The organism is Caldicoprobacter guelmensis (assembly GCF_016908415.1).
Classification (GTDB): Bacteria; Bacillota; Clostridia; order Caldicoprobacterales; family Caldicoprobacteraceae; genus Caldicoprobacter; species Caldicoprobacter guelmensis.
Genome location: NZ_JAFBDW010000010.1, coordinates 1 through 40,634, shown reverse-complemented (window position 1 = coordinate 40,634; position 40,634 = coordinate 1). Strand labels below are relative to the sequence as shown.

Sequence of the window (40,634 nt, the reverse complement as noted above, 5' to 3'; positions counted from 1 at the left end):
AACAGCATTATCAAATGTACCAACCTTCCCTTCATATCGATATACCCTGTACTCCTTACCCTCAACGGTAACTAGGTCAAGGGTGGACGGCTCAATGTACTTGATAAACTCACAAACCTTAACCTTCACACCACAAGGAGATATCGTCTTATTAGGTTTAACGCACCCAATAACATGATACCCCTTACTTAAAGCTTCTTCTATTAATGAAGTACTTGTATACCAGCTGTCAGTTAAAACATAAAGCTGTTTTATATTCGATGGAGTATGAAACTCCCTTATAAATCCTTTGGCAATATCTACTTTGCTCTCAAATTCAATCCCTAGCTCCTTGCACTTCTCCTCCCTGTAATAGGCTTTGAAGTGAAATGGCATAGCATATGGCCCCGCTACAAAATTCGAAGTCACTACACAATGAGACCAGCAAATCTTGCCTTCTGTATGGGAGTAATGAAAATCTAATCCTTCCATACGTTTAGTTCTTATATCTTTCAAGTTGGTAGTATCATCAATAACCAGAAAACCAACCTCACCTGGTCTTATGTTGTGTTCTAGATGATAGCTAAGAAAGTTTATACGGTTTCTGTTCAACTGTTTATCATCCCAGGGGGATTTACTTAAAAACCTGTAAATACAGCTCTTATCCTTTGCAATAACAATATTCTCAGCTATCTTGGATATCGATAGTTTGCCTTCAACCTGGATGCTGCCTTCCACCATTGTAACCAGATGATTAAATTGTGCTTTGTTCATTCCATAATTTACATCTTGCAAAAAGGCAACTAATTCGTTATTATGATTTACAATGGTTGTTGGCATAGTTACTACCTCCCTGTGATGAATTTATGATAAATAAATTTACCACAGCTTTAGTAACTATGCCATATTTAATTTTTGGTAGCTTTACCAATTCCACTGCCTTTTTTGCAGAACAAGAGTTATTAAAAACAATGAATTGTTAACTCAAACTATTGAGCAACAGGTATTATTTTTACGCACATCTTTTTATCAACAGTTGATCAACGGGGATTTCTCTTCAGAGAAAGAGGCAAGGAACTATGCTAACTATATTGGACTTGACATTGAGGGTTCTAATTATGCAGCCTCTATCGTCCAGATATTGGGGTACGGACAGCAGAAGGCCAAAGCTGATAGTGAAATAATGAAAGAATTGGATATCCGGCGCTTGAAGGTTAAGGAAGTTTTGCTAAAGTGTAGCTTTACAAAAACCTATTTCCATGATATTGCTGGTCATCGAATACTATTGATATTTGTGATGGAGGAAGAAAATTTCAATTACTATCGAAAGCAGATGAGCAACTGCATTCAAAGGGTGAGGGAACAATTACTTCAACAGTTTGGGATAGAGGTTCAATTTGCTTGTGGTGAGCTGTGTTCACAACTCCTAGATTTAACCTATTCTATTCAGCAGGAACTACAGATACTAGATTATGCTCAAATTAATGGTGAACATGCTTATGAGCTTTGGAATCCAGAAATCATGGATAAACAATATGGGGTTTTTTATCCCAGAGAATGGGAATATAGACTTATGAACTTTTCAAAGGATGGCAATGAAGAAAAAGTTACAGAAATATTAAAAAATCTTCAAATTGAAAATTTCATTAGGCGGAAGCTAACTCCTGGGATGTTAAAGGTTTTTTTAAATCAATTGTATGGGACTTTGATCAGGATTATGCAGGAGGTTTCCATTGAAGGTGAGGAAATCTATCGGTTTGGAGACAGGCTTAATAATCAGAATGATTTTTACGGGCTTTATGATGAAAGCTTTAGCTTTATTATTGATTCTTTTATTCACATATGTCGAGTGATCAACGAACGAAAAAAGACTCAGAGCATACGTTTAATGAAAGAACTCTGTCAATTTATTCAGGAGAATTATGCAGATAAGAATTTATCCCTGTTAGTGGTGGCGAAAAGATTTAATTATTCTCCGGCATATTTATCTCTCTTTTTTAAAGAACAAATGGGAAATCACTTTTCATCCTATTTGGAGGAAGTACGGTTGAACCATGCTGTAAACCTTTTAGTCAATACTAATCTATCTGTTTCTGAAATTGCTGATGCTGTGGGGTATAACTCGTCCAATTCGTTCTGTCGGGCGTTTAGAAGGAGATATGGTATGTCTCCAGGTCAATACCGGAGAATCCATAGAGATCTGTCAAGGATTTAGTTCTCTTGTCTGATTTTTTTATTTGCAAAAAAAATAGATTAAAGAAATGAATCTCTGTAAAAAACGTTAACAACAAGTGCAATAAAAAATTTTGTGCAATTTATTTGAGTCTAAAAAAGTTGGATAAAGATAAATTTGTGTATATTTACATTTAAGTCATCAATTATATATAATGTAGTCAAACATTATCAATACGGTAATAGAAAATAGGTGATATGGAAGAAAGGTGTGATAGGATCTATGGCCAAAGAGATGCCTCAGTCAACTTTATTCTATGGACATAAAAAGGAAAGCGAACTTTCGCGACTTGGAATGCGCTTTTCGAAATGTTGGCAACTATATGTACTTTTTTTACTGCCTCTTATATATATAATCACATTTAAGTATGTACCTATGTATGGAGCTCAAATTGCCTTCAGAGATTACCGGTTTACTGAAGGAATTGTTAATAGTCCATGGGTAGGATTTAAGCATTTTGAACGGTTTTTTAGGTCTCATGAGTTTTGGAAGTTAATAAAGAACACTGTAGGAATCAGTTTATACAATCTGGCCGCTGGGTTTCCGTTTCCCATTATACTGGCTATTATGTTAAACTATGCGAGGAGTGAGCGTTTTAAAAAGACTGTTCAGATGGTTACCTATGCTCCTTATTTCATTTCTACAGTGGTAATGGTAAGCATGGTGCTGCAATTTCTATCTCCTAGGGTGGGTATTGTTAATGTAATAAGGGAACTTTTGGGATTGGAAAGGGTTAATTATATGGGAGTTCCAGAGTATTTTAAATCTATATATGTATGGTCAGGGATATGGCAGTATACTGGTTATGGAGCTATTATATATTTGGCAGCATTAGCATCAATAGATCCAACATTACATGAAGCAGCTATTGTAGATGGAGCTAATAAATTTTATAGGGTATGGTATATAGATTTACCTGGAATTCTACCAACGATAGTAATATTGTTAATACTTAATACTGGCCAGATTCTAAATACCGGGTTTGAGAAAATATTGCTTATGCAAAACCCGTTGAATTTGAGAACATCGGAAGTAATAGACACCTTTGTATATAAAGTGGGTCTAGCTTCTCAAACAATAAATTATTCTTATCCAGCGGCGGTGGGATTGTTTAAATCGGTTGTAAACCTGTTTTTAATTGTAACTGTAAATAGAATTGCGAAAAAAATTGGTGAAACCAGCTTGTGGTAGGAAGGAAGGGAACAGTGTTATGGTTAAAAAAAGAAGTAATATGCATGAGACAATAGCGGATCGTGTGTTTGACACGGTAAACACTCTTCTTTTATTCTTTGCGCTTTTAATAGTATTATATCCGTTAATTTATGTAGTAAGTTCATCTTTAAGTACATCCCACGCCGTGATTTCAGGAGAAGTTTGGTTGTGGCCTGTGGGATGGGATTTGGCGGGCTATGAGGCGGTATTTAACGATAAGAGGTTAGTAACGGGGTTTCTTAATTCCTTTTTTTATATGACAACTGGCACACTTATTAATGTTACTCTAACCATCATGGCTGCTTATCCTCTTTCCCGTAAAGATTTTTTGTTTAGAGGATTTTGGATGTTTTTATTTGCGTTTACTATGATGTTTAGTGGAGGACTTATTCCATATTATTTACTTGTACGTGAACTTGGAATGCTTAATACCCGTTGGGCCATGATAATACCTAATGCCATGTCCGTGTGGAATGTAATAATAACCAGGACTTTCTTTCAGACAAATATTCCCGATGAACTTCTGGAAGCCTCCCAACTTGATGGCTGTTCCGACTTTCGCTTTGTTTGGAGTGTGGTCGTTCCACTGTCTTACTCCATTATAGCGGTTAATGCTCTCTTTTATGCAGTAGGCCATTGGAATTCTTTTTTTGATGCGTTAATATTTTTAAAATCCCAGAAACTTTATCCTCTTCAAATCATTTTACGGGACATTTTAATACAAAATGAGATTGATGCAGCCCAATTGTCTATGTATGATGTACGGGATGCTATGGCACGAGAAGCATTAAAGTACCGCCTTAAATATTCCCTTATTGTAGTAGCAAGTGTACCGGTTCTTGTTATTTATCCCTTTGTCCAGAAACACTTTGTTAAAGGGGTAATGATAGGCTCCTTGAAAGGATAAATTGTAAATGAATTTTACTCTCCATCTTGGGCTTTAAAAGATTAAGGCCTTTAAGATGAGAGAGTGAAAATACAACTAATGTAAAGGAGGAAAATAAACATGAAAAAAAGCTTGGTGTTAATCGTTTCTTTATGTCTTGTTTTATCATTGCTTTTTATTGGATGTGGTGGTAAGAAGGATACAATTTCAACCGATGAAAAACCTTCAGAGAATGAACAAGGGACAACTAAACCTGACGCCGGTAAAAGTCAAGATGATACTGTTGTAGGCGTAAAGGTATCGGCTCCAGGACAATATCCCATTGTAGACAAAAAGGTAACCCTTACCGTATTGATAGGGGGCAATCCTGCTGTCGAAGACTTCAATAGCAATGAATTCACTAAATGGTATGAAGAAAAAACCAATGTTCACGCCCAGTTTGATGTTTTACCGGTAAAGGGAGGTCAAGAAAAGCTTAATTTAATCTTGGCGAGCGGAGATTATCCTGATGTTATTATGAGTGCTGGATTAACGGCGTCCCAGATAATGTCTTTTGGTTCCCAAGGTGTCTTTATACCACTAAACGATCTGATTGATAAGCACGGATTTGAATTAAAAAAGGTTTTGGAAGATGAAGAGATGGCATATGTTAAGGATGTGATTACTTTTCCCGATGGAAATATCTATGCCATGCCCGACATCAACCACTGCTATCACTGTTCCATGGCACAGAAGTTATGGATTTATAAACCCTGGCTGGATAAACTGGGATTTGATATTCCCAAGACTTTGGAGGAATACAGAGAAATCTTAAGGGCGTTTAAGACCCAGGATCCCAACGGCAATGGGAAAGCCGATGAAATTCCTTTTGCCGCTGCTACTACAGGATGGTTTGCCCAGCTCCCTGGCTTCTTTATGTGTTCCTTCATCTACTGTGATAATAACAAATCCATGACCATAAAAGACGGGAAAATAGATGTGAGCTTCAATAAACCCGAGTGGAAGCAAGGACTTAAGTATCTAAAGGAGTTGTATGATGAAGGATTGATAAGTCCCGAGTCTTTTACCCAGGATGGAGATCAACTTCGTCAAATGGGAGAAAACCCAGAGATACCCATTTTAGGCTCTGCCGTGGGCGGACACATGGGGGTTTTCACACAGTTCTATGGACAAAGCGGCCGGTGGCTGGAGTATGTAATAGTTCCACCCCTTCAGGGGCCGGAAGGCACTAAACCTACCTGTTACTATAACCCTTTCATGACCGGTTTCGACACAGTGATTACAAAGAAATGTCAGTATCCTGAGGTTGCATTTAAATGGATTGACGGCATGTATGAACTTGAAACCATGCTACGGTCCTTGTTTGGTAGGCCGGATAAAGAATGGCGGTGGGCAAAAGAAGGTGAAATCGGACTCCACGGCGGACCGGGATTATATAAGCTTTTGGTTCCATGGACTGAAACCGTTCAGAACAACTGTTGGTATCAGAGTGGTCCCCAAGCCCGTACCTCTCATTTTCGTTTAAGTGAAGTGTATGATCCTGAACAACCTTTGGAAAAAATACTGTATGAGGCTACTCAACTGTATGAACCGTTTAGACCAGATTACACTGAAGTTTTGCCTCCTTTGGTATTTACAGAGGAGCAGGCCAGTGAACTGGCGGATTTGGAAAAAACCATTCTAGATTATGTAAAACAGATGGTTGCCAGGTTCATTACAGGAGATGCTGATTTGGAGACCGAATGGGAAATCTATCTGAAGACACTGGATGATATGAATTTAGCAAGATTCATCGAAATACATCAGGAGGCATATGATTTAAAATTTAAGAACAAGAATAAATAAACTTGAGGGTTAAGCAAGACTTAATTGACATATAAAAAGGTCGGGGTGTACAACAAATACGGCTCTCCCGGCCTTCTTTTATAGTTCGTTTAAAAAAGCTGCATTATATTTAGAACATTCTAATGAGGTATAGGGCGTGGTGGTTGAGGATTAAGGAGGGATTAACATGAATTCAAGAGAAAAAATAAACCGTATTTTTAACCAGCTGTCTAAAGGGGCTGTTGGTTTCTGGACGGGGAATCCCTACCCCGATACTGAAAAATTATATTTGGAAAAGCTAGGTGTGACAAGTAGAGAGGAACTTTTTGAGTATCTCCATGACGACTGCCGTTGGGTTATTGCAGATCGGGCTTATAAGCATCCCGAAGGTAAGCCCATTTTTGACATATATGGAGGGCGTGGGAAAAAGGCCCATGGTGAGGGGGATACTTTGCTCAATGCGAGTCCGTTAAGGAGGTTGAGAAGTTTCCATGGACCAATCTTGACTATCTGGATTTTCAGGACGTTTTGGAGGAAGTGCGCAAGTATTCGGATAAGGTGGTTTTTACAGGTTTTTGGAGTCCTTTCTTCCATATTGTTGCCGATTTTTTTCGGCATGGAAAACTATTTTATAAAGATGTATACCTATCCGGCTGTTGTTGAGGCAGTCACAAATCATGTTATCTATTTTCTGGCGGAAGCTAATGAGCGTTTTTTTACTGTCCTTGGGAATGATGTAGATACTTTCTTTTTTGGCAATGATTTTGGCACTCAGCTGGACCTGTTAATTTCACCTGAAGCTTTCAAGCGATTTGTTCTGCCGGGGTTAAAAAAGCTTATTGATGTAGCCAGAAAGCACCATAAAAAGGTATTATTGCATTCATGCGGTTCTATATACAAAATAATTCCACTGCTTATTGATGCGGGAGTGGATGCCCTGCACCCTTTGCAGGCTAAAGCGGCCAACATGGATACCCAAACCCTTGCTCGGGAATTCAAGAATCATATTGCCTTTGTGGGAGGGGTGGACACCCAGGAGCTTTTAATAAAAGCAACGCCACAACAAATCAAGGATGAGGTGCGAAGGCTTCGGGAACTTTTAGGCCCTAATTTGATTATAAGCCCAAGTCACGAGGCTATATTGTCGAATGTTCCTTTGGAAAATGTGATTGCTATGGCGGAGGCTGCAAGGGAATAAGAGATGTAAAATCTGTCTTAAAACCTTGATTCTTAATGAAATTAGTCACTCTTGATGAAGTTGGATAATTATATATGAACCCTGCTCTTGATAAGGTAGACGTTATTGATGATTTTTTTGTGAATTTGCGGAGATTCAATCCTCAAAGTATAACAGTAACAGCAAAAGGGAAAGGACTCAATGTGGGTAGAGTTGCCCGGATTTTGCGAGAGACGGCTATGGAGACGGGATCGAGAGGTGGCGGCACCGTACAGTTTATCAATAAACAGCTTCAGGAAAGAGGTATTATCAGTAAATTTGTGTCTCAGGTATTTGAATAATGAGATATCTATCATTACCAGCGGCAAAATCTTTATAGCTATGCTTTTTTCTTAAGATTGTACAACAAAAAATTAGAATGATCTATTTGTATTTGTAAGACCTATGATTGATATATTAGAATTAATAAAAGTTTACGCACAACCGAAGCCTGCAGCGCATTGTGTTGAACTTTTGACGGTTTTAAAACCACTGCTTATTAATAAAGATAAACACTCTCAAAAAGTGAATGAGAATAATTAAAAGAAAATAGATTAAAAGAAAATAGGAAAAGGGTTATTTTGACAAAAATTGTAGATATCATCAGCAAATATAAGAAATGTACCTTGAAAAATTCATATGGTATTGCCTGGATAACCTAAAAAAGGTATAACAACCTAAGCTTTAAAAATAGGATTTTTTAAAGCTTCTAGAAAAAGCTATAGAAGTTGTAAACCAGGCTGTCTACGCTGCCTTGATAAAGGTATCTACAAAACTAAAGTTTGTATGTTTAATCCAAGCATCAAGATGGATATTGACTGCGGCAAAGGTAGTCATGGCAAACCTCATCATACAGGACATATAGGTCTTCCTTTGTAATCAAAGCAAAGGATGTCGGGATGAGGGTAGTCAAATTTAAGTTTAGTACGGGAATCCAGTGCTATGAAAGGTATTATGTTATAGTGTTTGAGTAGGTCATAAGTTGGGTAGTTATCCATAGCGCCGTCAGCGATAAAATGTTTAAAGGTGAGGTTGTGGTAGATAGAATGGATGTCCCTTAGGGCAAAGATGGTAGTAACGCTATCGTGACGGTTGGCCTGGACTATTCGCATGTATATAGGGAGGTCATAGGGGCTATCGGAAGCGGTGACAGTGAATAGGGTGCTACCGTAGAACCACTGGTTGCGGTAGCTATCCCAGCCCCAGGTTGCCTCAGGGTCAGAGAAGCGCCTTTTGCGGGTACAGTTGTAGATACCTTTAGATTGGCAGTCACAGACTTTGGTGCCGTAATGGCTTGCACCAGAGTTGTAAGATGAGCCATCGAAGGCGACAGATAGTTTGGAAGTATCACCCAAGAGGCCCATTTGTGCGGAGGTATCGACGAGGCAGTGAGCGAGGAATTCTTGAAGGATTTTCTCGGGTCTAAAGTCAGGGAGTTTGCATTTAATAGTGCGATCTACAAGTTTTCTTACGATACCTGGGTGTTTATTGGGCAGCTTTTGATTGGGTTTAAACCTTTTATTAGGTTTAGGGGAGAAAGGGCGAAGATTGCGTATTCTTTTTAGGAGTTTTTTATGAGAAGCAAGCCAAAGGCGCCAGAGGAGGTCATAGTAGGAGCCGACGCCAGGGGCTTTATCGGAATCGAAGCCACAAATATCGAATAAAAGTTGATCATGTTGTACCTTTTTGGCCCATTTTGTGATAGAATGTTCTTGTTGGTCAAGCATAAGTGTCAACGAGCGAATAATGCCCTGCTGATTTTTAGCTGGGCGCCTGAAGTCAGTGTAAAGAGGTTTTATTATTGGGAGCAGGTTATCTAGGTTGAGTAGGTAGAGCTTAGAGATAGCTTTATCGAGCTCACGGAGCCTGCTTTTTTTTCTTTGAAGGGGTGAAGCTCAAAGGCTGAGCCTTGAAATACATATAAATAAAGCTCTCGGACTTTTCGAGAGCGTGTAAAAATACAATGTAGGTACGAAAATTTTGTGCAAACGAGAGCAATAAAAATGTATAAAAATTCCAATAACTGATATACCAATAATTACATAAAGGGTAATAGCCACCTTTGTCGAAATAGTTATTTATCACAAAAAAACAAAAGAAAGGTGGTATTACCCTATGGATAGAATAACATTTTCAGCTACTGATTGCAATAGCGAAGAAACTGTTTCTGTTTGGCTGGCTTCAGTATTGCAGTTTGCACTCAATATCGGCTTTTTTAAGCCTTTTGAAACTTTTAAACTTAAGATGAAGGAGGTTCGCTATACCGTAACCCAAAAATTGTTTACTCTGGTAGCTTCCATTATTATGGGATGCGAATACACCAAGGATATCAATGAAATATTAGGTCCTGAAAGTCTAGCTGCTAATATGCTTTCTATGGAGAGATTTCCTGATCAGTTGCAGATAAACAGGTTGTTGACTCGTACTGATGATGAAAGTGTAATCCAGCTTAGGGATATTCATAACCAGCTGTTTGTGGAGCACAGTAACTCTATACATTCTCCAGAGGAAGTAGCAATAGATATAGATCAATCTGGATTATGTGTAAGCGGGAAGAGCTATGAGTTTGCCAGCAAGGGTTATTTCCCCAATAAAGCAGGTAAGGAAGGTTATCAGCTATCGGTAGCTTTTGCAGGGGAACATTTGGAGATTGTTGACTTATATTTGGACCCAGGGAATACCCACTGTCAGAATAGATTGGAAGACTTATTATCATCAATAACCTCTAAATAATATACAGAACACCTTAAAGAAGGGAAGTTGATAATAAGGATGGACAGTGGATATGGTTCTTTAGAGAACATAGAAAAGCTTATGAGTATTAAAGGGCTCAAGTTTATTGTTAAGGGATATTCTCCGAGGACAGCAGCCAATATTGCAAGGGAGGTACCTAAAAGTGCGTATAAACGGGTAAGTGAGGGAGCGTGGGTATATGAACTTCCTCAAAAGGGGAGGATGAGAGTAATACTGGTGCGGTTTAGGAATAAAGAAGGAAATTTAACATATACGATGCTTTATACCAACATAAGTAGGGAGAAGTTATCATGTGAGGAGGCTTTTCATTTTTACAATGAGAGACAAACGATAGAAGCATTTTTCAAGATGGCGAAGAACACGTATGGGATAAAGAACTTAAGGACCAGCAAATTTTATGGTATTTATACTTTTTTGTTGATAATGACAATGACGCATAATCTTATTACATGGTTTAGGAGATAAAGCTAGAAGGTAGCGAGCTTAGGGAGATGGGGGTAAAGACTTTAGTGAAGAAATGCTCTAGAGTTAAAGGTTTTGTGGAGAGGGCAGCGGAGGGGATACATGTGATAATACCACCACTTACCAAGTTGGCTAAGCTGTTAATAGAAGCGTTAACAAGGCCAAGGTATGTCTAGTTGAGTTTCCTTATTTAACCATTTGTTAAGTGATGTTTGCACAAAACTTAGGTAATGTAATAATATGTGATGATTTTGCAAGTAATTTTATCAGAAATGCAAATACAAGAAATCTGAGAATAATAATCGTCAAAAATAAAAATTTTTCTGAAGTTGACTTTTTTGTTTAACTATAGGATAATAATAATAAAGAAATTGTAAAAATAATAAATTAGCCTAATTTATTACACAGAGGTATACCAGTAGAATCCTCTTTAAAAGTAGCTTCCAGTTAGAGCTTTTCATAAATGAAGAAATGTCTCAAGGTGAGGTAGCCGATACAACAGGTCTTATAAGAACTACTAAAAATAGTTAGTTACGTCAAGGATTTCATAAAACAAGGCTATATATTGTTACGTCAGTTCTACATGTAATTGGACTCTGGATATGTATATGGAAAGAGAGGAATGTATTGCAAACACTAAAGACAAAGTTCTTTAAAATGAAGTTGAATATTTAATAAATCCTGAGGTATGAAAGAAGGTTATAGAGAAAGTCTTTCGTATGGCAGACAAACTCCTGACTTAATATCTCAAAAACAAAAAGAGGTTTCTAAAATTTGGGAATGTGGATACTTTCTATATGATGTAGAGGAGAAGGATTCCAAACATCTTCATAGAAAGAAAAATGGCAGGTGAGTGATAATATATTTTTTATTACAATAAATTTATTACAATAAAATAATGTGGAAGTTAAAAGAGAACTTTTGGTGATGATTTTTTAGTGTGTGAAATTTTGAAAGATTTCTGCCAAGAGACAGAAAGAGATTGTTGATTTACTTGTCATGGCCGTTGAGGAAAATGTTGTTAAAATAATAGCAAGGAGAGGTAGGAGGGAACATTTTTTAGGGAGGAGAACATCTCCTTTTGAGATGTTTGTGAAAGGGGATATTCTTCTCTTTTTAAGGACTATAGATGTGTTTAAATTTTTTACCACTGACCTTGAACAGCCTAACTACTTTGAAAGGAGGGAATTTTTTATGAGAAAAAAGAAGATTCTTTTGCTGGGGCTTGTGAGTGTTTTAATTTTAGCAAGTTTAATAGTGGTTTTTGTTTTGGGGTTACCTGGAGGGCAATCACAATTACCAGGAGGAGTTCCACGTTCTGAAACTTTGATCTGCGATATCGATGGTGGAAGAGTTGGAAACCCAAATCTTTGGAATCCATATGCTCCAGGGTGGCGTGGGGACGCAGGACTTCACACTCTATTAATAGAGTACATGTGGGAAATCAACCCTACAACAGGAGAATGGATTCCATTATTGACAGAAGGATTTCCACAAGCCTTAGATAACAATTATACGAAATGGCGGATAAAGTTAAAACAGGGTATTTATTGGAGTGATGGTGTAGAGTTTACGGCTGATGATGTTGCTTTTACAATTATGATGCTTGCTACTAAAAAAGAAATACCAATTTACACTTTCTGGCATGATTTAATAAAGGAAGCAAAAGCAGAGGATAAATATACGGTATACATAGAGCTTAAAAGACCTTATGCAAAACTAATAACATTATTTGCTAATATTCTATGGGGTGCTCAATTCAAGGTTGTTCCAAAACACATTTGGGAGAAAGTAGATGACTATGCAAAATTCGAAAATAATCCACCGGTATTTACGGGACCCTATGTATTAAAAGATTACGATCCAAGTGGTTATTGGTTCTTATATGAAAAGAGAAAAGATTGGGATAGAAGTGGAGTAGGTAAAGCAATAGGTGAACCCACTCCTAAATATATACTTTACTATACATACGGCACAGAGGAAAAAAGAGTTATAGCTGCCGCACAACATAATCTTGATCAACTTGTGGCTTTAACGCCGGAAGGATGGGATGCACTTAAAAGAAGAAACAAATATGCAATGGCATGGTATAAAGATCTTCCATGGGGTTGGCCTGAGGATGGTTGTGCAAAAGGTATAACCTTTAACTGTGCGAAATCACCATTTGACAACAAATTAGTAAGATGGGCTTTGATTCTTGCCATCGATGCAGTGGAAGTCAACAAGAGAGGATTTGGTGGAACAGTTAGATATTCACCATATCATATACCACCATTGACAGTTTATAAAGAACCATATTTTGATGCCCTTGATTCCTGGATAAGGAACTTCACCTTGCCTGATGGATACAAACCATTCGATCCTGAGATACCCGTTAAAACCGCAAAAGAGTATGCTGAAAAGTACGATATATCAACAGATCCTGAAGGTGCAAAGAAGGTATTTGGTTATGGTTGGTGGAAGTATGATCCAGCAGAAGCTGAGAAATTGTTGAAGTCTCAAGGTTTTACAAAGAAAGATGGAAAATGGTATTTACCAAACGGTGAACCGTGGAGAATAACCATAGTTGGTCATGGAGCTTTCAATGATAGTACACGAATAGCCTTAATAGTAGCGGAGCAATGGAGGAAGTTTGGAATAGATGCTAATGCACAGTTGGTAGAAGCTTCAGCGTTTACTACCATGCAACAAACAGGTGATTTTGAAGTTAGTACAGGATGGCCTGGATGTGGAGCTATTCCTGATTTCTGGGCAAGTATAGGTAATGGTTTCCACAAGAGGTGGGTTAAACCTATAGGCGAAGTTGCAACTAGCAATGTTCAAAGATGGGTAAATGATGAATATAGTAGATTAGCTGATGAGATGGAAAAATACCAACCAACAGATTCTGAAGTTGTAGAGATCGGTAGAGAAATGCTTAAGATACTTATTGAAGAACAGCCATTTACTCCAATTGTTGGAACAACAAAGATTGTTCCAGTTGACACATATTATTGGGAAGGTTGGCCAACAGCTGACGATCCATATATGGCTCCAACGTGGTGGTGGGGTAACTTTAAGCTTATACTTCCGCATTTAAGACCAACGGGCAGAAAGTAAAATGAGTTATAGTTATTTTTCACTGGGAATCCCTTAAGGGATTCCCAGTGAAATTAAAAGGAGGAAGAGCATGCGTTTTACCAAGTACTTGATATCAAGGATAATAACATATTTTGTAGTTATATTTGTGAGCATGACCTTTGTTTTTCTTATTCCCCGATTCTCCCCTATCGATCCTGTGGCTGCACTAATAGGTAGATTAACAGCTCAGGGAAGTTATATGGATGCTACTGCATTAGAAGCAATGCAAAAATCGTTGAAAGAAACTTTTGGTTTGGAAGGGAGTATATTTGAACAATATATAAGCTTTTGGAAAAGAATTTTAGCGGGAGGAGATTTTGGACCTTCATACGCAATGTTTCCAACATCAGTGAATCAACTGATAAGGGAGTCTCTGCCTTGGACAATATGGCTCCTATCATTAACGACTATTATTTCATGGTTTCTTGGAAATATAATAGGAGCTATAACAGGTTTTAGAAAAGATAGATGGTATTCAAAAGTATTGGAAGATATTGCAATGGTTATAAGACCTATTCCTTATTATATAGTTGCTCTGACTTTAATTCTTCTTTTAAGTTACATTTTTCCAATTTTCCCAATGTCGGCTGGTGGTTCATCTATAGGAGTTAAACCATCATTTAGTTGGATCTTTATAAAAGATGTCCTGAAAACTGCCTTCCTTCCTGCACTTTCGTTAATAATAGTAGGATTTGGTTGGTGGTTTTTGAGTATGGATGCTCTTTCTAGAAATATTGGAGAGGAAGAATTCGTTTCTTTTGCCGAAGTAAAAGGTTTAACGGAAAATGAAATAATGTTTAGATATGTGATGAAAAATGCTATGCTTCCTCAGGTTACTGCTTTAGCTCTCTCAATGGGAACAATCTTTAGCGGATCGCTCATAACAGAAATAATGTTTTCTTACCCAGGAATTGGAATGTTGCTGTATAGGGCAATAACGAGTGCTGATTTTAACTTAATGATGGGAATTATAACTATTTCTGTTTTTGCCGTAGCGACTGCATGTTTAGTTGTTGACATATTATATCCATTTGTAGATCCTAGAGTCAGATATAGATGAACTTAGGAGGGCAAAAATATGAAATCAAAGAGAATAGTAGTTTCTATATGGGACAATAAAAGATTCGTAGTGGGTTTCATAATGCTGATGGTATTTGTTATCTTAGGGTTTATTGTTTCTAATTTTTCGCCTTATGATCCAAGAAGTTGGGGAACTGTTCCTGAAGAATTACCTCCTTCATTTAAGCATCCTTTGGGGACGACTTCGCTTGGAACGGATGTTTTCTGGTTTTTGGCAGAAGGTATCAAAAATTCGCTCATTATAGGTTTAGTAGCGGCAGTAGTAGGAGGAGCTCTTGGAGTTACTATAGGTATAACAGCTGGATTTGCAGGTGGAACAGTAGATAGAGTGCTAATGGCAATTACTGATACATTTATTGCTGTTCCATCACTTCCTATATTGATATTATTGGCCTTCCTCTTTAAAGGTAGAGCTTCCATAATAGTTCTTGGATTGATAATATCTATATTCAGTTGGTCATGGCCTGCTAGACAGGTTAGAGCAATGACTTTAAGTCTAAGAGAAAGAGATTTCATTAGTATGGCATTTTTCTCAGGAGAAAAACCTTACAAGATTTTGTTTGTTGAAATTTTTCCACATGTTGTTTCATGGACCATTGCCAATTTCATAAACGCGATTTTGGTAGCAATAGGACAAGAGGCTACTCTTGCAGTATTAGGGCTGTCTGCTCTTGAAGAAGCTACTTTAGGAACTAGTATCTATTGGGCAATGCAATATCAAGCTATTTTTAGAGGTTTATGGTGGTGGATAGCATCGCCAGTGGTAGCTATGATAATACTTTTTGTTAGTCTTTTCTTAACTTCAAAAGGGCTTCAAGAACATTTAGCTTCTGGGAGGTCTTAAAATGACTGAAAAAATATTGGAAATAAATCAAGCACATGTTTATTATGCCACCCTTGGAGGTTATGTTAAAGCAGTTGATAATGTGAGTTTTAATATAAACGAAGGAGAAATAGTGGGACTCGCTGGTGAATCGGGGTGTGGAAAATCTACTTTAATCAAAGCTATATATGGATTTGTAAAGTATCCTATGAAAACGATTTCTGGTGAAATAAATTTGTTAGTTAACGGTGAAAGGTTAAATATGTTAAATGCCAAAAATGATGAACTGAGAAAAGTTAGATGGAGATATATATCCTATGTTCCGCAGGCATCATTGCATGTATTGAATCCAGTAACGAGGATAAAAAAACAATTTATAGAGAGTATAAAGAGAGATTCTAATTTTCGAGAAGAAGAGGTCATGGAAGAGGTTAGGGAGTATTTAAAAGCTCTAGGGCTTCCTCCAGATGTTCTTGATTCGTTCCCACATCAACTTAGTGGAGGGATGCAACAAAGGATAATAATAGCCATGGCAACATTTCTTAAGCCACGTATAGTACTTGCAGATGAACCAACTACAGCATTGGATGTTGTTGTTCAGAGAGGTATTCTTCAAATGTTAAGAGATATTCAGAAGGAATTGAAAAACTCTCTAATAGTAGTTTCCCATGACATGGGGGTTCATTATCAGATCACTCATAAAATAGTTATTATGTACGCTGGAATGATAGTTGAGATTGGTCCAACGAATGAAGTATTCAACAATCTTTATCATCCATATACTAAGTTATTGATTAATTCTCTTCCAAGAATAGGTGATAGAGAACAAAGAGAAGGTATAAAGGGTAGTCCACCAAACCTTTTAAATCCCCCTACGGGTTGCCGTTTTAATCCTCGGTGCCCCTCCAAAATGAAAATTTGTGAAAAAGAAGTTCCGGAAATGGTAGAGATCTCAAAGAATCATTTTGTTGCTTGTCACTTATTTCAAAAAAATGGGAAAAGGGTGAAAGAAGATGCAGGAGAATGGAAAATTACTTGAACTAAAAAACGTATCCAAAATTTTTAAAATAGGTGGTTTAATTTTAGGTACAAAGTTAAGAGCTGTAGATAAAGTGAATTTGAGCATTGACTCAAAAAAACCTGTTATAGTTAGTATCGTTGGAGAATCTGGGAGCGGGAAAACAACTCTTGCTAAGATGGTCTTGAGGCTTATAGAACCTTCAGAAGGACAAATACTTTTAAACAAGAAAGATATAACTAAGTTAAAGAAATCGGAGGAGTTGCTTGAGTATCGAAAAATTGTACAGCCAATTTTCCAAAACCCATTTGCTGCTTTTAACAATTTGAGGAGAGTGAGCAGTTATCTCTATGATACTGCTTACAATATTTGTGGTGCAAAAAACAAGGAAGAAGCTAATAAAATGATCTCAGAAGTTCTTGAGGCGGTTGGATTAAGCTTTGAAAAAGTAATTGGAAGGTATCCAAAGCAATTTTCGGGTGGTGAACTCCAGAGGGTTTCTGTTGCAAGGGCTTTACTGCCAAGGCCGAAACTTTTAGTAGCAGATGAACCCGTAAGCATGGTTGATGCCTCGATAAGAATGAATATAATGAATCTTTTCAAAGCTCTCAGAGATGAATACAACGTCAGTTGTTTGTACATAACTCACGATCTTTCTACAGCGTATTACGTTAGTGATTTTATAGCAATAATGTTTAGAGGAAACATCATAGAATATGGGGCCTCGGATTTAGTTTTAACTCAGCCTCTTCATCCATATACTGAGCTTTTGATATCTTCTATTCCAAGAGTTGATAAAAAATGGGAAGAAGATATAAAGCTTTCTGGAATAGAAGTAAAGGAGTATGAGTCAATCGGATGTAAGTTTGCTCTTCGCTGTCCATATGTCATGGATATATGTAAAAAATCGCGTCCTAAAGTTGTAAAAACGGATGACGGAAGAGAGGTAATGTGTTTTAAGTATGAGGGGAAAGAACTTGAAGATGAATAAAGCGACCGCCATCATTATTTTAAGTTTATACCTTTTCTTATTTAATTTCAATTTCATAGGCTGTTCAAAAGACTTTTTACCATCTTACAAAAATCAGAAGAATGTTACTCTAAAGGTTCTATCTTGGATACCAGAACCCGAAAGTGTTCTGAGAGCCTTTGAAAAAAGATACAAAAATATTAAGATTGAATGGTTGCAAATAGACTACGAAAATTATTATTCACAATTAGATGAATCAATACAAGATCCAGATAAATGTCCAGACCTTGTATTTGTCGAACTTCCCTTGTTAAACTACTATGCAAATCAAAAACAACTCACGAATCTGTCAAAAATGGGTGCTGATCTCTACTATAAAGAAATGTTCGAAAAGTGGCTCTGGAATGCTTCGGGGCGTATTGAAGTAGTTCCTATAATAGAAGGGCCATATTGTCACAGTTGCCAAATACCTACAGAACCAAGATTACAGGTTTATGGACTGCCTTATATTCTTGGACCAGCTGTTTTATTCTATGACGAACAATTTTTGGAAGATAACAACTTAAACGTTCCAGAAAATTGGAATGATTTTGAAAAAATTTTAGAAAAATTCTCAAAAGTCTCTTATGGTAAAAAATTTCTTGCTATTCCAAGTGATCCTGCATTTTTAATTGGTTTTTCGTGGGGAAACCATGAAAAGGTATTAGATTATTTTCAAAATAGAAATTATTTCAACTTCGATATTGAATCTTTAAACAAGCTGTTTGAGTATCTTCAGATTCTTTACAATGAAGGAGTTTTAGAATTTTTAAGTTATGACCATATGCTTGAAAGGTCTAATGATTTTGTCTTTATGATAGCTCCTCAATGGTTTATTCAATACTTGGATAGTTTTAAATTTACAAACGTACCTTCATTAGGGAAAAACTTGAAAGTTTTTGATCTAGATACAATCACCCTTTCCATCCCCAAAAACAGTACCAATCCTAGAGAAGCCTTTTTATTAGCAGGTTGGTTGAGTTGTTCAAGATATTCGTATTTATACTTAAAAAAATCGGATTTAATATCTGCTACAAATTACATTTCTTTAAAATTTAAAGGACTTAACCTGAAAAATCTTGATGGGCCTAATATCTCTTTTTTGTATCCTGATATTCTAAAAAATTTTTACAATGAGGTTTTAAACGAAGTTACTTCCTTAAAGGAGGTGGATCGCCTACCAAAATTTTTACAAGAAAAACTAGGAAATTTTTTTAATAATAACAAGTATTTACTTTCATTACCTTCTGAGGGGGGAGAATGAATGAAATTGAAGATTTATGTTGTTGGCCATTCACATATTGATGCGGTTTGGTTGTGGGATAGGAAGGAAACTGTGGAGATTTGTTGTTATAAAACTTTTACTAATGCTATAGACTTGCTCAAGAAATATCCAAACCTTATATTCGCACAAAGCAGCGCTCAATTCTATGAATGGATAGAAAAATATTATCCAGAAGTTTTTGAGGAGATTAAAAAATTAGTGTCAGAAGGCAAATGGGAGATTCTTGGTGGAATGTGGGTAGAATCAGATTGCAATATTCCATCAGGAGAGTCCTTGGTCAGACAGATCCTCTATGGCAAAAAGTACTTCAAAGAGAAATTCAACTTCGATGTCAAAGTTGTGTGGTTACCCGATACTTTTGGTTTTGCTTCAACTTTGCCACAGATATTTAAAAAATCCGGCATCGAGTATTTCGTTACCTCCAAACTTAATTGGCAAACTACTCTACCGTTCCCGTATTTCTTATTTCGTTGGAAATCAATCGATGGCTCGGAAATCATAGGATATGAAACTCCTGGTGGATACAACAATACTGATCCTGAACATCTAATTAGACAAGCTAAATTTATATTCGGAAGACACAAGATCAAAGCTTCCATCTTTCCATACGGTAAGGGAGACCATGGTGGTGGTTTTACTGAAGAAATGCTTAAAAAGCTCTTTGAATACAAAAATGATGAGATTGAAAAAATAGATTTCATCAAAGCACACAGGTATTTCGAGGAAAAAATTGACCCAATAAAAGACAAATTACCTGAATTCAAAGATGAACTTTATCTAAAAACCCACAGAGGCACATATACGAGTTTTGCAAAGATAAAGCTGAACAACAGAAGAGCAGAAATTGCATTAGACATAGCAGAAAGATTTTCAACGATTGCAAACTCATTGGGAATGAATTTTAAAGTTGAAGAATTTGAGGAAATTTGGAAAATTTTGTTATTAAATCAATTTCATGATTCGATAGCTGGTACCTCCATTGAAAAGGTTTATAAGGATTCTGAAGAAGATTTCAAGAAGATTTTCGATTTTACAAATAGTGTTATCCAGAAGTCCTTGGACTATATCCTACGAAAAAATAATGTTGGCACCACTGGCACAGGTAAATCATTATTTGTATTCAATCCTTTATCATGGCAGAGGAACAACGTTGTAAAAGTTGAACTTGAAAAAATAGGTTTTTCTAACTTTGCTATAAAAGATAGTGAGGGTAATCTTTTAGATTATCAAATTGTTACAGAAAATGGAAAGAGATATGTGGAATTTTTGGCAAAAAATGTACCTAGTGTTGGTTACAAAGTATATAGAATAGTAGAATGGGTAAATCAAGAAAACAAGGAAGCTTCAAACGATCTCTTGGACAACAAAGTTATTGAAAATGAATTCTTCAAAATAGAAGTGGGTGATACAGGAGTTATTAAGAGCATTTATGATAAGAAAAGAGAAAGGGAGGTTTTGGGCGAAAAAGGTGGAAACATCATTCAAATATATGAAGATGAAACTCTAATTGAGGGGCCATGGAATATTTGGCTTGGTAAACTCGATGAATTGCATGAGCCAGTTAGTATATTGAAAGAAGAAAATAAGTTGAGTTCATCAATAACAGTAAAATATAAATACAAAGATCAAAGTGAGAAAGATAGCACATTTACATTGAAGATCAGCCTCTACAAGTCAATTCCATTAATATTCTTCAAAACAGATATTGACTGGCATGAAAAACACAAGATGATAAAAGTTGGATTTCATTTTAATGGCTACAACGATTTTACAACCTATGAAGTCCCCTATGGTCATATAGTCCGCAGAAATCCTGACTCAAAAGACGCAAGTCCTGCAGAAAGAGCAAAGTGGGAAGTTTCTGGGCAAAAATGGCTTGATTATACATTTACTGATGGCAAATATGGAGTAAGCCTTTTGAATGACAGTAAATACGGATTCGATGTCCATGGAAACTTTGTGAGAATGTCCCTGCTGAGAACCCCGAGTTTTCCTTTGCCTTATTATAACATAAGCTTGGAAGAATTGGAAAACCTCACTGAATCAGTTATGGATCTTGGGAAACACACAATAAATTATGCTCTTTATCCTCATATAGGTGACTGGCGAGAAGCTGGTACTTTTAAAAAGGCGTATGAATTTAACTATCCTCTAATTCCTGTTTTTGCTGAAACGCCGGAAGGATGTCTACCTCAAGAAATATCTTTCTTGGGGTTGTGTGGTAGTGATAGTATCTTGTTGATGACTTGGAAAAAATCAGAAGACAAAAAAGGAGAAATATTGCGACTACTTGAAACAGAAGGCAAAGAGCAAATCCTGGAAATAGAAATTTCCGATAACATAAAGGAGGCTTATGAAGTGAATCTGATGGAAGAAATTTTGAGATCAGAAAACATTACAATTGATGGTCGGAAACTTAGAACAAATATTAAACCCTATGAAATCAAAACCATAAAGATTGTAAGGGAGAAGATTGAAAATAGTTTAGAAAATTAGAATCCATCTAACCGAGTCTAAGCGGGTAAAAACAGGAAGTATAATTACATACATTACTAAAAGGATTTATAAATTTTTTGTCTAATATATATTTCCTGTATAAAGATGTAGAGGTAATTGAAAATGGATATAAAAGACATTAAAAATATTGTGGCATATAATGCCTCCAGTATACGAGTATTGTTTGAGATGTGCCGAATTGCAAAGATAGCAGAGACTGCCAGCGATATAGTGGAGTAGAAATCGGATAATTCCAAGATTTCACCAGGATTTCTAATAGAAGTATTGGTAGTAATTTAGACAAAGATTGGGATGCATATGTAAAAGAATTTTATAAGCTTGAACTGATTTGTAAGCGTCAAATAGAGCACACCTAAAAATTTGCGAGCAAATGTGAGATAATTCCTCCATAGAAATGATGGGGATGGATTATCTATGACCCATATAGAACTGAGGCAGCAATGGAAAGCTAGGATTGAAGCCTACAGAGCAAGCAACTTAAGTGCGAAGGAATTTTGCAAACAGCACAACATAAAGGTGAGACAACTGTACTATTGGCTAAACAAAGAATCCAAGGAAGAAGATCAAACCCACAATACAGTGCAATGGTTACCTGTTAGTTTAAGCGGCAAAGAAGATACATCTTTAAGCGACTTTTTAACCGTAAAAGTGGGTCCTGCTGTAATTGAGACAGGGTTTTAATGAAGAACTACTGCTTCATGTAGTAAAGGTGTTGAGCGCTCTATGTTAGGACTGGCCAGTACTCAAAAGGTTTATCTTGCGTGCGGGAGTACCGACATGCGGAAATCAATAGATTCCTTAGCGGCTATCGTACAGCAAAGCTTTGCATTGGATCCTTTTTCAAGTGCTCTGTTTGTGTTCTGTAACAAGAGCAGGGACAAGATAAAGATACTGCAGTGGGACCACAATGGATTCTGGCTTTACTACAAGAGGCTGGAGAAAGGGAAGTTTGATTGGCTGAAGGAAGGTGCTGGCACAGCAAAGATAAGCGTGAGGAAGCTAAGATGGTTACTGGATGGATTATCACTGAAGCAGAGAAGTGCTCATAAGAAAGTCATTGTAAATACGGTAATATAAAGAATTTTTAAAAATTTTTAGAAGAATTGAAGGTTTTTAGCAATTAGTGTTAAATATAATAGGTGTTATGGAAAATACAACAACTGCTACAGTTACAATTGAAGAGTTAGTGAGAGAGAACAGCTTTTTAAAGCAGGAAATAGAGGAGCTTAAAGCGAAGCTGAGGTGGTTTGAGGAGCAGTTTCGCTTAAGTCGGCAAAAGATGTACGGGCGTTCGAGTGAGAAGACGAATTCAGAGGAGGGAGAACAGCTCAGCTTTTTCAATGAGGCGGAGAAGGGGAATCGAACGCAGAAGCTGCCGAGCCTGCTATAGAGGAGATAACATACAAGCGCCGTAAGAGGAAGGGGTACAGGGCAGAGGACATAAAGGACCTTCCTGTTGAGGTGATAGAGTACCGTTTACCAGAAGAAGAGCAGATATGTCCATGCTGTAGTGGTAAGTTTCATGAGATGAGCACAGAGGTGAGGGAAGAGCTAAAGATTATACCTGCCAAGGTAAACATAATGAAGCATGCAATGCCGCAATTGCGAGCAAAATGAAGTGAGCACGCCCATAGTAACGGCAACAATGTCTGAAGCTGTACTTCCTGGGAGTATTGCCTCACCATCTGCTATTGCGTATGTAATGACACAGAAATTTGTGGAAGGGATGCCGCTATATAGGCAGGAGCAGCAGTGGGAACGGATGGGGGTAGAGCTATGAAGGCAGACTATGGCTAATTGGATGGTACAGGGGTCAGAGAGGTGGTTGAGGCCTGTATATGAGAGGATGAAGGAACATTTAATCAAGAGGGATATACTGCATGCAGATGAGACGACGTTGCAGGTATTACACGAGCCAGGGCGGGCAGCAGAGGCTGTATTATACATGTGGCTTTATCGTACAGGCAGGGATGGTCCAGCGATAGTGTTATATGATTATCAGACGACGAGGGCAGGTAGGCATGCGAAGAAGTTTTTGGAGGGATTCAAAGGGTATCTGCATGTAGACGGATATGAAGGGATACAATGGTATACCTAATGTAATATTGGTGGGATGTTGGGCGCATGCAAGGAGGAAGTTTGATGAAGCATTGAAGGCAATACCTGGGACGAGTGAAGGAGTAGCAAGCGTGGCAAGGGAGGGACTTGATTACTGCAATAAGCTGTTTGCAATTGAGCGGGAGCTTCGAGATGTTACACCCGAGGAGAGGTATGAAGAGCGATTGAAGAGGAGCAAGCCAATACTGGATGAGTTTTATTCGTATTTAAAATACCATATGCCGAGGGTACTGCCTAAGAGGAGAGTTGTCAAGAATTTTGTGTCTGATTAAAGTAACGTAACTGGAAAATTTGTTGTATTTCATAAATGTGAGCATTTATCATTGGTACCGCTTTTTTCCATTTTGTTTGCCTTAAGTTCTCCCGCTGTAAATATATGTTAATTTCCAATACCTCCACAGAGTTAAAGTAACCACCCGACCTTATCCGAATTTTTTCAACCAGGCTATTAATACTCTCTACACTGTTGGTAGTATAAATATGCTTTCTCAAGGATTCAGGATATTTAGTGAAAGCCATGTAATGTTCTGCTTTTTCCATAAGAAGGTTCATATATCGGCCATATTTACTCTTAAAGTTGCTACAAAGTTCATAAAACTTTTGAATAGCTTCATCAAAGGAAGAAGCAAACTTTATTTTATCGAGTTCTTTCTTAAATTCTGTGGCGTCAGTTTTGGTCATATATTTGCGGATATTTCTCTGAAGGTGTACAAAACAGAGCTGATGGTCAGCATATGGATATACAGCTTTGACCGTGTCAATAATTCCTGGAAAATCATCGCTTACAACCACTAAAACTCGTTTAAGACCGCGATTTATCAAGTCTTCAAAGACCTTGTTCCAATCGGCTCTGTTCTCTTTACCGAAGAAGGTGTAGAGACCGAAGATATCTTTTTTACCTTCCATATCGATGCCAAGGACTATGTAGCATGCGGCTTTCTTTACTTTTGAGCCGTCCTTTATCTCACAGTGATAGGCATCGATGAGTAATGCAAACACCGATTCGGGTAATTCCCGTTGTTTGAAAAGTTCTAACTTACCTTTTAAGTCATCTTTGATTTTATTGAGTTCATCATCAGAATAAGGGAGATTGAGGCTTTTGAGGGTATTTAAGAGGGAAGATTCTGAATAACCGTTGACAACAAGGGACATAAGGAGGTCTGTATAGGATTCATCCACTCTTTTATATGGTTCAGGGAGGATGTGGGGTCTGAAATCGCCAGTGCGAGTTCTTGGGACAGAGATTTCCAGGTTACCCATAGGTGTACCAAGTTTTCTATCATAAAAGCCGTTACCTTTGTCGTTCTCGTTTTTCAAGAGATAGATTTGGCGTTCAGACAACATAAACCAGTCGAGCAAATCCTCCAGCAATTTTTTCAAGGCAGGGCGAGAAGGATCCGAATCAGAGCAACACTGATTTAATACTTTTTCAACCGCCATATTTTTAACTGTTTGATAATAGGTATTTTTATCCATAATTACCAGCCTCCTTTGTGATTTCATTATACACCAGACACAATTTTATTTTAACACCCAGAGCGGGGCGGGGGGGGGGGGCGGTTAAACCAGATAACAACTGGGTGGGTAAACTACTTTGGCTTAACAGACGCTAAAGGCAGGATGAAAGCCCTTGATGAATGGATTCGTCGAAGGTTAAGAGCTTGTATATGGAAACAATGGAAGAAGATAAAAACGAGATATGACAACTTGGTAAAGCTGGGGTTGGCAGATGATGAAGCATGGAAATTTGCAAATACAAGGAAAAGCTACTGGAGGATTTCCAATAGTCAAGTTCTTAACATGCCCCTTACAAACAAATATTTTGAGAGCATCGGATATAAAAGTTTATACGATAGATATCAAGTAGTATGTCAATTCTAACGAACCGCTGTATACTGGACGGTACGTACGGTGGTGTGAGAGGACAGTAGGTGAAATAATCACCTACCTCCTACTCGATTGCAATGGTTTGGTATTGCCGGTTTAAGTTATCAGTTTGTCAGTTAGAGTTTGAAAAAGCCTGAAATTAAGCAATTTTTTCTTTTTCAAATGCCCAAATTGTACCTACATAGTAATGTTACTTTGTCAAGATGGGAATTATTTTACGCTTACCTGAAACCGTGATAGGTAATGCTTAATTGCTTTTAAACAGATTGTTAATTTGCAGATTATAGGCTACGTAAAAAATGCTGATAATTAAATTGCGGATTTTGTTTTTGACAGCAAAATAGACTTTTTAGATTCAAATCATGATATGATGGGCAAATGATGTCTGGGTTTAATGCCGGTTTGAGGCCCCTGAATCAGCGTGAGAATAAAAACTTATTAAACCATATATGGAACAAAACCCCATACATGTCAATATTATTTACGAAAAATAGTATTGACATATTTTTTTGTCTGTGTTAAAGTTTGTGCTGGGTTTAAAATCACTAAACAAAAAGTTTAGTTTTCAAAAACTTTGAAAAGTTTAAAATTTCAGTCTCAATCGCGTTAGGAGAATAGCATATGAAAATCGGCGAGAAGATAAGGCAATTGCGGCTTAAGGCGGGTCTGACGCAGGAAGAGCTGGCTGACAGGTGCGAGCTGACAAAAGGTTTTATATCACAGGTGGAAAGGGAGCTTACATCGCCTTCTATTGCCACCTTGATGGACATACTGGAATGCCTCGGGACAAACCTTAAAGATTTTTTTAGCGACGCCGTGCCCGAGAAGGTGGTGTTCAAGAAAGATGATGTCTTCACAAAACAGGATGAGGAGCTAAAGCACTCCATAAAATGGCTGGTGCCCAGCGCTCAAAAGAATGCGATGGAACCAATACTTATGCAGCTTGAGCCTGGTGGGAGCTCCAGTGAAGATAATCCGCATGATGGAGAGGAATTTGGCTATGTGATATCGGGCAGCATAAACCTTTATCTGGGAAATCGCAAATACAAAGTGAGAAAGGGAGAGAGCTTTTATTTCAAGGCTAACCAGGTGCACAGAATAGAAAATGCTGGGAAGGCGAAGGCGGTTGTGCTGTGGATATCATCGCCACCCAGCTTTTAATATTATGAAGGTTTGAGGGGGAGGTATACATGACGGAGGAGCCTATCATAAAGCTAGTGAATGTTTCAAAGAATTATGATGGGACAGAGGCGTTGAATAATATTAATCTGTGTATACGCAAAAACGAGTTCCTTACTTTGCTTGGGCCAAGCGGGTGTGGCAAGACCACAACGCTTCGCATCATTGCGGGTTTTGAACGGCCCGACTCTGGTGCAGTGTATTTCGAAGGAAAGAACATAACCAACTTACCTCCCTACAAGAGAAAGGTAAACACCGTCTTTCAAAGATACGCCCTGTTTCCGCATATGAATGTGGCCGAGAACATAGCGTTTGGGCTTAAGATAAAGAAGCTGGATAAGAAGACCATAGAGAGAAAAGTGGCCGAGGTGCTTGAACTGGTAAATCTCAAAGGCTTTGAGAAGAGGAGCGTGGATTCCTTAAGTGGAGGACAGCAGCAGAGGGTGGCCATAGCCAGGGCGTTGGTCAATGAGCCGGAGGTGCTTTTGCTGGACGAGCCACTAGGAGCTCTGGATTTGAAGCTCAGGAAAAGCATGCAGATCGAGCTTAAGAGGATTCAGAAGATGCTGGGCATTACCTTTGTGTATGTTACCCACGACCAGGAAGAGGCCCTCACCATGTCGGATACCATCGTGGTGATGAAGGATGGCACCATACAGCAGATCGGTACGCCCGAGATGATATACAACGAGCCTAAAAACGCATTTGTGGCCGATTTCATCGGTGAGAGCAACATCATCCCGGGCAGGATGCTTAAGGACAACCTGGTGTATTTTGCTGGCCATGAATTCGAGTGCGTCGACTCCGGCTTTGAACGCAATGAAGAAGTAGATGTGGTCATAAGGCCCGAGGACATAAAGTTGGTACCTGTAGGAGAGGGTATGCTGCAGGGAGAGGTGGAGTCAGTGACCTTCAAAGGAGTGCATTACGAGATGATAGTGCGCAGCGAGGGTATAGACTGGATGATACACAGCACCCTCATGCAGCCGGTGGGAAGCACGATAGGGCTCCGCATACTCCCCCAGGACATCCACATAATGAAGAAGGTGGCTGTAAAATGAGAAAGACGTGGTATGCGTATCCCTATCTGGTATGGATGGCCATCTTTATAGTTATACCATTGTTTTTGTTGCTCTTTTATGCCTTTACCGTCACCACAGAAGAGGGTATAAAGTTTACCCTCCAGCACATAAAGCGCGTATGGGAGCCAATATACCTGATGGTGTTGCTACGCTCGGTGCTGCTTGCACTCATATGTACCGTGGTGTGCCTCGTGATAGGCTATCCCGTGGCTTCGATCCTGGCAAGCAAGGAATACAGCCATAATAAGGTTTTGGCCTTGCTGCTTGTGATTCCTATGTGGATAAATTTCCTGGTAAGGACCTATGCATGGATGAGCCTGCTGGGGAGGAATGGTCTAATTGATATTGTAATGGATTTCTTGCATCTCCCCCCTGTACAGCTTCTCTATACCGACCACGCAGTGGTGCTGGGAATGGTATATAATTTCTTGCCCTTCATGGTGCTTCCCATATATTCGGTCCTGACCAAGATGGATAAGAGCATCATTGAGGCGGCAGAAGACCTGGGGGCTGATTACGCCACCGTGCTCAAACGAATTGTCATTCCCCTTAGCCTGCCAGGGGTCATATCGGGCATCACAATGGTATTCATGCCGGCAGTGACTACCTTTATAATCTCTAGGTTGCTGGGTGGGGGGCAGTATATACTCATAGGCAATCTGATAGAGCAGCAGTTCATAGTTGTAGGCGATTGGAACTTTGGCTCGGCTATATCCTTTGTGCTGACGGTGATAATTCTGATAAGCATGGGCATCATGCGTAAATATGACAGGGAGTATGAGGGGGGTGCCATATGGTAGGGCGCGTTGTCAAAAGGGTATACCTGTACCTGATTTTCCTCTTCCTGTATGCACCCATAGTTATGCTGGTTGTGTATTCCTTTAACGAGTCCAGGTCAATGGGGCGATGGAGTGGCTTTACATTAAAGTGGTATACCGAGCTGTTTAAGGACACTGAAGTGTTGCATGCCCTTTACAATACCCTGGCTATAGCAGTGCTGTCTGCCGTCATAGCCACGATTATTGGCACATCGGCTGCCATAGGCATACACGAGATGAAGAGGGTCAAGAAGGCAATAGTAATGAACCTTACCTACCTCCCTGTAATAAATCCCGATATTGTTACGGGTGTGTCGCTCATGCTGTTGTTTGTATTTACCAAGCCCTTTACCGGGATGGGGCTGGGTTTTTTTACCATGCTGCTTGCTCACATCACCTTCAATATACCCTATGTGATACTCTCTGTGATGCCCAAGCTCAAACAGCTTGACAGGCATATATATGAAGCGGCGCTCGACCTGGGTGCAACCCCTTCCTATGCCTTGCGGAAAATTGTTATCCCCCAGATAATGCCGGGGATCTTAACAGGATTTTTGCTGGCCTTCACCCTGTCTATCGATGACTTCGTTATCAGCTTCTTTACCACCGGCTCGGGGGTGTCAAACATCGCCATATACGTCTATTCTATGGCAAGAAGGGGTGTTAACCCTAAAATAAATGCTTTATCAACCATTATGTTTATCACCGTGCTGGCATTGTTGCTTATAGTAAACAAGAGGATGAGCAAAGACAATTCAAAGGTAAAGGAGAGTGTGTGAGATGAAAAAGGCATTTAAAATTTTCGGTTTACTTTTCAGCATAATAATGGTGGTGGGCATCTTGGCCGGGTGCGGCAGCGCTTCAAAGGCTCAGCTCAAGGTGTATAACTGGGGAGATTATATCGACGAAACTGTCATTGATGAGTTTGAAAAGAAGTACAACATCGACGTGATTTATGATACCTTTGCCACCAACGAGGAGATGTATGTGAAGATAAAGGGCGGGGGAGCCGACTATGACGTGGCCATTCCATCAGATTACATGATCGAGCGCATGATAAAGGAGGGCATGCTTGAGAAAATAGACTTCAGCAACGTTCCCAACTATAAATACATAGATGAAAGGTTTAAGAACCTCCCATATGATCCGAATAACGAATATTCCGTTCCCTACATGTGGGGCACGGTAGGCATTTTGTACAACAAGAAGATGGTCAAAGAGCCGGTTGACAGCTGGAAGATACTGTGGGATGAAAAGTACAAAAAGCAGATCTTCATGCTGGACAGCAGCAGGGACTCCATAGGGGTGGCCCTTAAAATGCTAGGGTATTCCTTGAACACCAGGAATATGGATGAACTGGAACAGGCCAAGGAGGCATTGATAAGGCAAAAACCCTTGGTGCTGTCTTATGTAAGCGACGAGGTCAAGAATGCCATGATATCAGGGCAGGCAGCTCTTGCAGTGGTGTGGTCAGGCGATGCCGTATATACCAAGAGGGAAAACCCCGACCTGGAATATGCAATACCCAAGGAAGGCAGCAATTTGTGGGTTGATGCCATGGTAATTTTGAAAGGAACCAAAAACAAGAAGGTGGCTGAGCAGTTTATAAATTTCATGTGCGAGCCTGAAATTGCCTACAGAAACACTACCTATATAGGATATTCCACGCCTCATACCGAAGCCAGAAAGATGCTTCCTCCTGAGATTCTCAACGACAGGACTGCTTATCCGACTGATGAAGATTTGAAAAATTGCGAGGTGTTTGAAGCATTGTCAGATGTTATAAAGGAGTATGACAGGGTATGGACGGAGGTTAAAGCAGCAAGGTAAAGGTTGCATTATGGAATAAGAAAAGTTTGATGATAACGGAGATTTTATGGGATGCGGGTAAGTATGATACGACAGGGTGTAACTGCCAGTGGTTGTTACACCCTATTACATTATTTCATACTTCCATAAATCTTACCTTACATATTTCATTGGGGGGAGTGTGGGATGGATAGGGGGATAAAGCCAATAAAGAGGTCAAGGATTAGAATTCAATTGGGAAGGCTATTTTATACTTATAAAAGATACTGGGATTGGTATTTTGGCCATAAGAAATACGCAAGAAATATCTCACGAGATTTGTTGCCGGTGATCGTTTTTACCCATAAAACGCCTCTAATTAGAAAGCTGAAAGATGTGGATATGTGGATGCAGTATAATAAAATAATAAACTTGAAGATTGCAGCACAAAAAATAGATGGAGTAATATTACATCCGGGAGAGACATTTTCATTTTGGAGGTTGGTAGGTAAACCCACCAGGAGGAAGGGTTACGTAGATGGAATGGAATTGTCGTATGGCAGAATTAAGCCGGGGGTTGGGGGAGGGCTGTGCCAGCTATCAAACCTGATATACTGGATGACATTACATACGCCGTTATCGGTAACAGAAAGACACAGGCATAGCTATGATGTATTTCCCGATTCAAATAGGACGCAGCCCTTTGGGAGTGGGGCTACCTGTGTATATAACTATATTGATCTGCAGGTATATAATGGGACTAACCAACCGTATCAATTAAAAGTATGGTTGACAGACCAATATTTGGTTGGGGAGTGGAGAACAACAGAGAAACCACCATATACATATAAAGTATATGAGAAAGAACATTGGATTACTCATGAATGGTGGGGTGGCTATATTAGACACAATGTAATATGCAGAAAAGTTTTTAATCTGGATGGGGATGAAATAGATGACGAATATATTACAGAAAATCATGCAATTATGATGTATCAACCTTTTTTGGGAGAATGATTTTACTGCAAATTTAATTTGCATGATATAGGCGAAATGGTTATGGTTTGACTTATAATTTTCTTAACTTTTGCTTGAAGATTGCTTTACATTTGGCGGCTTCCTTTTGCAATTGAACCTTTAACGAATCCTGTATTGAGCAGCAAATTGCGTTCCTGTACTTAAATTTCATCCAATAATTTAATAGGGAGGGGAATGATGTATGAAACGTTTTAGAATAGCTGTGGCTGGCTGTGGGAGTATGGCCAATACCTGGATAAAATACGCTTTGGAAAGACAAGATGCTGAAATTGTAGCGCTGGTTGATATAAATGAAGAGAACGCGCGTGCTATGGCAAAGCGGTATGGCTTGAACTGTGGAATATACCAGGACATCGAAAAAGCCATAGAGGATTCATCGGCCAATCTGGTGTTTGATGTAACCGTACCTGAAGCTCATTACAGGATAGTGACCACGGCGCTTAGGATGGGATGCCATGTGCTGGGTGAAAAGCCTATGGCTTCCTCAATGGAAGAGGCGTGGGAGATGGTGGCTGTTGCTGAGGAATCTGGAAAAATGTATGCGGTTATGCAAAACCGGCGTTACTTAAAACATATTCGTGCATTTCGCGAGCTTATAAGCTCGGGAGTTATCGGTAAGCCGGGTTTTGTATGTGCTGATTTTTTCCTGGGGCCCCATTTTGGAGGATTTAGAGATGTCATGGACAGCCCACTTATCCTCGATATGGCAATACATACGTTTGATCAAGCCCGTTTTATAATTGGTGCTGATCCTGTTTCTGTATACTGCCATGAATTCAATCCGCCTGGTTCATGGTATAAAGGAAATGCTGCTGCGGTATGCATTTTTGAATTTTCGGACGGTTCAGTATTTTCTTACAGGGGGTCGTGGTGTGCACAGGGTGCTCCTACTTCATGGGAATCATACTGGAGGATTACGGGCAGTAAGGGGACGGCTATATGGGATGGAATCAATCCTCCCTATTGTGAGGTTGTAGCAGAAAATAATACAGAACAGTTCATTTATGAGACCAAAAGGGTTGAGGCTACATATTCGTGGAACGGCAGGGAAGGGCATTTTGGATGCCTGGATGAGATGTTCAGCGCCCTTTTGGAAGGCAGGAAGGCCGAGACGGATTGCACTGATAATATAAAGAGCATGGCAATGGTTTTTGGCGCACTGGAAAGTGCTAGAAAGGGCAAAAAGATTATGATACAAACTGCAAATAAATAATTTCTTCCAAGGAGGAATTTGTTAAGCGACGTAGAATATATAAACGTAAAATATATTTGTTCAGGTTGCCTATGACAAAAATAAAGCAAAAGGGAGGCGTGTACATATGAAATTAGGGGTTTTTACGGTACTGCTGGCCAATAAGAGTTTTGAAGAGGCATTAAAGTATTTACATGATTCAGGGGTTGAAGCGGTAGAGATAGGGACAGGCGGATTTCCTGGTAAAGCCCATGCCAATCCCGATGAGCTGCTGGCTGATGAAAACAAGCTCAACGAGTTTAAGGACTTGCTCAAGAAGTACAACATGCAAATCAGCGCCTTGAGCTGTCATGGCAATCCCGTACATCCCCAAAAGGAGATCGCAGATGCTTTCCATAAAGATTTTGAAAAGACGGTGCTGCTGGCCGAAAAGCTTGGCGTGGACAGGGTTATTACCTTTTCAGGTTGCCCTGGGGATTCTCCCGACTCTAAGTATCCTAACTGGGTGACATGCCCCTGGCCGGATGATTTCTTGAAGATACTGGACTATCAGTGGAATGAGGTTCTTATTCCATACTGGGAAAAAGCGGTCAAGTTTGCCAATGACCACGGTGTAAACAAGATATGCCTTGAGATGCACCCGGGCTTCTGCGTTTACAATCCCGAAACTCTGCTTAAGCTAAGAGCTGCAGTGGGCGATACCATTGGCGCAAACTTTGACCCCAGCCATCTGTTCTGGCAGGGAATAGATCCCGTTGCCTCTATCCGCAAGCTGGGTCCGGCTATATATCACTTCCATGCCAAGGATACCAAGATAGACCAGTACAATACTGCCGTGAACGGCGTGTTGGACACCAAGCATTATAGCGATGAGATCAACCGCTCCTGGATCTTCCGCACAGTGGGATATGGCCATGACTATCAGGTATGGAAAGACATTGTAAGCAACCTGCGCATGGTGGGATATGATTATGTAATGAGCATAGAACATGAGGACAGCCTTATGTCGCCCAATGAAGGACTCCAAAAGGCTATTGCGTTCTTGAAAGAGGTCATGATTTTTGAGTCCAAAGGCGAGATGTGGTGGGCTTAAAATTAGGCTTATTAAATCAGGGGACTTCTCTTGTTCAATTGGGAGGAGTTCCCTGATATATTATAACTACGCTGAAATTGGGCATTATTATAAGGGACGTATAGGTGTAGCGGTTATAGTAGGAGTAGGCGATGAAGTGCATTTGGGCAAGCCTTAAATAAGGGTTTTAAAGAAAGGATTTGACTATAATGAGAGCGGGGGGAAAAGGTATATGAAGGATACATTGAATGTGGGGCTTGTTGGGTATAAGTTTATGGGTAAGGCCCATAGCAACGCCTTCAGAAAGCTGGGGATGTTTTTCAATCCCAGCTTAAAGATCGTCATGAAAGCCATATGTGGCAGGGACGAGGAATGGGTCAAGCAGTCGGCCGAAAAATTCGGGTGGGAAAGCTACGAAACTTCATGGGAGAAGCTGGTCAAACGGGACGACATCGATATGGTGGATATAACAGCCCCCAGCAACGTTCACAAGGAGATAGCCATTGCAGCTGCAGAGCAAGGAAAGCACGTGTTTTGTGAAAAGCCGCTGGCTTTAAATCTCAGGGATGCAAGGGAAATGCTGGAAGCAGTCGAGAAGAACAAAGTAAAGCACCAGATAGGGTTTAATTACAGGTTTGCTCCTGCTGTGCAGCTGGCTAAAAAATTGATCGATGAGGGAAAGATTGGGAAGATATATCACTTCAGAGCTTTGTATCTCCAGGATTGGGTTATGGATCCCGATTTTCCGTTGGTGTGGAGGTTGGACAAGAAAATAGCCGGGTCTGGAGCCTTGGGTGATCTTGGGGCTCACATTATTGACCTTGCTCGTTTTCTGGTAGGGGAGTTTGACAAGGTAATTGGGATTAATAAGACTTTTATTAAAGAAAGGCCCATTGTGGAGAGGATGGAAGGATTGAGCGCTAACGCCCAAGCTGGTGGGCCTCGCGGCGAGGTCACGGTGGACGATGCTACGTTGTTTCTTGCTGAGTTTAAAAACGGTGCTTTGGGTTCTTTTGAGGCCACTCGCTTTGCCAACGGCCATAAAAACGGCATGTCTTTTGAGATAAATGGCAGCAAGGGCAGTTTGAGGTTTGAGTTTGAAAGGATGAACGAGCTGTGGTATTATTCTTCTGAAGACCCCGAGGGGGTACAAGGTTTCAGGCTCATTCAAGTTACAGAGCCGGTTCATCCATATGCTTCGGCTTGGTGGCCTGCAGGGCATGTTATAGGCTATGAGCATACCTTTGTACACGAGCTTTACGAGTTTGTTGAGGCAATTGCTCACGATAGAAATGCTTGTCCCGATTTCAATGACGGTGTAAAGTGTTCCCAGGTTCTTGAGGCGGTGGACCTGTCTATTACAGAAGGGCAATGGATACAGGTGGATAGCCTATAAGGATATCGATAATCTTTGGCGACAGCTGCGGGGAAAGTGCCCGTGGCTGTTTTTGTTTGAGCACACTAAACAAGGTGGAAATGCACCTAAAACGGCTTACAGGAGGAATTATAGGGGAATGAAGATAGGCACATTGTCTGTTCCCAATAACGTATTTCTAGCACCTATGGCAGGAGTTACCGATATGCCGTTTCGCCTGCTATGCAAACAGCAGGGCTGTGGTATGGTGTATACCGAGATGGTAAGCGCCAAAGGGCTTTACTACGGCGACGAAAAGACCTGGAAGCTTACCGAGGTTCATCCTAACGAGCACCCTGTAGGAGTGCAGATCTTCGGTTCTGACCCCGATATAATGGCCGAGATAGCTAGGAGGCTGGCTCAGACAGATATAGACTTGATAGATATAAATATGGGATGTCCCACGCCCAAGATTGTGAAAAATGGTGATGGAAGTGCGCTCATGCGCCATCCCGAAAAAGTATACAAGATCGTGAAGGCGGTGGTGGAGGCTTCTTGCAAGCCCGTGACCGTGAAGATAAGGAAGGGGTGGGATGCTGAAACCGTCAATGCCGTCGAAATAGCCAAGGCAATAGAGGAAGCAGGAGGCTGTGCTGTGACGGTCCATGGCCGTACCAGAGAACAGTTTTATTCCGGAGTTGCCGATTGGGACATCATCCGCAGGGTGAAGCAGGCGGTGTCTATACCTGTCATTGGAAATGGGGATATATTTACGCCTGAGGATGCGAAGCGAATGCTGGATGAAACTGGGTGTAATGGCGTAATGGTTGGCAGGGGAGCCCATGGTAATCCTTGGATTTTTAAGAGAATAATTCATTATTTGGAAACAGGAGAACTCCTGCCTCTCCCTACGCCGCGCCAGAAGATTGAGATGGCTCTTCGTCACCTCGATATGATGATACAATACAAGGGTGAGGGAGTAGGAATTCGTGAGATGAGGAAGCACATAAGCTGGTATATCAAAGGACTGCCCAATGCCAATAGGGTCAAAAATGTCGTGAATACCTTGAAGAATGCGGAAGAAATCCGCAGGCTGTTGAATGGGTACCTGCTTGAGCTGGAAGGGGCTGCGGGATGATGCTCTGACAAGCAATTTTTAATAAATTTTGTGAGATGTTTTTATATAAGCTTCTGCATATGGATATAATTGTAATCAATAATGGACCAGTTGAATAAAATTTATAGGAGGATAATATGAAAAGGATTGTCAGCGTAAGTATAGGGGCCTCTTGGTAGAAATATTTGAATTGAGCAGGGATCAAAGGTGAGCAAGTTTGCTGTTATGACGTTCCGCGATACGGGTGGCCAATCCACCGATACAGGAGTTTTGGGCGGATTAATGAATGTTTTAAAGGGTTGGCATTCTAGGTCAGTACTTCAGCCTGTAGGTACTATATATTTTAAACAAGATGGACTGGAAATGGGTTACATATTGCAATTGCCGGATTTTATGGTAAACTGGGATGTACTTCCCACCGGCAGGCGCAGCAAGAGACTTTTAAGGTATTTAAGGTTGCTGAAAGAACTTGGCGTTGAAGCGGTATGCATTCCCGATTGTTGGGTTGTTTTGCCTCAAGAGGCTATGGAGGCTATTAAGGAAATATTTGCTGTGGATTCGGTATATCAAATAAGGGTGTTTGCACTTGCCAATTCCATAAAGCATTTGCTGGGCATGCTGAAGGACAGGGTTTCCAACTTGAAAGTGGGAATATGGGGTGCAGATACCTGGGCTGGCAGGCTGTTTGCCAGAGTGATGGCGCCTTATATAAACGACATGGTGCTGGGAGGTACTGCCGAGAGAAAACTCTATGAACTGGCTGATGAGGTCTTAATGGAGACGGGGCTGGCCTGCCCGGTTACCACTGATGCTGCCAAATGTCTGAAGGATAAGCAGCTTGTGGCGGTGGCAGATGAGTGTGACTTTGGTATGCTGAGCAATTATACCATCGTTGCGTATGCCGCCCAAGTCAATTTAAAGCATATAGAGGCGATGAAAAGTCATCGAGAGATTTTTTGGATATTGTCGGGTTGGGCAACGTTGCCTGATGAAATAAAGGCGGATATTGAACTGATGCCGTGGGAAAGTCTGGGGGTGTTGCAAGCCTTATCCATTATGGAAGACGAGATTGGTGAAATGAGCCACATATTAGAAAAAGTGAAGATGCGGGGATTTATATCGCTTGAAGGGGGAATAACCTACGACACCTTCCGAATTCGATATTTAAGAAAAAAGGGCGTGATTTTATTTCCTTGACAAACCGTAATTACTTTTTTATAATAATTACACTACAAATTTAGAAAGATTTTCAAGCACTGGCACAAATAATGATAATTGTGTCAGTGCTTATTGTATTGATTACGGGGATAAGGTTTTTTGGAATCAAAGGTGTGTTTTAAACGCATATTATCATAAATAACAATGAAAATTTGAGTGAAGGGGAGAATTGACTATGGCAGAAGATTACAAAGACACGATATTAACGCAGGAAGGCGTTGCTAAATTGGAGGAAGAGTTGAGGTACCTGAAAACTGTCAAGCGGAAAGAGGTGGCCGAACGCATCAAACAGGCCATTGCTTTCGGGGACCTCAGCGAAAATTCCGAGTACGATGAGGCAAAAAATGAGCAGGCATTCATTGAGGGGCGCATTGTGACTCTGGAAAACCTGCTCAGAAATGCCAAAGTCATAGATGATGATGATATATCCACTGATGTTGTAAGCATTGGTTCCACTGTGAAACTGCTGGATGTTGAAACCAACGATGTAATGGAGTACACTATTGTAGGGTCAACTGAGGCCAATCCTGCAGAAAACAGGATATCCAACAAGTCACCAGTAGGCAAAGCGCTATTGGGTAAGCCTGTGGGGGCTGTGGTGGATGTGCATGTGCCCGATGGAGTCATTAAATTTAAGATATTAGAAATTCGTAAGTGAAGGTGTGAAATGCGGGATGGATGAAACAAGAATGGATGCGCAATTTGAAGAACAACAGAATTTAAACGAGATACTGCTTGTAAGGAGAGAAAAGCTAAATAAGCTGCGTAAAGAGGGTAGGGATCCTTTTGCCATTACCAGGTTTGAAGTTACTCACTATTCCCAACAAATAAAAGATAATTTTGAAATTATGGAAGGTCAACAGGTAACAGTAGCGGGTAGGGTCATGTCAAAAAGGGTGATGGGCAAAGCCAGCTTTGCTCACATCCAGGATAGCGCTGGCCAGATACAGATATTTGTTCGTATCAACGATGTGGGAGAAGAACAGTATGAGGATTTTAAGTCCTTTGATCTAGGAGATATCATAGGGGTGACGGGAGAGGTATTTAAGACCAAAACGGGAGAGATTTCAGTTAGGGCACAGAAGATGGTCCTGCTCGCAAAATCCCTTTATCCTCTTCCCGAAAAATGGCATGGGCTTAAGGACCCCGACCTCCGTTACAGGCATAGATATGTGGATTTGATCGTGAATCCAGAGGTACGCCGCACTTTTGAAATACGCTCCAAGGTTATACGGAGTATCAGGAATTATCTTGATAGCAGGGGATATCTGGAAGTTGAGACTCCCATCCTTCATACCACTGCAGGTGGCGCTGCCGCCCGGCCTTTTATTACTCACCATAATACTCTTGATATTGACATGTACCTACGCATTGCTACCGAGTTACATTTAAAGCGGCTGATTGTTGGCGGTTTTGATAAAGTTTACGAGTTAGGGCGCGTGTTTCGCAATGAGGGCATGTCCATTAAGCATAATCCCGAGTTTACTTCAATTGAGATATACAAGGCTTATGCAGATTACATTGACATGATGGAACTTACCGAGGACATGATAGTCACCGTTGCAAAAGAGGTGCTAGGGGCCACTAAGCTGACCTATCAAGGCCAGGAAATCGATCTGACGCCTCCATGGCAGCGTATGACCATGATTGAGGCTGTTAAGAAATATGCAGGGGTAGATTTTTCGAGGATTAATACTGATGAGGAAGCTAGGGAGATTGCAAAACAGGCAGGCCTAGAGCTCGATAAAGGCAATACCTGGGGATATATACTCAATGCCTTCTTTGAGGAAAAGGTGGAGCAGCATCTGATACAGCCCACGTTTATTATGGATTACCCAATAGAAATTTCGCCGCTTGCAAAGAAGAAGAAGGATGATCCAAGGTTGACCTATCGCTTTGAGCTGTATATAGTGGCGCGAGAGATTGCCAATGCGTTTTCTGAGCTGAATGACCCGATCGATCAGAAGGAACGCTTCTTGGAGCAGGCCAGGCAGCGTGCGGCAGGGGATGAGGAGGCCCATATGATGGATGAGGACTTTGTGCATGCCCTGGAGATCGGCATGCCGCCCACCGGTGGTGTGGGTATAGGCATTGATAGGCTAGTGATGCTGTTTACCGATTCTTATTCTATAAGGGACGTAATACTGTTTCCTACTATGAGACCCAGGGAGTAAAGGTAAGCATGAGGGATAAAGGTAAGGGTTATGAATATTCATCGGGACAGCGAAATTGCCATGGGACTTCTAAAGTTCCATGGCTTAACTTTTTTGGCATTTTGCCATTGTATGAATATTCATAATGTTAAAGCAATTTTTTCTAACTATTCAATTTGTTATATTGATTGCGCTTAAAATGATTATAAATGCTTTAAAAACGGCATTTTGTCGTACTTGTTGAGCATTTGCATTTGATGTATAATTAATATGTGTGTATTGTATAACTCTTTAGGCAGGTGATATATTCCATGTACCAGGTCGTAGTAAATAGGGAAACGCTGCAGAACCATCTTCATTATGATTGGTGGAAATATGTTGTAGGTATAGTGGTGACGGTCATGCTGTGGAATTTGGTATCCACCATGACCAGGCCGCAAACCCCACCAGATAAAAAGGTTGATATTTATTTTGTAGGAGATTATCTTATTGAAGAGAAGGCTGAACCGATAAGCCAACGTATGCTTGAAGATTTTCCGGAACTTTTAGAGATTAACTTTTTTAACATACCCTTGGGTGGAGATGCTGAATTAGAAATAATGGGAAGGCAAAAACTCATGGTGGTGATAGGAGCTCAAGAAGGGGATATATTTATATTTAATAAACAGGAGTACGAGACATTTGCTAAGCAGGGGGCATTTATGCCACTTGATGAATACATTGATGACGAAATAACCAAGTATATACCCATAGAGGAGCTTGAAAAGTATAAATTGAGCGTTAAAGATGAATATGCTCAGGACAAACAGCCGCATATTTACGGTATCCCGCTAAAAGGGGTTACTTTGTTTAACGATGCAGGCTATAATGTGGAGGATAAAGTTGTATCAATAATGGCCTATAGCAAAAATAAAGACAAGGCTATAGAGGTCATGAAATGGATTGTGACAAAAGGAAGATGAAAGCGAATTAGCGCGTATAATCTAGAAAAAAAGAGATATATCGAGTATTTGTTAATAAATGCGAAAAATAACTACAATAAACCTACTTAAATGAGTTGATTATATTAAGATAAGTGTGGTATAGTAATAAACGCCGCTCTGGTGAGGGCGGTGGGGGAATGGTCCTTGAAAACTGAACAGTGGCGGAATGTCCAGGTCAATTCTGGAGAGAAAAAGGTGAAGAGGACCTGCTTGCTGG

General features: G+C 39.9%; 34 protein-coding genes and 3 pseudogenes. 34 read left to right on the top strand and 3 right to left on the bottom strand.

From position 1 onward, the window contains the following. A partial coding sequence (locus JOD02_RS10935) for a transposase (protein ID WP_204489477.1) occupies window positions 1-819 on the bottom strand: 819 nt, incomplete at its 3' end. Between the two features lie 343 nt (window positions 820-1,162). Between JOD02_RS10935 and JOD02_RS10930 the strand changes: the two genes are divergently transcribed. The 6 genes from JOD02_RS10930 to JOD02_RS10905 all read left to right on the top strand — a co-directional run bounded on the left by JOD02_RS10930 (window position 1,163) and on the right by JOD02_RS10905 (window position 7,652). After that, on the top strand, window positions 1,163-2,194 hold the full coding sequence (locus tag JOD02_RS10930) for a helix-turn-helix transcriptional regulator (protein WP_204489476.1): 1,032 nt from the start codon (window positions 1,163-1,165) through the stop codon (window positions 2,192-2,194). A gap of 240 nt (window positions 2,195-2,434) precedes the next feature. Next, window positions 2,435-3,403, top strand: coding sequence for an ABC transporter permease (locus JOD02_RS10925; RefSeq protein ID WP_243426522.1), 969 nt, complete (start codon window positions 2,435-2,437; stop codon window positions 3,401-3,403). Between the two features lie 19 nt (window positions 3,404-3,422). After that, window positions 3,423-4,331, top strand: coding sequence for a carbohydrate ABC transporter permease (locus JOD02_RS10920; RefSeq protein WP_204489475.1), 909 nt, complete (start codon window positions 3,423-3,425; stop codon window positions 4,329-4,331). 99 nt (window positions 4,332-4,430) lie between these two features. Next, complete coding sequence (locus JOD02_RS10915; RefSeq protein ID WP_204489474.1) at window positions 4,431-6,155, top strand: ABC transporter substrate-binding protein; 1,725 nt, start codon at window positions 4,431-4,433, stop codon at window positions 6,153-6,155. Window positions 6,156-6,321: 166 nt separating this feature from the next. After that, window positions 6,322-7,332 carry a uroporphyrinogen decarboxylase family protein gene (locus JOD02_RS10910; RefSeq protein WP_204489473.1) on the top strand — a complete coding sequence of 337 codons (1,011 nt, stop codon included), beginning with the start codon at window positions 6,322-6,324 and terminating at the stop codon, window positions 7,330-7,332. A 74-nt stretch (window positions 7,333-7,406) separates the two neighbouring features. Further along, window positions 7,407-7,652: a hypothetical protein gene (locus JOD02_RS10905; protein WP_204489472.1), complete on the top strand. Its 246-nt coding sequence runs from the start codon at window positions 7,407-7,409 to the stop codon at window positions 7,650-7,652. Window positions 7,653-8,198: 546 nt separating this feature from the next. On the opposite strand, the gene JOD02_RS11565 is transcribed toward JOD02_RS10905, so the two are convergent. After that, a complete protein-coding gene (locus tag JOD02_RS11565) occupies window positions 8,199-8,714 on the bottom strand; it encodes a transposase (RefSeq protein WP_243426521.1) in 516 nt (171 codons plus the stop codon). A gap of 751 nt (window positions 8,715-9,465) precedes the next feature. On the opposite strand from JOD02_RS11565, the pseudogene JOD02_RS11560 reads away from it, so the two are divergent. The 12 genes and pseudogenes from JOD02_RS11560 to tnpC form a co-directional block, all read left to right on the top strand. Beyond that, window positions 9,466-10,569 (top strand): annotated as a pseudogene (locus tag JOD02_RS11560) (transposase). Between the two features lie 44 nt (window positions 10,570-10,613). After that, window positions 10,614-10,742 (top strand): hypothetical protein, encoded by a 129-nt coding sequence (locus JOD02_RS11715; protein ID WP_279380702.1) that lies wholly within the window; start codon window positions 10,614-10,616, stop codon window positions 10,740-10,742. 823 nt (window positions 10,743-11,565) lie between these two features. Then, on the top strand, window positions 11,566-13,665 hold the full coding sequence (locus JOD02_RS10885; RefSeq protein WP_204489468.1) for an ABC transporter substrate-binding protein: 2,100 nt from the start codon (window positions 11,566-11,568) through the stop codon (window positions 13,663-13,665). Window positions 13,666-13,735: 70 nt separating this feature from the next. Continuing rightward, the gene (locus JOD02_RS10880) at window positions 13,736-14,746 is read left to right on the top strand and encodes an ABC transporter permease (RefSeq protein WP_204489466.1); all 1,011 of its coding nucleotides are present in this window, start codon (window positions 13,736-13,738) and stop codon (window positions 14,744-14,746) included. Between the two features lie 18 nt (window positions 14,747-14,764). Beyond that, window positions 14,765-15,610 (top strand): ABC transporter permease, encoded by an 846-nt coding sequence (locus JOD02_RS10875; RefSeq protein WP_204489465.1) that lies wholly within the window; start codon window positions 14,765-14,767, stop codon window positions 15,608-15,610. A 1-nt stretch (window position 15,611) separates the two neighbouring features. Continuing rightward, window positions 15,612-16,628, top strand: a complete 1,017-nt coding sequence (locus JOD02_RS10870; RefSeq protein WP_204489464.1) for an ABC transporter ATP-binding protein — start codon at window positions 15,612-15,614, stop codon at window positions 16,626-16,628. Continuing rightward, the gene (locus JOD02_RS10865; protein WP_204489463.1) at window positions 16,603-17,598 is read left to right on the top strand and encodes an ABC transporter ATP-binding protein; all 996 of its coding nucleotides are present in this window, start codon (window positions 16,603-16,605) and stop codon (window positions 17,596-17,598) included. Before JOD02_RS10870 ends, JOD02_RS10865 begins: the two co-directional genes overlap by 26 nt. After that, window positions 17,591-18,880, top strand: coding sequence for an ABC transporter substrate-binding protein (locus JOD02_RS10860; protein WP_204489462.1), 1,290 nt, complete (start codon window positions 17,591-17,593; stop codon window positions 18,878-18,880). The genes JOD02_RS10865 and JOD02_RS10860 overlap by 8 nt, the downstream gene beginning before the upstream one ends. Next, on the top strand, window positions 18,881-21,397 hold the full coding sequence (locus JOD02_RS10855; RefSeq protein WP_204489461.1) for an alpha-mannosidase: 2,517 nt from the start codon (window positions 18,881-18,883) through the stop codon (window positions 21,395-21,397). Window positions 21,398-21,832: 435 nt separating this feature from the next. Beyond that, window positions 21,833-22,099: an IS66 family insertion sequence element accessory protein TnpA gene (gene tnpA, locus JOD02_RS10850; protein ID WP_204489460.1), complete on the top strand. Its 267-nt coding sequence runs from the start codon at window positions 21,833-21,835 to the stop codon at window positions 22,097-22,099. A 42-nt stretch (window positions 22,100-22,141) separates the two neighbouring features. Continuing rightward, window positions 22,142-22,495: an IS66 family insertion sequence element accessory protein TnpB gene (gene tnpB, locus JOD02_RS10845; RefSeq protein WP_279380701.1), complete on the top strand. Its 354-nt coding sequence runs from the start codon at window positions 22,142-22,144 to the stop codon at window positions 22,493-22,495. A gap of 67 nt (window positions 22,496-22,562) precedes the next feature. After that, window positions 22,563-23,775, top strand: a pseudogene (gene tnpC, locus JOD02_RS11555) (IS66 family transposase); the annotation flags it as partial. A gap of 10 nt (window positions 23,776-23,785) precedes the next feature. On the opposite strand, the gene JOD02_RS10815 reads toward tnpC, so the two are convergent. Beyond that, window positions 23,786-25,012: an IS256 family transposase gene (locus tag JOD02_RS10815; protein ID WP_204489451.1), complete on the bottom strand. Its 1,227-nt coding sequence runs from the start codon at window positions 25,010-25,012 to the stop codon at window positions 23,786-23,788. Window positions 25,013-25,093: 81 nt separating this feature from the next. On the opposite strand from JOD02_RS10815, the pseudogene JOD02_RS10810 reads away from it, so the two are divergent. The 16 genes and pseudogenes from JOD02_RS10810 to JOD02_RS10735 all read left to right on the top strand — a co-directional run. After that, window positions 25,094-25,417 (top strand): annotated as a pseudogene (locus JOD02_RS10810) (group II intron maturase-specific domain-containing protein); the annotation flags it as partial. 627 nt (window positions 25,418-26,044) lie between these two features. Then, on the top strand, window positions 26,045-26,584 hold the full coding sequence (locus JOD02_RS10805) for a cupin domain-containing protein (protein ID WP_204489450.1): 540 nt from the start codon (window positions 26,045-26,047) through the stop codon (window positions 26,582-26,584). A 29-nt stretch (window positions 26,585-26,613) separates the two neighbouring features. After that, window positions 26,614-27,663 (top strand): spermidine/putrescine ABC transporter ATP-binding protein, encoded by a 1,050-nt coding sequence (gene potA / locus JOD02_RS10800; RefSeq protein WP_204489448.1) that lies wholly within the window; start codon window positions 26,614-26,616, stop codon window positions 27,661-27,663. Continuing rightward, a complete protein-coding gene (locus tag JOD02_RS10795) occupies window positions 27,660-28,484 on the top strand; it encodes an ABC transporter permease (RefSeq protein WP_204489447.1) in 825 nt (274 codons plus the stop codon). The genes potA and JOD02_RS10795 overlap by 4 nt, the downstream gene beginning before the upstream one ends. Next, window positions 28,478-29,281 carry an ABC transporter permease gene (locus JOD02_RS10790; protein ID WP_204489446.1) on the top strand — a complete coding sequence of 268 codons (804 nt, stop codon included), beginning with the start codon at window positions 28,478-28,480 and terminating at the stop codon, window positions 29,279-29,281. Before JOD02_RS10795 ends, JOD02_RS10790 begins: the two co-directional genes overlap by 7 nt. 1 nt (window position 29,282) lies before the next feature. Continuing rightward, complete coding sequence (locus JOD02_RS10785) at window positions 29,283-30,332, top strand: ABC transporter substrate-binding protein (protein ID WP_204489445.1); 1,050 nt, start codon at window positions 29,283-29,285, stop codon at window positions 30,330-30,332. A 165-nt stretch (window positions 30,333-30,497) separates the two neighbouring features. Continuing rightward, entirely contained in the window at window positions 30,498-31,307 is an 810-nt protein-coding gene (locus JOD02_RS10780; RefSeq protein ID WP_204489444.1) for a VanW family protein, read from the top strand. A 202-nt stretch (window positions 31,308-31,509) separates the two neighbouring features. Next, a complete protein-coding gene (locus tag JOD02_RS10775; protein WP_204489443.1) occupies window positions 31,510-32,541 on the top strand; it encodes a Gfo/Idh/MocA family protein in 1,032 nt (343 codons plus the stop codon). Between the two features lie 106 nt (window positions 32,542-32,647). After that, window positions 32,648-33,613, top strand: coding sequence for a sugar phosphate isomerase/epimerase family protein (locus tag JOD02_RS10770; protein ID WP_204489442.1), 966 nt, complete (start codon window positions 32,648-32,650; stop codon window positions 33,611-33,613). Further along, entirely contained in the window at window positions 33,582-33,770 is a 189-nt protein-coding gene (locus tag JOD02_RS10765) for a hypothetical protein (RefSeq protein ID WP_204489440.1), read from the top strand. The genes JOD02_RS10770 and JOD02_RS10765 overlap by 32 nt, the downstream gene beginning before the upstream one ends. 54 nt (window positions 33,771-33,824) lie before the next feature. Continuing rightward, window positions 33,825-34,988 carry a Gfo/Idh/MocA family protein gene (locus tag JOD02_RS10760; RefSeq protein ID WP_204489439.1) on the top strand — a complete coding sequence of 388 codons (1,164 nt, stop codon included), beginning with the start codon at window positions 33,825-33,827 and terminating at the stop codon, window positions 34,986-34,988. A gap of 118 nt (window positions 34,989-35,106) precedes the next feature. Beyond that, window positions 35,107-36,084, top strand: a complete 978-nt coding sequence (gene dusB / locus JOD02_RS10755; protein ID WP_204489437.1) for a tRNA dihydrouridine synthase DusB — start codon at window positions 35,107-35,109, stop codon at window positions 36,082-36,084. A 186-nt stretch (window positions 36,085-36,270) separates the two neighbouring features. Further along, complete coding sequence (locus JOD02_RS10750; RefSeq protein ID WP_204489436.1) at window positions 36,271-37,260, top strand: hypothetical protein; 990 nt, start codon at window positions 36,271-36,273, stop codon at window positions 37,258-37,260. Window positions 37,261-37,456: 196 nt separating this feature from the next. After that, window positions 37,457-37,939 carry a transcription elongation factor GreA gene (greA, locus tag JOD02_RS10745; protein ID WP_204489434.1) on the top strand — a complete coding sequence of 161 codons (483 nt, stop codon included), beginning with the start codon at window positions 37,457-37,459 and terminating at the stop codon, window positions 37,937-37,939. Between the two features lie 16 nt (window positions 37,940-37,955). Further along, window positions 37,956-39,455 carry a lysine--tRNA ligase gene (lysS, locus tag JOD02_RS10740; RefSeq protein WP_204489433.1) on the top strand — a complete coding sequence of 500 codons (1,500 nt, stop codon included), beginning with the start codon at window positions 37,956-37,958 and terminating at the stop codon, window positions 39,453-39,455. A gap of 290 nt (window positions 39,456-39,745) precedes the next feature. Beyond that, complete coding sequence (locus JOD02_RS10735; RefSeq protein WP_204489432.1) at window positions 39,746-40,396, top strand: extracellular solute-binding protein; 651 nt, start codon at window positions 39,746-39,748, stop codon at window positions 40,394-40,396. Window positions 40,397-40,634 lie beyond the last annotated feature (238 nt).

Coding starts and splice junctions, on each gene's coding strand:
- JOD02_RS11565 (WP_243426521.1), bottom strand. CDS start 8,714: ATGGGCCTCTTGGGTGATACTTCCAAACTATCTGTCGCCTTCGATGGC.
- JOD02_RS10915 (WP_204489474.1), top strand. CDS start 4,431: ATGAAAAAAAGCTTGGTGTTAATCGTTTCTTTATGTCTTGTTTTATCA.
- JOD02_RS10795 (WP_204489447.1), top strand. CDS start 27,660: ATGAGAAAGACGTGGTATGCGTATCCCTATCTGGTATGGATGGCCATC.
- JOD02_RS10860 (WP_204489462.1), top strand. CDS start 17,591: ATGAATAAAGCGACCGCCATCATTATTTTAAGTTTATACCTTTTCTTA.
- JOD02_RS10790 (WP_204489446.1), top strand. CDS start 28,478: ATGGTAGGGCGCGTTGTCAAAAGGGTATACCTGTACCTGATTTTCCTC.
- JOD02_RS10875 (WP_204489465.1), top strand. CDS start 14,765: ATGAAATCAAAGAGAATAGTAGTTTCTATATGGGACAATAAAAGATTC.
- potA (WP_204489448.1), top strand. CDS start 26,614: ATGACGGAGGAGCCTATCATAAAGCTAGTGAATGTTTCAAAGAATTAT.
- JOD02_RS10920 (WP_204489475.1), top strand. CDS start 3,423: ATGGTTAAAAAAAGAAGTAATATGCATGAGACAATAGCGGATCGTGTG.
- JOD02_RS10905 (WP_204489472.1), top strand. CDS start 7,407: ATGAACCCTGCTCTTGATAAGGTAGACGTTATTGATGATTTTTTTGTG.
- JOD02_RS10760 (WP_204489439.1), top strand. CDS start 33,825: ATGAAGGATACATTGAATGTGGGGCTTGTTGGGTATAAGTTTATGGGT.
- JOD02_RS10855 (WP_204489461.1), top strand. CDS start 18,881: ATGAAATTGAAGATTTATGTTGTTGGCCATTCACATATTGATGCGGTT.
- JOD02_RS10735 (WP_204489432.1), top strand. CDS start 39,746: ATGTACCAGGTCGTAGTAAATAGGGAAACGCTGCAGAACCATCTTCAT.
- dusB (WP_204489437.1), top strand. CDS start 35,107: ATGAAGATAGGCACATTGTCTGTTCCCAATAACGTATTTCTAGCACCT.
- JOD02_RS10870 (WP_204489464.1), top strand. CDS start 15,612: ATGACTGAAAAAATATTGGAAATAAATCAAGCACATGTTTATTATGCC.
- JOD02_RS10885 (WP_204489468.1), top strand. CDS start 11,566: ATGGCCGTTGAGGAAAATGTTGTTAAAATAATAGCAAGGAGAGGTAGG.
- JOD02_RS10930 (WP_204489476.1), top strand. CDS start 1,163: ATGAAAGAATTGGATATCCGGCGCTTGAAGGTTAAGGAAGTTTTGCTA.
- JOD02_RS10815 (WP_204489451.1), bottom strand. CDS start 25,012: ATGGATAAAAATACCTATTATCAAACAGTTAAAAATATGGCGGTTGAA.
- tnpB (WP_279380701.1), top strand. CDS start 22,142: ATGTTAGGACTGGCCAGTACTCAAAAGGTTTATCTTGCGTGCGGGAGT.
- JOD02_RS10785 (WP_204489445.1), top strand. CDS start 29,283: ATGAAAAAGGCATTTAAAATTTTCGGTTTACTTTTCAGCATAATAATG.
- JOD02_RS10925 (WP_243426522.1), top strand. CDS start 2,435: ATGGCCAAAGAGATGCCTCAGTCAACTTTATTCTATGGACATAAAAAG.
- JOD02_RS10775 (WP_204489443.1), top strand. CDS start 31,510: ATGAAACGTTTTAGAATAGCTGTGGCTGGCTGTGGGAGTATGGCCAAT.
- lysS (WP_204489433.1), top strand. CDS start 37,956: ATGGATGAAACAAGAATGGATGCGCAATTTGAAGAACAACAGAATTTA.
- tnpA (WP_204489460.1), top strand. CDS start 21,833: ATGACCCATATAGAACTGAGGCAGCAATGGAAAGCTAGGATTGAAGCC.
- JOD02_RS10770 (WP_204489442.1), top strand. CDS start 32,648: ATGAAATTAGGGGTTTTTACGGTACTGCTGGCCAATAAGAGTTTTGAA.
- JOD02_RS10865 (WP_204489463.1), top strand. CDS start 16,603: ATGCAGGAGAATGGAAAATTACTTGAACTAAAAAACGTATCCAAAATT.
- JOD02_RS10880 (WP_204489466.1), top strand. CDS start 13,736: ATGCGTTTTACCAAGTACTTGATATCAAGGATAATAACATATTTTGTA.
- JOD02_RS10910 (WP_204489473.1), top strand. CDS start 6,322: ATGAATTCAAGAGAAAAAATAAACCGTATTTTTAACCAGCTGTCTAAA.
- JOD02_RS10780 (WP_204489444.1), top strand. CDS start 30,498: ATGGATAGGGGGATAAAGCCAATAAAGAGGTCAAGGATTAGAATTCAA.
- JOD02_RS10805 (WP_204489450.1), top strand. CDS start 26,045: ATGAAAATCGGCGAGAAGATAAGGCAATTGCGGCTTAAGGCGGGTCTG.
- greA (WP_204489434.1), top strand. CDS start 37,457: ATGGCAGAAGATTACAAAGACACGATATTAACGCAGGAAGGCGTTGCT.